A 47,073-nucleotide genomic window follows, 5' to 3' on the forward strand; every position below is an offset into this window, starting at 1 on the left:
GCGGCGCCTGGCCGAATCGGCGATCGCGCTGCGCGTGCCGCGCTTCGTGCACATCTCGACGCCGTCGATCTACTTCGACTACCGCCCGCAACCCGCGCACCGGCGTGCAGGCGCAGGACTTCCTGTTCGCGATGCAGGGCCGCGCGGTGTTCAAGTTCGTCTCGGGGCTGCTCGACGGCTTCCTCCAGCGCCTGTTCAGCGGCAGCGGCCGCGGCCTGCACGATGTCGACCTCGTCGTGCCGCACCAGGCCAGCCACCTCTCGATGCAGCACCTGCAGAAGCGCCTGGGCCTGGCGCCGCAGCGCGTGGTCGACATCTACGCCAGCCACGGCAACCAGGTCTGCGCCTCGATTCCCACCGCGCTGCACGAGGCCGTCACCAGCGGCCGCGCGCGCCGCGGCAGCCAGCTGCTGCTGCTGGGCTCGGCTGCCGGCGTCACGCTCGGCGGCATGGTGCTGGCGCTGTGATCCTCGTCACCGGCGCCACCAGCGGGCTCGGCCGCAATGCGGTCGACGACCTGCTGCAACGCGGCATCCGCTTCCGCGCGACCGGCCGCGACCCGGCGCGGCTGGCCGAGCTGCGTGCGCTGGGCGTTGATGCGGTGCCGGCCGAGCTGGCCACGCTGGACGCGCCACAGACGCGCACGCTGCTCGAGGGCGTGCACACCATCTGGCACTGCGCCGCACTGTCCTCGCCCTGGGGCCCGGCCGCCGCCTTCGAGGCCGCCAACGTCACCGCAACGCGGCGCCTGGCCGAATCGGCGATCGCGCTGCGCGTGCCGCGCTTCGTGCACATCTCGACGCCGTCGATCTACTTCGACTACCGCCCGCACCGCCAGATCACCGAAAGCTTCCGCGCCCGGCAACCGGTGAACGCCTATGCCGCGAGCAAGCTGCGCGCCGAGCGCTACCTGCGCGCGCTGGCCCGCGGGTGCAACACCACGCAGTTCGTCATCCTGCGCCCGCGCGGCCTGTTCGGCCCGCACGACCGCGTGCTGCTGCCGCGCCTGCTGAACCTGCTGCGTGCGCGCGGTGGCGTGCTGCCGCTGCCCGCAGGCGGCCAGGCGACGGTGGACCTCACCTACGTCGGCAACGTCGTGCAGGCCATGCACCTGGCCGGCACGCGCCAGGGGCTGCCGCAGGCGGCGGCCTACAACATCTCGAACCAGCAGCCCACCTCGCTGGCCGCGCTGCTGCAATCGCTGCTGGTCGACCAGCTGGGCCTGCACCTGCAGGTGAAGCCGGTTTCCTATCATCTGATGGACGCGGCCGCGCGGCTGATGGAGCTGTGGGGCCACGTCTCGCGCCGCGAGCCGGCCTTCACCCGCTACGGCATCGGCGCGCTGAACTTCGAGATGACGCTGTGCCCGCGCCGCGCCCGCGAGGAGCTGGGCTACTTCCCGACCATCGATCTGCAGCAGGGCGTGCTGCACACCGCCGCCTGGCTGCGGCAGCAGGGCATCGTGCCATGGCCACGCTGAGCGTGTACGAGGCCGGCCACTGCACGCACCCGGCCTGCATGGTGCTGCGCGGCGCCGGCTGGGGCGCCTGCGCCTTCCCGGCGCGCGCCTGGATGATCGAGGCGGCCGGCCGCCGCTGGCTCTGGGACACCGGCTATGCCAGCCACTTCGCCGACCACACCAGTGACGGCCTCTACCGCCTTTACCCGCTGGTCACGCCGGTGCACTTCGACAGCCACCAGGCGCTGGCCGCTCAATTGGCACGTCATGGACTGAAGCCTTGGGACTTCGACGGCATCATCGCCTCGCACTTCCATGCCGACCACATCGCCGGCCTGCGCGACTTCCCCGGCCTGCCGATCCTGTGCAGCGGCGCCGGTTGGGAGATCACGCGCCAGCGCCGCGGCCTGGCCGCGCTGCGCCGTGCCTTCGTGCCGGGCCTGATGCCGTCGGACACCGAGGCGCGCCTGCGCTTCATCGAAGGCTTCGAGCCCATCGCGCTGCCGGCCGCACTGGCCCCGTTCGGCAGCGGCTGGGTGCTGCCGGGCAGCCGGCGCGAAGTGCTGCTGGTCGAGCTGCCGGGCCATGCGGCCGGGCACATCGGCGCGTTCGTGCTCACGGCCGAAGGTTGGCAGCTGCTGGCCGCCGATGCGGCCTGGGCCGCGCAGAACTACACCGAGCGCGTGCCGCCCTCGCGCCTGTCGCACCTGATCATGGAAGACCCCCGCCAGTACCACCGCACGCTGGACCAGCTGCACCAGCTGCACCGCGGCGGCCAGGTGCGCATCAGGCTGACCCACGAAAGCACACCCGCCACCGACCTGCAGCCGCCGGAGACCACGCCATGCTGATGCAGCTGCCGCGCCTGCTGCAGGCCTACCGCCACGCGCGCCGGCTGCGCACGCAGGGCTTTGCCCACCGCGAAGCGCTGCTGGCCCACCAGGCCCGCGGCTGGGCCCGCTTCGAGCGCCAGGTGCTCGACCGCAGCCGCTACTTCCGCCCCTGGCGCGGCCTGCCGCTGGAACGCTGGCCGCTGATGGATAAACCGCAAATGATGCGGCAGTTCGACAACATGAACACCGCCGGCCTGAAGCTGGCGGAGGTGCTGTCCTGCGCACAGGCGGCCGAAGCCTCGCGCGACTTCCGGCCGCTGCTGCGCGGCTTCGGCGTCGGCCTGTCCAGCGGCACGTCTGGCGGCCGCGGCGTGTTCGTCGTCAGCCCGGCCGAGCGCGCGCAATGGGCCGGCACGATGCTGGGCACCATGCTGCCGGAAGGCCTGTTCGCGCACGAGCGCGTCGCGCTGCTGCTGCGGGCCGACAACGCGCTGTACCGCACGGTGCGCACGCCCTGGCTGCAGTTCCGCTTCTTCGACCTGATGGCCGCCTGGGCCGCGCAGCTGGAAGCGCTGCAGGCCTGGCAACCCAGCATCATCGTCGCGCCGGCCCAGGTGCTGCGCGCGCTGGCGCTGGCCGTGCGCGCCGGCCGGCTGACGCTGTCGCCCAAGCTGGTGATCTCGGCCGCCGAGGTGCTGGAGCCGCAGGACCGCGTGCTGCTGCAGCAGGTGTTCGCCCAGGTCGGCGAGGTCTACCAGGCCACCGAAGGATTTCTCGGCGCCACCTGCGCGCACGGCACGCTGCACCTGAACGAAGCGCACCTGATCGTCGAGCCGCAGTGGCTGGACGAGCAGCGCTTCGTGCCGGTGATCACCGACTTCACCCGCAGCACCCAGCCCATCGTGCGCTACCGGCTCGACGACGTGCTGCAGGTGCGCCGCACGCCGTGCCCCTGCGGCAGCCCGCTGCGAGCGATCGAGCGCATCGAGGGCCGCTGCGACGACATGCTGATGCTGCCCGGTACCCAGGGCAAGCCGCTGATGGTGTTCGCCGACACCTTGGCCCGCGCGCTGGCGCAGGCGCTGCCGCTGGAGGCCGACTACCAGCTCGAGCAGCTCGACGCGCGCACGCTGCGGCTGAGCCTCGCCCCGGCCGACCCGCTGCTGCTGCGCCGCTGCCAGGAACACCTGCAGCGCCTGCTGCGCATCCAGGGCGTGCAGGTCAGCATGCTGGCCTGGGCCGAGGCGCAGCCGATCATGGCCGCTGACTTTGCGCGCAAGCGCCGCCGCATCCGCCGGATGCCCAGCGCGCCCGACAGCCTGCCGAGGGCGGCATGAATCCGCTGCTGTACACACGCCTGCGGGCGATGCTGCTCGGCTGGGGCAGCGTGGGCCTGGCCTACAGCCTGGGCGCCGCGTTGCATGCGCCGGGCCGTGTGATCGCCGAGACGGCCATCGACCGGGCGCTGCCGTTCACGCCCGCCGCGGTGTGGCCGTACCTCTCGTTCTTCGCGCTGGTGCCGCTGGCCTACCTGGCCTGTGCGCCGCACCGGCTGCGCGGGCTGCAGCGCAGCATGCAGCTGTGCGCGCTGGTCTGCGCGGTCTGCTTCGTGCTGTGGCCGACCACGCTGGACTATCCCGCGCTGCAGGGCGACGGCCTGAGCCTCGCGCTGCTGCGCACGCTGGCCGGTTCGGACTCCAGCCACAACTGCCTGCCCTCGCTGCACGGCGCCTTAAGCCTGCTGGCCGTGGCCGCGCTGTGGGTGCCAGGCCGGCCGCTGCGCCAGCTGGGCCTGCTGGCCTGGGGGCTGGCGCTGGCCGCCAGCATCGTGATGGCACGCCGCCATCTGGCGCTGGACCTGGGGGCCGGCATCGCGCTGGGCATCGCGGCCGGCCTCACCGTGCAGACCCTGCTGGTCCGCCGCGCCGAGCCGGCCACCGTCAAGGTCGAAGGAGCACAGGCATGAATGCGCTCGCGCTGCCGCTGGCCGGCATGCTGCTGGCGATGCTGGGCGAGCTGTGGGTGCTGTCGCGCCACCAGCGCCTGACGGCCGGCAACCCGGTGCAGACCGAACCCTGGCTCGAAGCCATCGCCAACCTGAACTCGGGCCACCTGGTGCTGTGGTTCTTTCGTGGCCTCGAGGTCGCGGGCTATGCCTGGGTCTGGCAGCATGCGCGCACGTCGGCGCTCGCCGGCTGGCCGCTGTGGGCGGTGGCGCTGCTGGCCTTCGTGGCCTGGGACTTCGGCTTCTACTGGCTGCACCGGCTGCACCACCGCATCGGCCTGCTGTGGGCGGTGCATGCGGTGCACCACCAGGGCGAGCACTTCAACCTCTCGCTGGGCATCCGCAACAGCTGGTTGTCGTCGCTGAGCTCGCTGCCCTTCTTCGTGCCGCTGGCGCTGCTGGGCGTGCCGGTCGAGGTGTTCGTCGCCGTCTCCAGCCTGCACTACACGGTGCAGTTCTACAACCACTGCGGCCTGGTCGAACGCTCGGGCTGGCTCGACCGCGTGATGGTCACGCCGGCGCACCACCGCATCCACCATGGCGCGAACCCCGAGTACATCGACAAGAACTTCGGCGGCACCTTGCTCGTGTGGGACAAGCTCTTCGGCACGTTCCAGCGCCCGGTGCCCGGCGTGCAGATCCGCTACGGCATCGCTGGCTGGCGCCCCAGCTACAACCCGCTGTGGCTGAACCTGCAGCCGCTGCTGCAATGGCTGGGCTGGCACCGTGCGGCGCAGCTGCCGCGCACGCCGGCCCGCCCGCCGCAACGCCGCGACCGCGCGCTGGTGGTGGCCGGCGCCGTGCTGCTGTTCGCCAACGTGGTGGTGGCCGTCCACCGCCAGGCGCCCTGGCCCGATGCCGCGCAGGCCACGCTGTGGGCCGGCCTGGTGCTGCAGACCCTGGCGCTGGGCAGCTGGTCCGACGGCCATGGCCGCGCGGCCTGGAGCCTGGCCGCCGTCGGCATCAGCCTGCCGCTGCTGCAAGGCCTGGCCTTCGACCAGCGCGACGCGCTGACCCTGCTGCCGCTGCTGGCCATGGCCGCGTTCTCGCTGCTGGCGCTGAGCACCTCCTGGACCCGAAGAGCCGCATGAATCCGTACCCACCCCGCGCCCGCTATGCGCCCGGCGCCGACAGCCCGCTGGCCCGCCGCCTGCGCGAGCAGGCCGCGCTGCACCTGCGCTCGACCCAGGACCACGCCTTTGCCGATGCCGGCATGTGGCTGAAGATCGCCTTGCTGGCGGCCATCGTCTTCAGCTGCTATGGCCTGGCCTTGACGGCCACCAATGCGATGGGCCTGGTGCTGGCCACCATCGCCTACGTCTTCGCGACCATGGTGCTGGCGATGAACAGCCTGCACGACGCCGCGCATGGCAGCCTGTGCCGCAGCGCGCGTGCCAACCGCCTGGCGATGCGGCTGGTGGCGCTGCCGCTGGGCATCGAGCCGGTGTACTGGACCTTGCGGCATGTGCACTACCACCACAGCCATGCCAACGTCGACGGGCTGGACCTGGACATCGAACCCAACGTGGCGCTGCGCCAGACACCCTTCCAGGCCTGGCAGCCGCAGTACCGCTGGCAGCACCTGTACTGGCCGCTGGTGGCCGCCATCTCGCTGCCGTGGATCAACTGGGTCTTTGACTGGGCCGACCGCCTGGGTCGCACCCGGCTGCGCGACGATGGCGTGCTGCAAGGGCCACGCGGTTGGGCCACCTTCCTGCTGCACAAGGGGCTGCACGGGCTGCTGACCATCGCGCTGCCGCTGTGGTTGACGCCGCTGGGCCTGGGGCCTGTGCTGCTGGCCTATGCACTGGCGCAGCTGCTGGCATCGTGCTTCCTGGTGGCCACCATCCTCGGCACGCATTGGGCCGACGTGGCCTTCTTCCGCGCGCCGGCCGATGGCCAGCTGCCGCACAGCTGGCACGAGCACGCCTTCCACACCACCGTCGACTGGCGCGGCCATTGGCTGCTGCGGCCCTGGCTCGGAGGCCTGGACCTGCACCTGACGCACCACCTGTTCCCGACCTTGAGCCACCGCCACTACGACGCCTTGAGCCCGGTGGTCGCGCAGGCCGCGCGTGACTTCGGGCTGCCCTACCGCTGCCTGCGCTATCACGAATTGCACGCGGCCCAGCAGCGCTTCCTGCGCCGGATGGGTCGCAACCCGGCCGTCGAAAGCGTCGATGCCGATGTCCGCATCGCTTGACGCGCTGCCGCCCGAAGCGCGGGCCTTCGTGCAGCGCGAGATCGACCAGGGCAATCGCCTGCTGGACGTGATGCAGCCGCCGCCCGAGGTGCCGGCCAGCACCTACGTGATGATGGCCGAGCCGCTGCGTCAGGCCGCGACGTCGCCCGATCAACCGGGTGCCAGCTTCGGCCAGCTCGCCAACGGCCTGCCCGCGGTGATGGTGCTGGATGCCCAGCCCTACGAGCACGATCCGCCCCCCGCCCCCGAGCCGGTGGACCCGGACCATCCGCCACCACTGCAGCGCTGGCGCCGCAGCCGCGCGATCACCTACGAGCAGTGGCACGAAGGCATTGGCTACGACCTGGGCGCGATCGACGAGGCCTCCCCGCCGCAGCACGAGCTGATTATCGAGGACCTGCTGGAGAACGGCCTGAACGACTGGCGCGACATCGAGGCCATGGCCCACATCGGCGGCCGCGTCGCGCGGCGCGCGCTGCGCCGTTGCTGGCGCGAAGGCGGCATCGAACAACGGATGGCGATGCTGCGCCATGCGGCCGACTACATCGGCGACGCACAGCGCACCGCAGCGCTGGTGCAGGCGCTGCGCGAGGCCCCGCTGCGCGATGGCTTGTCAGTCTGCCTGGATGAGCTGGGCGCGCAGCATGCAGCCGGCGAGGCCATGGCCCCGGCGGTGATGCAGGCGCTGTGGGACGCGCTGGACCGGCCCGATGCGGAGGTGACGGTGAACGTCGCCGCCCTGCTGGCCTACCTGCATGGCCTGGCCGACGAACCCTTCGACTGGGACCAGCGCCCCTTCTTCCTGCGCTTCGGCAGCCACGATGGCGCCGAACGCGCCGACGCGCAGGCCGAACTGCGCCGGCGCTGCGGGCGGTAGCCGACCGCAGCCGGCCGGCGGGGTGTTCAGGGCATCGCAATGGCGTCGATGCGGTCGAGCCGCACGACGATCTTGCTGTACTGCTGGCTGCGCAGCTCGACGCTCTGGCCCGGCTCGATCTTGACGACCGCGCCGCCGATGGCCTGGCCGCCCACGTAGACCATGATGCCCTTCTTGCTTTCCTGCGCCGCGGCCAGCGCCTGCTCGATGCCCTTGTTGACATCGGCGGCCTGGGCCGGCAGGTGCAGCGCGCAGCGGTCGGCGCTTCAGCCGATCCAGCGGCGCGCGTTGCCGAACATGCGCATCCACGGGCTGGGCGCGGAGCGGTCGCCCGAGGTCCAGCTCATCAGCACGTTGCGGAACACGCGCTCGGGGTGCGGCATCAGCGCGGTGAAGCGGCCATCCGGCGTGGTCACCGCCGTCAGGCCGCCCGGGCTGCCGTTGGGGTTGAACGGGTAGGCCTCGGTCGGCTGGCCGTGGTGGTCGACATAGCGCATCGCGCGTTGCACGGTGGCCGCATCGCCGCGCTGCGAGAAGTCGGCATAGCCCTCACCATGAGCGACCGCTATTGGCAGCCGGCTGCCGGCCATGCCGGTGAAGAAGATCGACGGGCTGTCCAGCACTTCCACCAGGCTCAGGCGGGCCTCGAACTGCTCGCTCTTGTTGCGCGTGAACTTCGGCCAGGCCTGCGCACCGGGAATGATCGGGCTCAGCGCCGCCATCATCTGGCAGCCGTTGCACACGCCCAGCGCGAAGGTGTCCGGCCGTGCGAAGAAGGCCGCGAACTGGTCGGCCAGCACCGGGTTGAACATCACCGAGCGCGCCCAGCCCTCGCCCGCGCCCAGCGTGTCGCCGTAGCTGAAACCACCGCAGGCGACGAAGCCCTGGAACATGTCCAGCCGCGCGCGGCCGGACTGCAGGTCGGTCATGTGCACGTCGAAGGTCTCGAAGCCGGCCTTGGCCATCGCGTAGCTCATCTCGACATGCGAGTTCACGCCCTGCTCGCGCAGGATCGCGAGCTTGGGTTTCGCGGCGTGCACGAAGGGCGCGGCCACGTCCTCGGCCGGGTCGAAGCTCAGGCCCAGGTGCAGGCCGGGATCGTCGGGCGCACCGGCCGCGGCATGCTCGCTGTCGGCACAGGCCGGGTTGTCGCGCAGCCGGGCGATGCGCCAGCTCACCTCGTCCCAGGCCTGCTGCAGCGCGTGCAGCCCGGCCTTGAAGATCTCCTTGGTGTCGCGCCAGACCTCGACCACGCCGCGGTCGTTGGTCTTGCCGATGACGTGGCTGTGGCGGCTCAGGCCATGGCTGCGCAGCACCGCCATCACCGCATCGCGCTGCTCGCGCGGCACCTGGATCACGGCACCCAGCTCTTCGTTGAACAGCGCCTTCAGCGTCAGCTCGTTGCGGCGCTCGCTGACCTGGCTGGCCCAGTTCTTCGAATCGCCGAACTCGGCCCGGCTGTCGCTGATGCCGTCGCCTTCGGTGACCAGCAGGTCGACGTTCAGGCTCACGCCCTGGCGGCCGGCGAAGGCCATCTCGCACACGGTGGCCCACAGGCCGCCATCGCTGCGGTCGTGGTAGGCCAGCAGCTGGCCGGCCTGGCGCAGCTGGTTGATCGCGGCCACCAGCGCCTGCAGGCGCGCGGCATCGTCGAGGTCGGGCACCTCGTCGCCGAACTGCCCCAGCACCTGCGCCAGGATCGAGCCGGCCATGCGGCCGCGGCCGGCACCCAGGTCGATCAGGATCAGGCTCGTGTCGCCCGGCTGCAGCTGCGGCGTCAGGGTGCCGCGCACGTCGTCCAGCGTCGCGAAAGCGCTGACGATCAGGCTGACCGGCGCCGTCACCTGCTTGCTTTGGCCGTTATCGGTCCAGCGCGTGCGCATCGACAGGGAGTCCTTGCCCACCGGAATGCCGATGCCCAGCGCCGGGCACAGCTCCAGGCCGACGGCCTTCACCGTGTCGTACAGCGCAGCGTCTTCGCCCACCTCGCCGCAGGCGGCCATCCAGTTCGCGCTGAGCTTCACGCGCGAGAGCTCGATCGACGCCGCCAGCAGGTTGGTGATGGCCTCGCCCACCGCCATGCGGCCCGAGGCCGGCGCGTCCAGCGCGGCCAGCGGCGTGCGCTCACCCATGCTCATGGCCTCGCCGCGGAAGCCGGCATAGTCGGCCAGCGTCACCGCGCAGTCGGCCACCGGCACCTGCCAGGGGCCGACCATCTGGTCACGGTGGTTCAGGCCGCCCACGGTGCGGTCGCCGATGGTCACCAGGAAGCGCTTGCTCGCCACCGTCGGGTGACGCAGCACGCTGAAGGCCACCTCGTCGAGCTTCACGCCGGTCAGGTTCAGCGGCGACTCGCTGCGCGCGACCCGCTCGACCACACGGTGCATCTTCGGCGGCTTGCCGAGCAGCACGTCCATCGGCATGTCGATCGGGCGCGCGCCGCCGGGGCCGTCTTCGAGCACCAGTTCGCGCTCATCGGTGGCGACGCCGACCACCGCGAACGGGCAGCGCTCGCGCGCGCACATCTGCTCGAACAGCGGCATCAGGTCGGGATTGATCGCCAGGACGTAGCGCTCCTGGCTCTCGTTGCACCAGATCTCCTTCGGCGCCAGGCCGGTCTCTTCCAGCGGCACCTTGCGCAGGTCGAAGCGCGCGCCCTTGTGGGCACCGTCCACCAGTTCGGGAAAGGCATTGCTGATGCCGCCCGCGCCGACGTCGTGGATCGCCACCACCGGATTGGTCTCCCCCAGCGCCCAGCAGTGGTTGATGACCTCCTGCGCACGGCGCTGGATCTCGGGGTTGCCGCGCTGCACCGAATCAAAGTCCAGCGCCGCGGTGTTGCTGCCCGCGGCCATCGAGCTGGCGGCACCGCCGCCCATGCCGATGCGCATGCCCGGGCCGCCCAGCTGCACCAGCAGCGTGCCGGCGCCGAAGGGCAGCTTGTGGGTCTGGCCGGCGCTGATGGTGCCGAGGCCGCCGGCAATCATGATCGGCTTGTGATAGCCCCGATAGACGCCGGCCACGGCCTGCTCGAACACGCGGAAGTAGCCGCCCAGGTTGGGCCGGCCGAACTCGTTGTTGAAGGCCGCGCCGCCGAGCGGCCCCTCGGTCATGATCTGCAGCGGGCTGGCAATGTGTTCGGGCTTGCCGATGCCGTGCTGCTCCCAGGGCTCGGCCAGGCCGGGCAGGTTCAGGTTCGAGACGCTGAAGCCGGTCAGGCCCGCCTTGGGCCGCGCGCCGCGGCCGGTGGCGCCTTCGTCGCGGATCTCGCCGCCGGCGCCGGTGGAAGCGCCCGGGAACGGCGAGATCGCCGTCGGGTGGTTGTGGGTCTCCACCTTCATCAGCACATGCGCGGTCTCGCGCCGCGGGCCGTAGGCCGGCGCGTTGGTGAAGCCCTGCGGCAGCCAACGCTCGACCGGCCCGCCTTCCATCACCGCCGCGTTGTCCGAATACGCCACCACGCTGTGCTGGCCGGACACCTGCTCGGTGTTGCGGATCATCCCGAACATCGACAGCGGCTGCTTGTGGCCGTCGATCGTGAACTCGGCATTGAAGATCTTGTGCCGGCAATGCTCGCTGTTGGCCTGCGCGAACATCATCAGCTCGACATCGCTGGGGTTGCGCTGCAGGCCCCGGAACGCTTCGACCAGGTAGTCGATCTCGTCGTCGCTCAAGGCCAGGCCGAACTCGGTGTTGGCCGCCACCAGCGCGGCACGCCCCTGGCCCAGCACGTCCACGTGCGCCATCGGCTCGGCCTGTTGCGCGTCGAACAGGTGGCGCGCGGCCTCGCGCTCGAAGGCCACATGCTCGGTCATGCGGTCGTGCAGCAGCGCGGCGCAGGCCTGCAGTTCGGCTTCGCTCAAGGGCTTGCTGCCGCCCAGCAGGCCGTGCTTCAGGCGCAGCCGGTATTCGGTGACCCGCTCGACGCGGTGCAGCGCGAGGCCGCAGTTGCGCGCGATGTCGGTGGCCTTGCTGGCCCAGGGCGACACGGTGCCCAGCCGCGGCATCACGACGACCAGCGCACCCTCGTCGCCAGCGTTGTACGGGTCGCCGTAGTGCAGCAGCGCATGCAGCTTGTCGAGCTGGCCCTCGCCCGCGCCATCGATCCAGTGAACATGGCGCGCCGCAACGCCGGTCACCCGGGGACAGGCGGCCTGCAGTTTCGGCAGCAGCGCCTGGGCGCGGAACTCGCTCAGGGCATTGCCGCCCTCGACGTGCATCAGGTGTTGGGCCAGCGAAGCCATGCGAATACCCGGGTGGAAACCCGGAATTCTATAATTCGCCCCCATGTCGATCTCCCTGAAGACCGCTGCCGACATCGAAGGCATGCGCATTGCCGGCCGTCTGGCCTCCGAAGTGCTGGACATGTTGACCGCGCATGTGAAACCCGGGGTCACGACCGACCAGCTCGACAAGCTGGCGCACGACCACATCGTCCACGTGCAGGGCGGCGTGCCCGCGCCGCTGAACTACGCGCCGCCCGGCTACATCCCGTACCCGAAGTCGATCTGCACCTCGATCAACCATCAGGTGTGCCACGGCATCCCGAACGACCGGCCGTTGAAGAACGGCGACATCGTCAACATCGACGTCACCGTCATCAAGGACGGCTGGCATGGCGACACCAGCCGCATGTTCGTGGTCGGCGAAGGCTCGATCGCCGCGAACCGGCTGTGCACCATCACCTACGAAGCCATGTGGAAGGGCATCGCCAAGGTCAAGCCCGGCGCGCGCCTGGGCGACATCGGCCACGCGATCCAGACCTTCGCCGAGAACCAGGGCTTCTCGATCGTGCGCGAGTTCTGCGGCCATGGCATCGGCCGCAAGTTCCACGAAGAACCGCAGGTGCTGCACTACGGCCGCCCGGGCACGCTGGAAGAACTGGTGCCGGGCATGGTGTTCACGATCGAGCCGATGATCAACGCCGGCCGGCGCGAAATCCGCGAGATGGGCGACGGCTGGACCATCGTCACGAAGGACCGCTCGCTGTCCGCGCAGTGGGAACACACCATCGTCGTCACCGAGACCGGCTACGAGGTGATGACGCTCTCGGCCGGCTCGCCGCCGCCGCCGGCCTTCATCCAGCCGCCGCAGGCCGCGGCCTGAGCGCCGTGCTCACTGCCGTGCAGCCCGCGCCCACGAGTGGCGGTGTCGCCGCGCTGCGCGCACGCTTTCGCGATGGCAAGAAGGCGCTGATCGACCACTTCCTGCAGTCGCGCGCCTCGGCCCCGGCCGCCACGCGGCTGGTCAAGGCGCTGACGCGGCATGTTGACGCGACGCTGTGCGACCTGTGGCGCAGTGCGGCGATGCCGCCCGGCGCGGCGCTGGTGGCCGTCGGCGGATACGGCCGTGGCGAGCTGTTCCCGTACTCCGACATCGACGTGCTGGTGCTGCTGCCCAGCGGCGCCACCACCGATGCGCTGCGCGCCGCGGTGGAAGGCTTCATCACCGCCTGCTGGGACATCGGCCTGGAGATCGGCTCCTCGGTGCGCACGGTGGACGAATGCGTGGCCGAGGCACAGGCCGACGTCACGGTGCAGACGGCGCTGCTCGAGTCGCGTGTCATCGCCGGCAGCAAGCGCCCGTTCGTGCTGTTCCGCCGCGCCACCGCGGCGGTGATGGACCCGGCCGCCTTCTTTCGTGCCAAAACGCTGGAAATGCGCCAGCGCCATGTGAAATACGAGGACACGCCCTACTCGCTCGAGCCCAACTGCAAGGAAAGCCCCGGCGGCCTGCGCGACCTGCAGGTGGTGATGTGGGTGGCCCGCGCCGCGGGCCTCGGCCGCAGCTGGAGCGAACTGGCCGCCAACGGCCTGATCACCCCCTTCGAAGTGAAGCAGCTGCAGCGCAACGAGGGCACGCTGAAGGTCATCCGCGCGCGCCTGCATGCGGTGGCCGGCCGCCGCGAGGACCGGCTGGTGTTCGACCTGCAGACCGCGGTGGCCGAGAGCTTCGGCTACCAGGCCACGCGCGCGCAGCGCTCGTCCGAAGTGCTGATGCACCGCTACTACTGGGCGGCCAAGGCGGTGACGCAGCTGAACCAGATCCTGATGCTCAACATCGAGGAACGCATCGCCGGCTCCGAGGCCGCGCCGATGCGCGCGATCGACGAGCATTTCCTCGACCGCGGCGGCATGCTGGAAGTGGCGCGCGACGATCTCTATGTCGAGCGGCCGCACACCATCCTCGAGACCTTTCTGGTGTTCCAGCAGACGCCGGGCATCAAGGGGCTCTCGGCCCGCACGCTGCGCGCGCTGTACAACGCCCGCAACGTGATGGACGGGCGCTTCCGCGCCGACCCGGCCAACCGGGCCACCTTCATGGAAATCCTGCGCCAGCCGCAGGGCATCACGCATGCCTTCCGGCTGCTGAACCAGACCTCGGTGCTGGGCCGCTACCTGTGGGTGTTCCGCCGCATCGTCGGCCGCATGCAGCACGACCTGTTCCACGTCTACACGGTGGATCAGCACATCCTGATGGTGCTGCGCAACGTGCGGCGCTTCTTCATCCCCGAGCATGCGCACGAGTACCCGTTCTGCTCGCAGCTGGCCAGCGAATGGGACAAGCCCGAGATCCTGTACGTCGCCGCGCTGTTCCATGACGTGGCCAAGGGCCGCGGCGGTGACCACTCCGACCTCGGCGCCATCGAGGTGCGGCGCTTCTGCCGCGACCACGGCATCGCGCGCGAGGATGCCGCGCTGATCGAGTTCCTCGTCAAGAACCACCTGACGATGAGCACGGTGGCGCAGAAGGAAGACCTGTCCGATGCCGACGTGATCCGCGCCTTCGCGCTGAAGGCCGGCAACGTGCGGCGCCTGACCGCGCTGTACCTGCTGACGGTGGCCGACATCCGCGGCACCAGCCCGAAGGTGTGGAACGCCTGGAAGGGCAAGCTGCTCGAGGACCTGTACCGCATCACGCTACGTGCGCTGGGCGGCGCCAAGCCCAACCTCGACGCCGAGACCGAGGCGCGCAAGCAGGAAGCGCGGCAGATCCTCGCGCTGCATTCGGCCTTGCCCGGCACCGAGGGGCCGCTGTGGAAGACGCTGGAGCTGAGCTACTTCGCGCGCCACGACGCGACCGAGATCGCCTGGCATGCGCGCGCGCTGTGGCGCCACATCGAGACCACCGAGCCAGTGGTGCGCACGCGGCCTTCGCCCGTGGGCGATGGCCTGCAGGTGTTGGTGTACTCGCCCGACCGGCCGGACCTGTTCGCACGCATCTGCGGCTACTTCGACGGCGCCGGCTACTCGATCCAGGACGCCAAGATCCACACCAGCCGCACCGGCTATGCGCTGGACACCTTCCAGATCGTGCGGCCGGGCTACGAGGGCGACCAGGCCGGCTACCGCGACCTGATCTCGCTGATCGAGACCCAGCTGAGCCAGGCGCTGGCCAGCGACAACCCGCTGCCCGAGCCCAGCCGCGGCCGAGTGTCGCGCCGCGTCAAGTCCTTCCCGATCACGCCGCGGGTGTCGCTGCGGCCGGACGAGCGTGCGCAGCGCTGGCTGCTGTCGGTCAGCGCCAGCGACCGCTCGGGCCTGCTGTACGCCATTGCCCGCGTGCTGGCGCAGCACCATGTGAACCTGCAGCTGGCCAAGGTCACCACGCTGGGCGAGCGGGTCGAGGACACCTTCCTGATCGACGGGCCCTCGCTGCAGCAGAACAAGGCCCAGCTTCAGATCGAGAGCGAGCTGCTCGACGCACTGATGCCCTTGCGATGAGCCTGCGAACGATCGACGCGGCCGGCGCCGTGGCGCAGCTGGCCGGCTTCGACACCATCATCGACGTGCGCTCGCCGGCCGAGTACGCCGAGGACCACCTGCCCGGTGCCGTGAACTGGCCGGTGCTGGACGACGAAGAGCGCCGCATCGTCGGCACCTTGTACGTGCAGGAATCGCCGCTGGCCGCGCGCAAGCTGGGCGCCGCGCTGGTCTCGCGCAACATCGCCCGCTGGCTCGAGCAGGGTGTGCAGGACAAGCCGCGCGAGTGGCAGCCCCTGGTCTACTGCTGGCGCGGCGGGCAGCGCTCGGGCTCGCTGGCGCTGGTGCTGGACCAGATCGGCTTTCGGACCACGCGGCTCGAAGGCGGCTACAAGGGCTTTCGCACGCTGGTGCGCGAGGGTCTGAACGCGCTGCCGGCGCGCTTCGATTTCCAGGTGCTGCTGGGCCGCACCGGCAGCGGCAAGACAAGGCTGCTGCAGGCGCTGGGTGCGGCCGGCGCGCAGGTGCTGGACCTGGAGGCGCTGGCCTGCCACCGCGGCTCGCTGCTGGGCGGCGTGCCGGGCCGGCCGCAGCCGGCGCAGAAGCGCTTCGACACGCTGCTGTGGCAGGCGCTGCGGGCGCTCGACCCCGCGCGACCGGTGTTCGTGGAGGCCGAGAGCCGCAAGATCGGCGCGCTGCAGCTGCCCGATGCGCTGGTCATGCAGATGCAGCAGCAGGGCCGCTGCGTGCAGGTCGAAATGCCCGAGGCCGCGCGCATCGCGCTGCTGCTGGAGGACTATGCGCCGCTCACGGCCGAGCCGGAAACACTGTGCTCGCTGCTGCAGGGCCTGGTCAGCCTGCGCGGGCATGCCACCGTCGAGCGCTGGCAGTCCCTGGCCCGCGCGGCCGACTGGCCGGGCCTGCTGGCCGAACTGCTGGCGCAGCACTACGACCCGCTGTACAAGCGCTCGACCGACCAGCTCTACCGCGGCATCGCGCAGGCCCGGATCCTGCATCTGCCCGACGGCGGTGCGCCGGCGCTGCAGCAGGCCTGTGCGGTGCTGCTGCCGGCCAGTCAGCCCACCGTCGCGTGACGGCGTTATGCTGAAAGCCGTCCGGCGTGGAGTTGCTGCCCGATGAAACCTTCCGTCCGCCTTGCGCTGTGCTCCTTGCTGCTCGCCGCGCTGCTGCCCGGGGCCTTCGCCGGCCCGCTGCTCGACGCGATCCGCGAACGCCGCGAGCATCGCCGCCAACAGGCGGCTGAAGCCAGGGAGGGCCCCTCCGGCAGCGAGGAGCTCGAAGGCGCCGGCACCGAAGGGAAGGCCAAGATCGCGCTGCCCGCCGGTGCGCGCGCGCTGACCGACCTGTCCTACGGCAGCGATGCGGCGCAGAAGCTCGATGTCTACATCCCTGCCAAGGCCAAGGACGCACCGATCCTGTTCATGGTGCATGGCGGCGCCTGGATGGTGGGCGACAAGGCCGCGTCGAAGGTGGTGCTCAACAAGGTCGGCCACTGGCTGCCCAAGGGCTACATCGTGGCCTCGCCGAATTACCGCATGTCTCGCTCGCCGAAGGTGATGGACCAGGTCGACGACGTGGCGCGTGCACTGGCCTTCGTGCAAGGCAAGGCAGCCGAGTGGGGCGGCGACGGCAGCCGCGTGCTGGTGATGGGCCATTCGGCCGGCGCCCACCTGGTGTCGATGATCGCGTCGGACCGCGGCCTGGCCGCTGCCCACGGTGCCAGGCCCTGGCTCGGCACGGTCTCGCTGGACAGCGCGGCCTTCGACATCGTCGACATCATGAAGACGAAGCACTACCGCTTCTACGACCGTGTCTTCGGCAGCGACCGAGGCTTCTGGGAGCAGGCCTCCCCGTTCCATCGGCTCAGCGCCGCGCCGGCGCCGATGCTGCTGGTGTGCTCGACCAAGCGCAGCGACTCCTGCCCGCAGGCCAAGGCCTACGCGGCCAAGGCCACCGGGTTCGGCGGCAAGGTGAGCGTGCTGCCAGTGGACATGACCCACGGCGACGTGAACGGCAAGCTCGGCGAGCCGGGGGAGTACACCGCGCAGGTCGAGGCCTTCATGCGCGGCCTCGGGCTGCCATGAGGCGTGAATATGTCGCGAACCCGCCGGTTCCCTGGTGGCTGCTCTCCCGATTCAGGGGACAGACCCGGTCTGCGGACCCTCGGATAATCGTGTTGGACCATGGACCTGGCCGCAAGGCCGACAGGACAAGCTGCATGCTGATGAACACCTCGTCATTGATTGCCCGCCTTTCGCTGCGCGCCGCCGCGGGCCTGGTGGTGCTGGCTGGCCTGTCGATCGGCGCGCATGCCCAGGCCACTCCGGTGGTGGTGCCGGCGCAGGAAGTGCCCGATCTCACGAGCAATGCCGACCGCATGATCTCCTACCGCCACCAGGAGCACATGTGGCAGACCAGCGACGGTGCGCTGCACGTGGTGATCAACCGTGGCACGCTGGCGCCGAATGCGGGCCTGCAGCTGTACAGCAGTTTCGACAACGGCGTCAGCTGGACCCTGGCCATCTCCACCGGCAACACCGGCTCGATGTCCACCTCCGACGGCGCGCTGGTCGGCGACAACCTCTCGCTGGTCTACAACAACGTCAACAACGTCATCATCCACGCCGGCCTGCAGTACAACGTCGGCACCAAGACCTGGACGCCCACCGGCTCGCAGGCGGTGTTCGCCTCGCCGAACGCCATCGCGCTGAACCCGGCCATCGCCTTCGACACCGTCGGCAATGCCTGGGTGGCCTACGTCGCGCAGAACACCTCCACCGGCAACTACATGATCCGCATGGCCAAGCGCAGCGCCGGCGGCAACGTGTGGACCGACACCGGCCTCACCTTCGGCGCGGTGGACAACACCTCGATCGAACGCAGCGCGCGCCCGGTGGCCCTGCCGAACGCGATGGGCATGGTGTTCTCGGTGCACGACAAGGTGTACTGGTCCAAGCGCGACAACAGCCTGCCTGACAACAGCGCCTGGACCACCCAGCTGCTGTACACGCGGAGCAGCGGCTCGGGCAGCGATCCCTACTCCAGCCACTTCAACCTGACCACCGACGATGCGGGCAACATCCACATGGCGATGGTCGACGCCGGCAACATCAAGTACTTCCGCTACCCGGTACGCACCGGCGTGTGGAACACCGTGCGCACGTTGACCACCGATGGCCAGGCCGCGTACTGCCAGGCCAGTTTCGTTGGCGGCAGCAAGATCCAGATCACCTCGAACGTCGGCGGCAAGTTCTCGAAGACGCTGGTGTCAACCGACAAGGGCCAGACCTTCGCCGGCGGCTACGTGCTGATGCACCCCGCGCCGGTCGACGGCACGCAGTACCCCTACGCGCGCCTGGAAACCCCGGCCCGCGTTGCCAGCCCCGCGCCGGTGCTGCAGCAGTACATCGTCGACAGCGTGCAACGCGTGATGCTGTTCCAGGAACCCTGAACCTGGGGGCCCCGGCCGCCTGGGGTGAACGGCAACGAGAGGCCCTGCGGGGCCTCTTGGCATTTTCAGCGGTTCAGGAAGTCAGCGATCAGGTTGATCAGCGGCGTGCCGGCGTTGGACTGGATCGAATCGACCTCGTGCTGCGCCTGCAGCACATCCCACAGCTGCAGGCGGCCGCCGCAGTGACTCCACTTGTCGACCGTGCCGGTGCTGGTCTTGGCGCTGAGCTGCGGAGTCTCGCCGCACATCATCTGCGCGCGGCGCACGTACTGCTGCCATTCGCCAATCATGATGGGATTGTCGAAAGCCGGGCCGCTGGACACCAGTGGTGACAGGCGCCAGGTCAGCGCATCCCACTTGCCGCTGTTCTGCATGATCTGGTCGCTGCCGGCGAAGATGCCGTAGTACGGGGCGGCATTCGCACCCGGGTTGCAGGGCGTGTTGGGGTCCAGGTAATAACTCGATGCCGGACCCGCCAGCGACACGTAGGCCTTGAAGGTGGTGGGCGCCTCGCACCACATGCGGTTCGTCATCGCGCCGCCCATCGAATGGCCGGCCAGCACGATGTCGGACACGCCATAGGTGCTCTTGATGTACGCGGCCAGGGCCTTCAGGAAGGCCACGTCGTCCTGACCCGAGGTCATCGTGTGGTTGGACCAGCCTTGCGCCAGCGGCGCGGAAGGAATGTTCAGCCCCTGCGGGAACACGACGATGGTCTTGTTCGACACCAGCCAGGGCCAATCGGCCGTGTCGGTGGTAGGCGCCGAGGCGGTGCTGTTCAGGCCCAGGCTGTTGGCCAGCCCGTAGTTGGTGCCGCCCCCGCCATGCAGGAACACGATGGCCCGCGTGGCGCCGGCCGGCTGCAGCACGAAGATCTGGTTGCCGAAGCCCGGGAGGGTGATGTTCTTCAGCAGGCCCGAGCTGCGCACTGGGCTGATGAAGCTGCCCAGGTCGCCGACATAGGTGATGTCGGGCCAGGAACCGCCCAGCACGTACACCTTGCCGTCCGCCACGCCAAGGTAGATGCCGGTATCGGGGTAGTAGCGGTAGATGTAGGGCGGCAGGCTGGTGATGTTCTGCTGGTGCTTCGGGAAGAACTGCGGAAAGGTCTTCTCGCCGAAGTCCATCAGCTGCGTGGCGGCATCCACGGGGTCGACCGTGGTCGTGGCGGCACGCACCAACGGCTGGAATGCAAAGGCCGCGGCCAGCGCCGATGCGCCCGCCACGGCCCGGATGCTGAACTTGCTGGACATGCCCAAGGCTTCCTCCTCAGCCGTATATAGCACGGCCGCGTTGAGGAATGCTGTCGGGCTTCAGCCCATGTGCAAGCCGCCGTTGCAGCTGAAGTCAGCCCCGGTGGTGAAGCCGGAATCCTCGCTGGCCAGCCAAGCAACAATCGAGCCGATTTCTTCCGGCGTGCCCAGGCGCTTGACGGGAATCGTCGCGACGATCTTCTCCAGCACCTCAGGCTTGATCGCGCGCACCATGTCGGTCCCGATGTAGCCCGGGCTGACCGTATTGACCGTCACGCCCTTGGCGGCGAGTTCCTGTGCCAGCGCCATCGTGAAGCCATGCATGCCGGCCTTGGCCGCCGAGTAGTTCGTCTGGCCGGCCTGGCCCTTCTCGCCATTGACCGACGAGATCTGGATGATGCGGCCCCAGCCCTTCTCGACCATGCCCGGCACCACCTGCTTGGTGACGTTGAACATGCTGTTGAGGTTGGTGTCGATGACGGCCTTCCAGTCCTCCGGCGACATCTTCAGGAACATGCGGTCGCGCGTGATGCCGGCGTTGTTCACCAGCACGTCGATCGAACCATGCTCGGCCACCGCCTTCGAGAAGGCCTCGACGGTCGAATCCCAGTCGGCCACATTGCCCACCGAGGCGTAGAACGTGAAGCCCAGCGCCTTCTGCTCGTCCAGCCACTTCTGGAAGTCGCGGCTCGGTCCGCAACCGGCGATGACCTTGAAGCCTTCCTTGGCCAGGCGCTGGCAGATCGCGGTACCGATCCCACCCATGCCGCCCGTCACGTACGCCAGTTTTTCTGCCATCACTTTGCTCCTTGTGTATTGAAGTTGAGGCGCCGAAGCCAGCGTGATCCCAAGCCGCGTGGCGGTCAATCGGGTTCGCCCTGCTCGCTGCGGCGCGGAATTGGGGGGACGATCAGCGTTCCACCGTGAGCGCCACGCCCATGCCGCCGCCGATGCACAGCGAGGCGATGCCGCGCTTCGCATCGCGCTTGGCCATCTCGTGCAGCAGCGTGACCAGGATGCGGCAGCCCGACGCGCCGATCGGGTGGCCGATGGCGATGGCGCCGCCATTGACGTTGACCTTGCTGGTGTCCCAGCCCATTTCCTTGTGCACCGCGCAGGCTTGGGCCGCGAAGGCTTCATTGATCTCCAGCAGGTCGAGGTCGGCGGCCTTCCAGCCGGCGCGCTCCAGCGCCTTGCGTGCAGCAGGCACCGGGCCCATGCCCATGATGGCCGGATCGAGACCCGCGCTGGCATAGCTGGCGATGCGCGCCAGCGGCTTCAGGCCCAGCGCGGCAGCCTTGGCCGCACTCATCACCATCACCGCGGCGGCGCCGTCGTTGATGCCCGAGGCATTGCCTGCCGTCACGCCGCCCGCCTTGTCGAAGGCCGGACGCAGGCCCGCCAGCGCTTCGGCACTGGTCTTCTTGTTGATGAACTCGTCGGCCGCGAAGACCACCGGGTCACCCTTCTTCTGCGGGATCACCACCGGCACGATCTCGTCCTTGAAGCGGCCGCATTCCTGCGCCGCAGCGGCCTTCTGCTGCGAGGCCAGCGCCAGCGCGTCCTGCTGCTCGCGGGTGATGCCGTACTGCTTGGCCACGTTCTCGGCCGTGATGCCCATGTGGTACTGGTTGTAGACGTCCCACAGGCCGTCGGTGATCATCGAATCGATCATCTTCCAGTCGCCCATGCGCTGGCCGTCGCGCGAGTTCAGCAGCACGTGCGGCGCCGCGGACATGTTCTCCTGGCCGCCGGCGATCACGATCTCGCTGTCGCCGTCGCGGATGGCCTGCGCCGCCAGCATCACCGCCTTCAGGCCCGAGCCGCAGACCTTGTTGATCGTCATCGCCGGCACCGTGTTGGGCAGGCCCGACTTGATGACCGACTGCCGCGCCGGGTTCTGGCCCGAGCCGGCCGTGAGCACCTGGCCGAGGATGACCTCGTTGATCTGCTCGCCGGACAGGCCGCTGCGCTCCAGCAGGGCCTTGATCACGGTCGCGCCCAGTTCGGGCGCGGCGATCTTGGCCAGCGAGCCGCCGAACTTGCCGACGGCAGTGCGCGCGGCGGCGACGATGACGATGTCAGTGCTCATGAAAGTCTCCTTCAAGTGGACAGTGTGGCGGGCGAGGCGAAGGCGCTCAGGCCTTCTGCTTGACGTAGCGGCCCGGGGCGGGTTCGATCACGGAGTGCTGCCGGCTGCCATAAGCCTTCGGTGCAGCAATTGTCTTGCCAGCGTGGCCCTTGAGCCATGCGGCCCATTCGGTCCACCAGCTGCCGGGCTTCTCGGTGGCGCCGGCCAGCCAGTCTTCGGCCTGGGCCGGCAGCTTGTCGTTGACCCAGTGGCTGCGCTTGTTCTTCGACGCCGGGTTGATCACGCCGGCGATGTGGCCCGACGCGCCCAGCACGAACTTGCGCGGCCCCTTGAAGACGCCGGTGCTGGCATAGGCGGCGTGCCAGGGCACGATGTGGTCCTCGCGCGAGCCGTAGATGAACATCGGTGCCTTCACCGCGCTCAGGTCCAGCGGCTCGCCGCACACGGTGAGCTTGCCGGGCTGCTTCAGCTCGTTCTGCAAGTAGGTATGGCGCAGGTACCAGCAGTACATCGGTCCCGGCAGGTTGGTGGAGTCCCCGTTCCAGTACAGCAGGTCGAACGGCGGCGGCGCCTCGCCCTTCAGGTAGTTGCCGACCACGTAGTTCCACACCAGGTCGTTCGGCCGCAGGAAGCTGAAGGTGGTGGCCAGTTCCTTGCCCTTGAGCAGGCCCGGGCCGTTGGGCGCCTGCGCCCCGATCGTCATCTCGCGCAGTTGCACCGAGGGCTCGTCGACAAACACGTCGAGGATGCCGGTGTCGCTGAAGTCGACCAGCGTGGTCAGCAGGGTCACCGATGCGGCCGGATGCTCGCCGCGCGCCGCCAGCACCGCCAGCGCCGTGGCGAGGATGGTGCCGCCGACGCAGAAGCCCAGCGTGTTGATCGTCGACGCGCCGGAGATCGCCTGCACCACCTCGATCGCCTTGATGGCGCCATCGGCGATGTAGTCGTCCCAGGTCTTGGCGGCCAGCGACACATCGGGGTTGCGCCAGCTCACGACGAACACCCGATGGCCCTGCTCCACCGTGTAGCGGATCACCGAGTTCTCGGGTTGCAGGTCGAGGATGTAGTACTTGTTGATGCACGGGGGCACGAACAGGATCGGCCGCTCGAACACCTTGGGCGTCAGCGGCTTGTATTCGATGAGCTGGAACAGCTCGTTCTCGAACACCACGGCGCCTTCGCTGGTGGCCACGTTGCGGCCGACCTCGAACACGCTCTCGTCGGTCTGCGACATGTGGCCCTTGCCAATGTCCTGCCACAGTTGCTGGATGCCGTGCGCGATGCTCTCGCCACCGGTGTCGACAGCCTTGCCAAGGGCCTCGGGGTTCAGCGCCAGGTAGTTCGCCGGACTGGCCGCATCCACCCACTGCTGCACGGCAAAGCGGATGCGGGCCTTGGTCTTGGGGTCGCCCTGCACCGCCTCGGCCAGCTGCATCAGCGTGCGGGCGTTCAGCAGGTAGCTTTGCGCGGCCATCGCGGCGGCCGGATTGGTGGCCCAGGCTTCGCTGGCGAAGCGCTTGTCGCGGATCTGCTGGCTGCCGCCGGCCTGCTGCGCCCGCCCCAGGGCGGCGTTCCACAGCTCGGTGGCCTGGCTCACGTAGTCGGCCTGCAGTTTGGCCAGCGTGTCCAGCGGCACGCTCAGCCCGGCCATCGACTTCACGGCCTGCCCGATCGCCTGGCCGAAAGCCTCGGCGCCGCCGGCCATGCTGCTGGCTGCGGCCTGGATCGCCTCCGTCGCGTCGCTCGCGGCCTGGAGCGGTGCTGGGATGCGCTGCTTCTTCATGCGTGTCTCCTCGCTGCGGCAGTGGCCCCGCCGGTCAGTGTGCGATGCTGTGTGCACCAGGTCACGTTGTACGACCTAGAGCTTACCCGAGGATGACAGGGTTTTCGTTACGCGATATTGCGTATCATGATTTGAAATGCACATCGTTGCCGTCGCCTGGCTGTTTGTCGTGCTGCTGATGACGCTGGCCGAAGCCACGTCGCCGCAGGGCACAGTCCTGGGCGCGTTCTTCACGCTGCTGCTGTACGGCGTGCTGCCCCTGTCGATCGTGCTGTACCTGATGGGCACGCCCATGCGCCGGCGCGCACGCCGCGCGAAAGAAGCCGCCGCGGACGCAAACGCGTCAGTGCCCGATGGCGATGGCCGCGGCCATGCGACCCGTGATCCGGTCGCGCCGGAAGGAGAAGAACCGTAACGGTGACGCCACGGTGCACCACTGACCACCGCTGATCTCGCGCACGCCGAGCGACGCCAGCCGGTCGCGCGCCAGTGCCGGCAGATCGGCCAGCCAGCGCATCTGGCCATCGGGACGCCGCCGGGGCCGGAACCGCGCGGACACGGGTCCTCCCGGTTCGACGCCGAAGGCCACCAGCACATCGGCGCCCACCTCGAACTGCCGCGGCCCGATGCAGGGCCCCAGCCACACGCACAGGTCCTCGGGGGCACACGCCGCGGCCTGGCACAGCGCCTGCACCGTCCGCTCGATCACCCCACCCGCCAGCCCGCGCCAGCCGGCATGCGCGGCGCCGACCGCGCGGCCATCGCGGCTGCAGAACAGCAGCGGCAGACAGTCGGCCACCAGCACCGTGCAGGCAATGCCGGGCGTCTGTGTGATGCTGGCGTCGGCGCGATGGAACGGACGGCCCGGCGCCAGGTCCGCGCGATCCAGCGTCACCACGTCGGCCCCGTGCACCTGGTCCAGGTACACCGGCGTGGCCCCCAACGCGGCGGCAAAGCGGCGCTGGTTCTCCCACACCGCGGCGGGCTCGTCGAGCGCATCGCCGCGCAGGCCGGGCGGGCGCAGGTTCAGGCTGTCGAAGGGCGCGGCGCTGACCCCGCCGCCCCGCGTGCTCATCAGCGCCCGAATGCCCGGCGGAGCGGGCCAGTCCGGCCGCAGGGCGTCGGGCAGTGCCGCCTCAGGCAGCATCCGGGCACTTGGACGGCTGCGTGCTGTCGAAGGCCTCCAGCTGCATGCAGGCGTCGAACACGCGCATCACGTTCGGCACGTGGTCGGTGCGACAGTCGAGGCGCCGGGCATTGAAGATCTGCGGCACCAGCACGCAGTCGGCCAGGCCCGGCAGGTCGCCGTGGCAATAACGTGTTGGTGACGCGGCCAGCTGGCGCTCGACGACCTCCAGCCCGGTCTCCACCCAATGCCGGTACCAGCGGTCCTTGTCCTCCTCGGACAGCTTCATCGGGCCGGTCAGGTAGCGCAGCACGCGCAGGTTGTTCAGGGGATGGATCTCGCAGGCGATGTCCAGCGCCAGCGCGCGGGCGCGCGCGCGCCCCAGCGCATCGGGCGGCAGCAGCGGCGGCTCAGGGTGGGTCTCGTCGAGGTACTCGATGATCGCCAGCGATTGCGTCAGGTACGCATCGCCATCCTTCAGCAGCGGCACCAGGCGCGACGCCGCCACCGCCGCGTAGGACTCGTTGAACTGCTCGTTCTTGACCAGGTGCACCGGCTTGTAGTCGTAGCGCAGGCCCTTGAGCGCCAGCGCGATGCGCACACGGTACGAGGCCGACGAGCGGAAGTAGTTGTAGAGCTCCATCGCCTGCGTCTCCCCCCGCCTCAGCGGACCGCCACGCGCAGCGTGCCCAGGCCCTCGACCGCGCCTTCCATCACGTCGCCACTGACCACCGCGCCGACGCCGGCCGGCGTGCCGGTGAAGATGAGGTCGCCCGGCGCGAGCGTCCAGGCTTTCGACAGGATCTCGATCGTCTCGTTGATGTTCCAGATCAGGTCGCTCAGGTCGCCCTTCTGGCGCTGCGTGCCATTGACCGAAAGCGTCACGGCCCCACGCGTCAGCTCGCCGGTGGCCGACTTCGGGTGCACGGGCCCGATCGGCGCCGACTGCTCGAAGCCCTTGCCGATGCACCAGGGCCGGCCCTGCTTCTTGGCCTCGTTCTGCAGATCGCGCCGCGTCATGTCCAGGCCGACCGCATAGCCCCAGATGTGCTTCGGCGCATCGGCCGCCGCGATGTTCGTGCCGCCGGTGCCGATGGCCACCACCAGTTCGATCTCGTGATGCAGGTTCTTGGTCTGCGTCGGGTAGTCCATCGTGCCGGTCTCGCCGGCGGGGACCACCAGCACCGCATCGGCCGGCTTCAGGAAGAAGAACGGCGGCTCGCGACCGGTGAAGCCCATCTCCTGCGCATGCTCGGCATAGTTGCGGCCGACGCAGTAGATGCGGTGGACCGGGAACTCGCCACCGCCCACGACGGGCAGGGCCGCCTGGCGCGGCGGGTTGATCACGAAACTCATGGTGCTTTCTCCAACGTCGATGCAGCGGCCCTCCCATGGGGCCTGCCGTCGATGATGCCATGGCCTCCCCGCTACACTGGCCATCACCATGCTGCATGCGCGACAGATCAAACATTGCCGCCAGTGCGGCACCGCCGTCGACTACCGCATTCCGGCCGATGACAACCGCGAGCGCGCGGTCTGTCCCGCCTGCACCACGATCCATTACGAGAACCCGCTGAACGTTGTCGGCACGGTGCCGGTGTGGGGCGAGCAGGTGCTGCTGTGCAAGCGCGCGATCGAGCCGCGCCACGGCCTGTGGACCCTGCCGGCGGGCTTCATGGAACTGGGCGAGACGGTGGCCGACGGCGCGTTGCGCGAGACCATCGAAGAGGCCGGCGCGAAGATCGCGCTCGAAGGCCTGTTCACGATGCTGAACGTGGTGCGCGTCGGCCAGGTGCACTTCTTCTACCGCGCCCGCATGCTCGACACCTCGCTCGACCCCGGCAGCGAGACGCTGGAGGCGCGGCTGTTCCACGAGCACGAGATTCCGTGGGACCAGATCGCGTTCCGCACCGTGCGCGAAACGCTGCAGCACTACTTCGACTGCCGCCGCCGCGGCGAAGGTTATCCGCTGCGGGTGGCCGACATCAGCTGAGCTGCGTCTCGGGGGCCCGCACGATCGGGCCGGTGGCCGCGTCGAAGCCCATGGTCCACAGCAGCGCCAGGTCGTTCTCGTCGCGCACGCCCTCGGCGGTGATCGACAGGCCCACGCTCTGCACCAGCTGCACCAGTCCGCGCAGGTAGCGCCGGGCATCGTGGGCCGCGGGGTCGGACAGGCCGTCGACGTAGCGCGCGTCGATGCGCACGCAGTCCAGTCCCATCTCCAGCAGCCGATGCATGCGCGCGAGCGACTGGCCCGCATGCTCCAGGCCGATGTACACGCCCAGCGGCCGCCAGCGGCGCGAGGCTTCCTGCACCAGCGCCGGCCGGTCCAGCGCCAGCGTCTCGGGCAGGTCGATCCACAGCCGCGTCGCGGCCTGCGGTGCGGCTTCCAGCCGGCGCGAAACAGCAGCCATGAAGTCGCTGACGCCCAGCGACTGCGCCGCGATGTTGATGCAGCGCGCCTGGCCGTCCTCTTCGATGGCCTGCAGCGCGAGCTGCACCGCCGTCTCGTCGACCGCCGCGCACAGCCGGGCCCGCGTCGCCTGCGCCAGCCAGCGCGAGGCGGGCTGGTAGGCGCCGCCCGGCTCGAGCTGCACGCGCATCGGGCAATCGAAGTGCAGCACGCGGCCATCGGCGGTGCACACCGGGAACGCGCCCAGGGCCACGCGGCCCTGCTCCAGCGCCTGCGTCAGGCGCTGCTGCCACGCCGCTTCGCCGTAGGGCGCGACCTCGCCGGCGTCGCCGTTCAGGCAGGTCACCGAGAAGGCCTTGTCGCTCTCGGCAAGGGCCAATGCCTCGTCGGCCAGCGCCAGCGCCTGCTGCACACTGACGACGCCGCGCAACTCGACCGCCCCGATCGACACGCCGGCCGCGGCGTCGATGCTGATCAAGGGCATGCGCAGCGCCTGGACCAGGGCCTGGGCGGTCTCGGCCGCCACGCCCCCCACCGGCAGCACCAGTGCGAAGTCCGAACCGTTCATGCGGCCGGAGAAGCAGCCGTCCGAGCGCTGCGGGTAGCTCGTCAGCGTCTGGGCCACGGCCTGCAGCACATGGTCGGTGGCGCTGTGTCCGATGCGCCGGTTCATGCCCTGCAGGTCACGCACCCGCAGCAGCAGCAAGGCCAGGCTGGCCTGGCTGGACTCCGCGGCCAGCAGTTGCTCGAACTGGGCGATGAAGTGCCGCCGCACCGGCAAGCCGGTCAAGGCATCGGCGTGGGCCTGCCGGCGCAGCACTTCGAGCTGCGCGGCCTGCGCGTCGAACACCGCCTGCAGGCGATCGACCAGCAGGTTCATGCTGCTGGCCAGCGGCTGAAGTTCCCGCAGGACGGGCTCGGCCACGCGCAGGTAGCGACCATCTGACAGCGCATTGGCCTGTTCCACGGCGTCGCGCAAGGCCTGGCGGATCTGGCGCACGCGCCAGGCCCCTCCGGCCAGCACCACCCCGCCCAGGAGGGCCAGCACCAGGGCGGTCTGCAGCAGGCCCTGCCACAAGGCGTCGGCCGCGTCGGCGGCCTGGCTGCGCAGGTGCACGCTGCCGCCATGCTTGCCGGCCGCGGACTTCAAGGTCAGGGTTGCGCCCGGCGGGTGCAGGTCCAGCAGTTCGACATAGGCCTCGGGCGCCCAGGCGGGTCGCGCCTCGGCACGGCGCTGCCAGACCAGTCGGCCCTCGCCATCGCGCAGTTGCAGCAGCGACAGGCGCGCGGCGGCGAAGTGGGCGCCGAGCACGGCGTCGCGCTGCTCGACCGTGTCCGGCACGTCGCGCTGGAGCGCCAGCGCCAGCCAGGCGGCACTCTCCCGATCCTGCCGTTCGATCTGCTGCATCAGCGCTTCGCGCGAGGCCCATTGCTGCACCAGCAGCGCGGCCAGCAGGCACAGCAGGACCACCGCCAGCAGCAGCGTCTGCAGGCGCCCGTGCAGCGAGCCGGCTCGCGGCGGCCGCGCCACGGCAGCCGACCGGACGGCATCGGCCCGCGCGGCCGGTGCCGCAGGGGTGACGGGGAAATCGGAAGCGGGCGGCATGGGCGGACGAAGCTGGCACGCCAGGCGCGTGCCCTCTTCGTCGCTATCGACCCGTTGCCGCCGGACTTGAGCGGCGCTGCGCGGGCTACTTGCGCGGCGGCGGCACGTCCGTGCAGGTACCGTGCGCAATTTCCGCCGCCATGCCGATGCTCTCGCCCAGCGTGGGATGCGGATGGATGGTCTTGCCGATGTCGATCTCGTCGGCGCCCATCTCGATGGCCAGCGCAATCTCGCCGATCATGTCACCGGCATGGGTGCCGACGATGCCGCCGCCGACGATGCGGTGCGTCTCCTCGTCGAACAACAGCTTGGTGAAGCCTTCGTCCCGGGTGTTGGCGATCGCGCGGCCCGAGGCGGTCCACGGGAAGTGGCCCTTCTTCACCTTGATGCCGCGGGCCTTGGCGTCGTCCTCGGTCAGGCCGACCCAGGCCACTTCGGGATCGGTGTAGGCCACGCTGGGGATCACCCGCGCATCGAAACGCGCCTTGCTGTCGCCCGCGGCGACCTCGGCCGCTACATGCGCCTCGTGCACCGCCTTGTGCGCCAGCATCGGCTGGCCGACGATGTCGCCGATCGCGAAGATGTGCGGGACGTTGGTGCGCATCTGCACGTCCACCGGGATGAAGCCACGGTCGGTGACCGTGACGCCGGCCTTATCGGCCGCGATCTTCTTGCCGTTCGGGCTGCGGCCCACGGCCTGCAGCACCAGGTCGTACAGGCCATCGCTCTTCGCGCCATCGGCAGCTTCGAACTGCACGCGGATGCCCTCGGCCGTCGCCTGCGCGCCGACCGTCCTGGTCTTCAGCATGATGTTGTCGAAGCGCGGCGCGTTCATCTTCTGCCACACGCGCACCAGGTCGCGGTCGGCGCCCTGCATCAGGCCGTCGAGCATTTCCACCACGTCGAGCCGCGCGCCCAGCGTGGAGTACACCGTGCCCATCTCGAGGCCGATGATGCCGCCGCCCACGATCAGCATCTTCTTCGGTGCCTGGCGCAGTTCCAGCGCGCCGGTGGAATCGACGATGCGCGGGTCGTCCGGCAGGAACGGCAGACGCACCGCCTGCGACCCTGCGGCGATGATGCACTGCTTGAAGCGGATGGTCTGCGTCTTGCCGGTCTTCTGCTGGCCGCTGCCGGTGGTTTCCTCGACCACCACATGGTGCGGATCGGCGAAGGCGCCGTAGCCGCGCACGATGGTGACCTTGCGCATCTTGGCCATCGCACCCAGGCCGCCGGTGAGCTTGCCCACCACCTTGTTCTTGTGCGCCAGCAGCTTGGGCAGTTCGACGCTTGGCGCGCCGAAGCTGACACCCAGGTCGGCGAAGTGCTTGACCTCGTCCATCACCGCGGCCACGTGCAGCAGCGCCTTCGACGGGATGCAGCCGACGTTCAGGCACACGCCGCCGAGGGTGGCGTAGCGCTCGACCAGCACCGTCTTCATGCCGAGGTCGGCGGCACGGAACGCGGCCGAATAGCCGCCGGGGCCGGCGCCAAGCACCAGCACATCGCATTCGATGTCGGCACCGCCGGCGTAGCTGGCGGCCACCGGTGCGGCGGCGGGCGCCGCAGCGGCGGGGGCTACTGCCGGCGCAGCGGCTGGCGCCGCCGGTGCAGCGGCCGGCGCCGGAGCCGCCGCCCCTGCGGCCTCCAGCAGCAGCAGCACCGAGCCCTCGCTGATCTTGTCGCCCAGCGCAACCTTCAGTTCCTTGACCACGCCGCCGGCCGACGACGGAATCTCCATCGAGGCCTTGTCCGATTCCACCGTCACCAGGCTTTGCTCGGGCTTGACCGTGTCGCCGGGCTTCACCAGCAGCTCGATCACCGCGACGTCCTTGAAGTCGCCGATGTCCGGCACTTTCACTTCGATCAGGGCCATGATGGATTCAATCCTTTGTCTTCAGGGTATGGGCCTTGATCGGCCCAGCCGAGTTCTTGTCGAATTCGCAGCCGGCGCGCACGCCGATGTCGACCACCTCGCGCGCCGTCTTCGCCTTGTCCCAGGCCGCGAACATCGCGCCCAGCGCGAAGCTGCGACCCGAGCCGATGGCCCAGAAGCGGTCGAATTCGAACACCTCGCGGTACGAGTACACGCCGAAGATGCCGCTCACATTGGCAATCAGCACCGTGAACTGGCTGCTCTCGTAGGGGTCGGCATCCTCTTCCTTGGTGTTCAGGAAGAAGTGCTCCTTCAGCTTCGGGTGCAGGCGCAGGAAGGTGTCGAACACGTCGTCGCGGCCGTGCAGCTTCAGCTCGTCCGCGGCCAAGCCGCCCAGTGCCTTGCGCAACACCGGAAAGTGCGCCGTGGTGCCGGCCATGCCGATCCAGGAATCGCCGATGCGGAACACCTTGTCGTTGGCCTCGTAGCCGTGGGCCAGGCGGGTGTCGCCGAAGGTCACCAAGGTGTCCCCGGCAATCGCCACCTGGCCGTTCTTGCGCGCGACGCAGATCGTCGTCACAGCAGGACGCGGCGGAAGTCTGCGAGGAGCGCTCCGAGGTAGGCGTTGAAGCGCGCGGCCGCGGCACCATCGATCACGCGGTGGTCGTAGGACAGCGACAGCGGCAGCGTCAGCCGCGGCACGAAGGCCTTGCCGTCCCACACCGGCTTCTGGTAACCCTTGGACAGGCCCAGGATCGCCACCTCCGGCGCGTTGATGATCGGCGTGAAGTGCGTGCCGCCGATGCCGCCGAGGCTGCTGATGCTGAAGCAGCCGCCCGTCATCGCGGCCGGTCCCAGCTTGCCCTCGCGGGCCTGCTTGGACAGCTCGCCCATCTCCTGCGCCACCTGCATCAGGCCCTTCTTGTCGGCATCCCGCAGCACCGGGACCACCAGGCCGTTGGGCGTGTCGGCCGCGAAGCCGATGTGGAAGTACTGCTTGTAGACCAGTGCATCGCCATCGAGGCTGGCATTGAAGTCCGGGAACTTCTTCAGCGCTGCGACGACCGCCTTGATCACGAAGGCCAGCATCGTCACCTTGACGCCGCTCTTCTCGTTTTCCTTGTTCAGCTGGACGCGGAAGGCTTCGAGCTCGGTGATGTCCGCTTCGTCGTTGTTGGTGACGTGCGGGATCATGACCCAGTTGCGATGCAGGTTCGCGCCGCTGATCTTCTTGATGCGGCTGAGGTCCTTGCGCTCGACCGGACCGAACTTGGCGAAGTCCACCGTGGGCCAGGGCAGCAGGCCCGGGATGCCACCGCCGGCGGCAGCGGCCGCCGGGGCCGGGGCCTTGGCCTTCTGCGCCGCGGTCTGCACCGCACCGGCCATCACGCCCTTGACGAAGCCTTGCACATCGTCCTGCGTGATGCGGCCCTTCGGCCCCGAGCCCTTGACCTCTTCCAGCGGCACGCCGAGTTCGCGTGCGAACTTGCGGATCGACGGCGATGCATGCGGCAGCGGCCCCGCGGGGGCAGTGGGCTCGTGCGGCGGCAATGCCGCCGTGGGCGGCACGCGCTCGGCCACCGGGGCCGGCGCGGCTGCAGCCACCGTGGCCGCGGCTGGCGCCGGGGCCGGCGCGGCGGCTGCCGGAGCCACCGCAGGCGCCGCGGCGGCGCCGACCACCTCGATCGTTGCCAGCGGCGAACCCTGCGACACCTTGTCGCCCACGGCCACCTTCAGCGCCTTGATGACGCCCGCATGCGAGGACGGGATCTCCATCGAGGCCTTGTCGCTCTCGACCGTGATCAGGCTCTGCTCGGCCTTGACCGTGTCGCCGACCTTGACCATCACCTCGATCACCGCGACATCGGCAAAGTCACCGATGTCGGGCACCACCACCTCGACCGGGCCGGCCGCCGCAGCGGCGGCTGCAGCCGGCGCGACCACCGGGGCCGGTGCAGGAGCGGCGGCCGCTGCAGCAGGGGCCGGGGCCGGCGCTGCGGCAACGCCCGCGCCAGCCACTTCCAGCACCGCCAGCAGCGCACCTTCGCTGATCTTGTCGCCCAGCGCGACCTTCAGCTCCTTGACGACGCCGGCCATGCTGGAGGGAATCTCCATCGAGGCCTTGTCGCTCTCCACCGTGACCAGGCTCTGTTCGGCTTTCACCGTGTCGCCCGGCTTGACCAGCAGTTCGATGACCGCGACATCCTTGAAATCGCCGATGTCCGGCACCTTCACTTCGACCAATGCCATCTCGTGTGTCTCCGACTCTTGTTCGTCTTCAGGCGTACAGCGGGTTGATCTTGTCGACGTTGAGCTTGTACTTCGCGATCGCCTCGGCCACCTTGGCCGCCGGCACGCTGCCCTCGTCGGCCAGGCTCTTCAGCGCGGCAACGACGATGTAGTGGCGGTTGATCTCGAAGTGCTCGCGCAGCTTGCTGCGGAAGTCGCTGCGGCCGAAGCCGTCGGTGCCCAGCACGCGATAGCTGCGGCCCTTGGGCATGTAGGCGCGGATCTGCTCGCAGTAGTTCTTGATGTAGTCGGTGGAGGCGATGACCGGGCCGGCATGCTTGTCGAGCTGCTGCGTCACGAAGGGCACGCGCGGGGTCTCGGTCGGGTGCAGCAGGTTCCAGCGCTCCACGTCCTGGCCGTCGCGGCCCAGTTCATTGAAGCTCGGGCAGCTCCACACCTTGGCAGCGACGCCCCACTCGCCTTCGAGCAGTTCCTTGGCGGCCATCGACTCGCGCAGGATCGTGCCGGAGCCCAGCAGGTTCACCACCGGCTGCTTGGCCTTGGGCTTGGCGTCCTGCAGCAGGTACATGCCCTTGATGATCTGCGCCTCGGTGCCGGGCTGCAGGCCGGGCATCGGGTAGTTCTCGTTCAGCAGCGTGATGTAGTAGTAGACGTTGTCCTGCTGCTCCACCATGCGCTTCAGGCCGTGCTGCATGATCACCCCGACTTCGTGCGCGAAGGTCGGGTCGTAGCTGACGCAGTTCGGGATGGTGCCGGCCAGGATGTGGCTGTGGCCGTCCTCGTGCTGCAGGCCCTCGCCGTTCAGCGTGGTGCGGCCCGAGGTGCCGCCCAGCAGGAAGCCACGCGCCTGCATGTCGCCCGCCGCCCAGCACAGGTCGCCCACGCGCTGCAGGCCGAACATCGAGTAGTAGATGTAGAACGGCACCATGATGCGGTTGTTAGTCGAGTACGACGTGGCCGCGGCGATCCAGCTGCTCATGCCGCCGGCCTCGTTGATGCCTTCCTGCAGGATCTGGCCGTCGCGCGCCTCGCGGTAGTACATCACCTGGTCCTTGTCGACCGGCGTGTACTTCTGGCCTTCGGGGTTGTAGATGCCGATCTGGCGGAACAGGCCTTCCATGCCGAAGGTGCGGGCCTCGTCGACCAGGATGGGCACCGTGCGCGGCCCGATCTCCTTGTCGCGCAACAGCGCGGTCAGGAAGCGCACATAGGCCTGCGTGGTGCTGATCTCGCGGCCTTCCGCGGTGGGCTCGAGCACGGCCTTGAAGGCTTCCAGCGGCGGCACCTTCAGCTGCTCGTCGGCCTTGGTGCGGCGGTGCGGCAGGTAGCCGCCCAGCGCCTTGCGGCGCTCGTGCAGGTACTTCATCTCCGGGGTGTCCTCGGAGGGCTTGTAGAACGGGATTTCCTTGGCCAGCTGCTCGTCGCTGACCGGGATGCCGAAGCGGTCGCGCATGCCCCTGACGTCGTCGTCGGTCAGCTTCTTGGCCTGGTGCGCGGTGTTCTTGCCCTCGGCCGCCTTGCCCATGCCGAAGCCCTTGACGGTCTTGATCAGCAGCACCGTCGGCTGGCCCTTGTGGTTGACGGCGCGGTGGTAGGCCGCATACACCTTCTGCGGATCATGGCCGCCGCGCTGCAGGCGCCAGATGTCGTCGTCGCTCATCTTGGCCACCATCTCCAGCGCCTTCGGGTGCTGGCCGAAGAAGTGCTTGCGCACGAAGGCACCGTCGTTGGCCTTCATCGCCTGGTAGTCGCCGTCGACCGTGTCCATCATGATCTTGCGCAGCACGTGGTCCTTGTCGCGCGCCAGCAGCGGATCCCAGTAGCTGCCCCACAGCAGCTTGATGACGTTCCAGCCTGCCCCGCGGAACTCGCCTTCGAGCTCCTGGATGATCTTGCCGTTGCCACGCACCGGGCCGTCCAGCCGCTGCAGGTTGCAGTTGATGACGAAGATCAGGTTGTCGAGCTTCTCGCGCGCCGCCAGGCCGATGGCGCCCAGGCTCTCCGGCTCGTCCATCTCGCCGTCGCCGCAGAAGACCCAGACCTTGCGGTTCTCGGTGTTGGCGATGCCGCGCGCATGCAGGTACTTCAGGAAGCGCGCCTGGTAGATCGCCATCAAGGGGCCCAGGCCCATCGAGACGGTGGGGAACTGCCAGAACTCGGGCATCAGCTTCGGATGCGGATAGCTCGACAGGCCCTTGCCATCGACTTCCTGGCGGAAGTTCAGCAGCTGTTCCTCGGAGATGCGGCCTTCCATGTAGGCGCGGGCATAGACACCGGGTGCCGAGTGGCCCTGGATGTAGAGCAGGTCGCCGCCGTGCCCTTCGTGTTCCGCGTGCCAGAAGTGGTTGAAGCCGGCGCCGAACATCGTGGCCAGCGAAGCGAACGAGGAGATGTGACCGCCCAGGTCGCCGCCGTCCGCCGGGTTCAGGCGATTGGCCTTCACCACCATCGCCATCGCGTTCCAGCGCATGAAGCCGCGCAGCCGCTCCTCGAGCTCGAGGTTGCCGGGGCAGCGCTCCTCCTGGTCCGGCGGGATGGTGTTGACGTAGGCCGTGTTGGCCGAGAACGGGTGGTCGATGCCCGCCTGGCGGGCTTCGTCGATCAGCTGCTCGAGCAGGAAGTGGGCACGTTCCGGCCCTTCGTTGGCAATGACGGCATCGAGCGCGTCGAGCCATTCACGGGTTTCCTGCGCATCGGCATCGTTGGCGGCTGCGCCGAGGAAGGATTCGGGCACTGCGGACATGGCTTGTCTCCTGGTTCCGGGGGGCGGGGCGAACGGCCCGTGGCAAGGCCGTGGCGGACGGCGCGGAGTGTGGCACAGAACTTCTCGTCTTTCAAATGGTGCGAGTCAATTTCTTAATATGAAATTGCCTGGGCCCTCCCTGGGGTTTGCCGCGGGTCCACCGCGGGCCGCAACGCCGCCCGGCCGGGATAATCCGGCGCATGAGCGCCTCCGCCCCCCATGCCCCGGCTGCCGGTTCCACGTCCATCGGCCGCCGCATGCTGGGCCGCTGGTGGCGTCGCCAGTCGCCGGCGCGGCAGGATCGCTTCGCGACGCTCGCCCCGCTGGTGTCGGTGCTGCTGTTTCTCGCGGCGATCATTTCCGCCTTCTGGTACTTGCGCAACGAGGAAATCGAGCGGGAGGCCGAGGCCGTCAAGCGCGATACCGAGATCGCCCAGCAGCAGATCCGACTGCGCCTGATCGAAAACCAGGAGCAGCTGGTGCGGATGGCGCGCGAGATCGTCACGCGCGAGCTGGAGGCGCCGAACTTCCTGGCCCAGGCCACCCGCTTCACGGCCGACCGGCCCGAGATCGTCTACCTCAGCTGGGTCGGCGCCGACCGTCGCGTGCGCGCGCGGCAGTCGAGCTTCGGCGAACGCGACGAATGGGCCGCACCGCCCAAGCCTGCCGCGTCCGGCGCATCGGCCGCCAACAGCGGGCCGGACGAAGCCGAATGGGCCTTCATCGCCGCGCGGGACGTGCGGCAGCCGATGTATTCGCGCCCGTTCAAGGACCCGAGCGGCGCGATGGTGTTCCAGCTGCACGTGCCACTGCTCGATCGCGGCAGCTTCTCCGGCGCGCTGGTGGTCGAGTACTCGATCGACGTGCTGCTGCGCCACTTCGTGCCGGCCGAGGTGACGCGCCGCCACGCGATCGCCATCGTCGACGAGCGCGAGCGGGTGATCGCCAGCACCATCACCGCGATGCCCGGCATCGCGCGCCAGCCGGCCTCGATCGTGCACGACGTGCCCTTCGCACCGGCCGCCAACGGCCTGGTGCTGCGCGGCATCGGCTACCGCACCTCGGTCGGCCTGATCGGCAACACGCTGTTCTGGATGGTGGTGGCCTTGTCGGTGCTGACGGTGTGGATGCTGCTGGGCACCTGGCGCCACATGCGCCGGCGCAGCCAGATCCAGGGCGCGCTGGTCAAGGAGACCAACTTCCGCCGTGCGATGGAGAACTCCATGCTCACGGGCATGCGCGCGATGGACCTCGAGGGCCGCGTCAGCTACGTGAACCCGGCCTTCTGCGCGATGACCGGCTTTTCCGAATCCGAGCTGATCAACCGCCTGCCGCCCTACCCGTACTGGCCACATGACCGCATCGAGGAGAACAGCCGCCTCTTGCAGCAGGAACTGCAGGGCCGCAGCCCGGCCGGCGGCATCGAGGTGAAGGTGATGCGCAAGAACGGCACGCTGTTCGATGCGCGCATGTACGTCTCGCCGCTGGTCGACGCGCGCGGCCACCAGACCGGCTGGATGACCTCGATGACCAACATCACCGAGGCCAAGCGCATCCGCGACCAGCTCTCGGCCTCGCACGAGCGCTTCACCACCGTGCTCGAAGGCCTGGACGCCGCGGTGTCGGTGCTGTCGGTGCAGCAGAGCGAGCTGCTGTTCGCGAACCGCTCGTACCGGCTGTGGTTCGGCGCCGATGCGCGCGGCCATGCGCTGCTGGCCAGCGGCGCCGGACCGGCGGTGCCTTTCATCGCCGAGCCGGACGATGCCGTGGACGGCCTCTCGGGCCTGCCGGCGCAGGAGCTCACCGGCATGGGCACCAACCCGCGCGAGGTCTACGCCCACGCGCTGGACAAGTGGTTCGACGTGCGCTCGCGCTACCTGCAGTGGACCGACGGCCGGCTCGCGCAGATGCTGATCGCCACCGACATCACCGCGCGCCGCCGCGCCGAGGAGCAGGCGGCCCAGCAGGCCGAGAAGGCGCAGGTGTCGAGCCGCCTGATCACGATGGGCGAGATGGCGTCTTCGGTCGCGCACGAGCTGAACCAGCCGCTCACCGCGATCACCAACTATTGCTCGGGCATGGTCTCGCGGGTGAAGGCCGACTCGATCAAGCAGGAAGACCTGATCGCCGCACTCGAGAAGACCGCGCGCCAGGCCGAGCGGGCCGGCCAGATCATCCACCGCATCCGCGCCTTCGTGAAAAAGAGCGAGCCGCAACGGCAGCCCGCGCGGGCGATCGACATCGTCGAGGACGCGGTGGAGCTCGCCAGCATCGAACTGCGCCGGCGCAACGTCGCGATCCACCACTACGTGGCGCAGCGGCTGCCGATGCTCAAGTGCGACCCGATCCTGATCGAGCAGGTGCTGCTGAACCTGTTGAAGAACGCGGCCGAGGCGATCGACTCGGCCAAGCTGCCGGCCGCGCGCCGCCACATCGAGCTGCGGGTGGTGCCGCGCCACACGCCCGACGAGGGCGGTGTGATCGAGTTCAGCGTCACCGACATGGGCCCCGGCCTGCCCGAGGAAGTGATCAACCGGCTCTACGAAGCCTTCTTCTCGACCAAGGCAGAAGGCATGGGCATCGGCCTGTCGCTGTGCCGCTCGATCGTGGAGTCCCACCGGGGGCGGATCAAGGCCCAGAACATCTACAATGGCAGCCTTGTCGCGGGGTGCCGGTTCGCCTTCACCCTGCCCGTCGAAACCACCGCGCGGCACGAGGAGACAACGCTGCCACCGCCTCATCGCGATGCCGCAGCGCCCCCTGCCGACGCCCCTGCCGCCAAAACATCCTCATGAGCCTGATTCCCAAGAAGGGCACGGTGTACGTCGTTGACGATGACGAGGCCGTTCGCGATTCGCTGCAATGGCTGCTCGAAGGCAAGGACTACCGCGTCAAGTGCTTCGATTCGGCAGAGTCCTTTCTCTCCCGCTTCGACCCGCGAGAAGTCGCCTGCCTGATCGCCGACATCCGCATGGAAGGCATGAGCGGACTCGAGTTGCAGGACCGCCTGCTCGAACGCAAGAGCCCGCTGCCGGTGGTCTTCATCACCGGCCATGGCGACGTGCCGATGGCGGTGAGCACGATGAAGAAGGGCGCGATGGACTTCATCGAGAAGCCCTTCAAGGAAGACGACCTGCTGAACCTGGTCGAGCGCATGCTCGACTCGGCCCGCTCGGCCTTCAGCCAGCACCAGGAGCAGGCCAGCCGCGACGCCCTGCTCTCGCGCCTGACCACGCGCGAGGCGCAGGTGCTCGAGCGCATCGTCGCCGGCCGGCTGAACAAGCAGATCGCCGACGACCTGGGCATCAGCATCAAGACGGTCGAGGCGCACCGCGCCAACATCATGGAGAAGCTCAACGCCAACACCGTGGCCGACCTGCTGAAGATCGCGCTCGGCGCCAACACGGCGAAAGCCTGAGTCCACCGCACCCCTCCGAGGCCGCTGTTTCCAGCGGCCTCTTGCTTTTTCTGGAGATCCCCATGTCCGCACAACTGATCGATGGCAATGCCCTGGCGAAACAGATCCGCGGCGAAGTGGCGCTGCGGGTGGCCGCGCTCACCGCGCAAGGTCGCCGGCCGGGGCTGGCGGTGATCCTGGTCGGCGACGACCCGGCCTCGCAGGTGTACGTGAAGCACAAGGTCGCCGATTGCGAGAGCGTGGGCATGCACTCGGTGCTGGAACGCCACCCGGCCACGCTGACCGAGGCCGAACTGCTGGCCCGCGTGCAGGCCCTCAATGAAGACCCGGCCATCCACGGCATCCTGGTGCAGCTGCCGCTGCCGCGCCACATCGACGGCAGCAAGGTCATCGGCACGATCTCGCCGCGCAAGGACGTCGACGGCTTCCACGTCGCCTCGGCCGGCGCGCTGCTGCTGGGCCAGCCCGGCTTCAAGAGCTGCACGCCCTACGGCTGCATGAAGATGCTCGAGCACATCGGCTGCGACCCGCGCGGCAAGCATGCGGTGGTGATCGGCCGCAGCAACATCGTCGGCAAGCCGATGGCCATGCTGCTGCTGCAGGCGAACGCCACGGTGACCATCTGCCACAGCGCCACGCCCGATCTCGCGCACCACACCCGGCAGGCCGACATCGTGGTGGCCGCGGTCGGCAAGCGCAACGTGCTGACGGCCGACATGGTCAAGCCCGGCGCGGTGGTGATCGACGTCGGCATGAACCGCAACGACGCCGGCAAGCTGTGCGGCGACGTCGATTTCGACGGCGTGCGCGAAGTCGCCGGCTGGATCACCCCGGTGCCCGGCGGGGTCGGACCGATGACGCGCGCGATGCTGCTGGTGAATACTGTGGAATCCGCTGAACGGGCGGCCTGAGCCCTCTTGTCTCGCGCCCACCCGGCGCCACGTACCTGCCATGGACAACCCCCTGCTGCGCGCCGGCGACCTGCCGGCCTTCGACGCCATCCGCCCCGAGCACATCACGCCGGCCATCGATGCGCTGCTGCCGGCGGCCAATGCCGCGCTGGAGCGGGCCGTTGGTGCCGAGGTGCCGGCCGAGTACGAGGCGCTGTCCGCCGCGCTGGACGTGCCGCTGGAACGCCTGGCCCGAGCCTGGGGTGCAGTCGGCCACCTGAATGCCGTGGCCAACACGCCGGAGCTGCGCAGCGCCTACAACGAGAACCTGGGCCGCATCACCGAGTTCCACACCCGCCTGGGCGCAGACGAACGGCTGTACGCCAAGTACAAGGCCGTGATGGCCAGCCCGGCCGCGCAGCGGCTGCGCCCGGCGCGCCAGCGCGCGCTGGCCAACGCGATGCGCGACTTCGTGCTGTCGGGCGCCGAGCTGCAGGGTGAAGCCAAGCAGCGCTTCGCCGCGATCCAGGAACGCAGCGCCGAGGCGGCCCAGCAGTTCTCCGAGCACGTGCTCGATGCCACCGATCAGTTTGCGAGTTACGTCGACAGCGCCCGCCTGGCCGGCGTGCCGGCCGACATCGTGCAGGCCACGGCTGAAGCCGCCGCCGCCGAGGGCAAGGCCGGCCACAAGCTGACCCTGCACATGCCGGTGTGGATGCCGCTGATGCAGTACGCCCACGATCGCGCGCTGCGCGAGGCGCTGTACCGCGCCTATGTCACCCGTGCCAGCGAGTTCGGCCCGCCCGAGCGCGACAACACCGCGCTGATGCGCGAGCTGCTGCAGCTGCGCCAGGAAGAGGCCGCGCTGCTGGGCTATGCCAACTACGCCGAGCTCTCGCTGGTGCCGAAGATGGCCGATTCGCCGCGCCAGGTGCAGGACTTCCTGCGCGACCTGGCGCGCCGCGCGCGCCCCTTCGCCGAGCGCGACCTGGCCGAGCTGCAGGCCTTTGCCGCCGAGCAGCTGGGCCTGCAGGCGCTGCAGCCGTGGGACCTGCACTACGCGTCCGAGAAGCTGAAGGAGGCGCGCTACGCGTTCAGCGAGCAGGAGGTCAAGCAGTACTTCACCGAGCCGCGCGTGCTCGAAGGGCTGTTCAACATCGTCCAGACGCTGTTCGAGGTGACGATCCGCCCCGACACGGCCGCCACCTGGCACGACAGCGTGCGCTTCTACCGCATCGAGCGCAAGCGCCCCGGCGCTGACAGGCCCGAGCTCGTCGGCCAGTTCTTCCTCGACCCCTATGCGCGTACCGGCAAGCGGCCGGGCGCCTGGATGGACGACGCACGCGGCCGCTGGGCCCGCCCCGACCGCGCCGACGGCCAGGTGCAGACGCCGGTGGCGCAGCTGGTGTGCAACTTCGCCGCGCCGGTGGGCGACAAGCCGGCGCTGCTGACGCACGACGACGTGATCACGCTGTTCCACGAGTTCGGCCACGGCCTGCACCACATGCTGACGCAGGTGGACGACCTTGCCGTGGCCGGCATCTCCGGCGTCGAGTGGGACGCGGTGGAACTGCCCAGCCAGTTCATGGAGAACTTCTGCTGGGAATGGGAAGTGCTGTCGCGCCTGACCGCGCATGTCGAGACCGGCGCCCCGCTGCCGCGCGCGCTGTTCGAGCGCATGGTGGCCGCACGCAACTTCCAGAGCGGACTGCAGACCTTGCGCCAGATCGAGTTCGCGCTGTTCGACATGCGCATCCATGCCGAGGCCGATGCCGCCGCCGACGTGCAGCGCGTCATCGACGACGTGCGGCGCGAGGTGGCGGTGCTCATCCCGCCGGCGTTCAACCGCTTCCAGCACACCTTCTCGCACATCTTCGCGGGCGGTTACTCGGCCGGCTACTACAGCTACAAGTGGGCGGAGGTGCTCTCGGCCGATGCCTTTGCGGCGTTCGAGGAGTCCAGCCTGTTCGACGCCGAGACCGGCCGCCGCTACCGGCGCGAGATCCTGGAAGCCGGCGGCAGCCGGCCGGCGATGGAAAGCTTCAAGGCCTTCCGGGGCCGCGAGCCGCGCATTGATGCACTGTTGCGGCACCAGGGCATGGCCTGAAGCATCGCCGCCGCTTGAGCGGCCGCGGCGGCTGGGCTAGATTCGACGCATGATCCGCCTCACCAGCTTCAGCGCCGCGTTGCTCTGCCTCGCCGGTTCGGCCCTTGCCCAGTACAAGGTCGTCGGTCCCGATGGCAAGGTCACCTACACCGACCGGCCGCCGGTCGCCGAGCCGAGCGCCAACATCAAGCAGCTCGGGCGCACGTCCGCCCAGGCCAGCGCCGCCAGCAACCTGCCGGCGGAGTTGCGGCCCATCGTGCAGCGCTTCCCGGTGGTGTTCTACAGCGCGCCGGAGTGCGGCCCCTGCGACAGCGCCCGCGCGCTGCTGAAGGCACGGGGCATCCCGATGACCGAGCGCCAGGTCCTGACCACCGACGACCTGCCTGCCCTCGAACGCGCCACCGGCAGCCGCTCGCTGCCCGCACTGACAGTGGGCGGCCAGACCGCCGCCGGCTATTCGGAAAGCCAGTGGCACAACCTGCTGGATCTGGCCGGCTACCCGCGCGACTCGAAGCTGCCGCGCGATTACGTCGCCGCGCCGGCCACGCCGCTGGTCGCGCGCCAGGCCGCAGCCCCGGCGCCCGCACCGGCCCCGGCCGCCCCTCCGGCGGCGGCCGAGCCCGAAGCCCCGGCGGCCTCGGGCATCCGCTTCTGACCCACCGGTTCAGCGCCGCAGGCGCGCGACGATCTCGCCCACCTCGCGCAAGGCACCGTCCACCGCCGGCGTGTGCAGGCGGCCGCAGCTCAGCCGCACGAAGTTGTCGCAGCGCCGGCTGTTCGTGAACATCGAGCCGGGCGCCAGCTTGATGCCGGCTTCCAGCGCCTGCTCGAACACCGCGTAGGACGACACGCCCTCGGGCAGCTGCACCCACAGCAGCATGCCGCCCTCCGGCACCGACAGGCGGGTACCCTCAGGAAAATAACGCGCAACCGACTCGGCCATCTGCTCGCGCTGGCGCCGCAGCGCCTGGCGCAGCTGGCGCAGGTGGCGGTCGAAGGCCGCGCCGGCAATGAATTCGGCCGCCGCCATCTGCGGCAGCTCCTCGCTGTAGCGGCTTTGCGTGTACTTCAGCATCTCCACCCGCGCCTGCCAGCGGCCCGCCAACAGCCAGCCCAGGCGCAGGCCGGGCGCGATCAGCTTGTTCAGCGACTGGCAGTAGATGACATGGCCCTCGCGGTCATAGGCCTTGGCGGCACGGTAGGGCGTGTCGTCCGAGCCCATGTCGCCGTAGATGTCGTCCTCGATCAGCGCCACCCCTCGCTCGGCGCACAGCTGCACCAGGCGCTCCTTGTGCGCGTCGGGCATCACGGTGCCCAGCGGGTTGTGCAGCGTCGGCATGCTGACCACCGCCTTGATGCTTGGATCGTGCTCGAGCGCGAAGGCCAGTGCGTCGAGCGACAGGCCGGTGAACGGGCTGGCCGGGATCTCCAGCGCGCGCAGGCCCAGCGCCTCCAGCACCTGCAGCAGGCCGTAGAAGGTGGGCGACTCCACCGCCACCGTGTCGCCCGGCCGCGCCACGGCGCGCAAGGCCAGGTTCACCGCCTCGATGCAACCATGCGTCACCACCACCTCTTCAGGCGCCGCGGTGATGCCGCGCGCCAGCGCGCGCCGCACCAGGGCCTGGCGCAGCGCCGGGTGGCCGTGGCGGCGCACCATGGTCGTCAGCAGCGCGGGCTGGGTGCGCAGCAGGCGCTGCATGCTGCGCTGCAGGGCCGCGGCCGGGTACAGCTCGGGCGAGCCGACCGCCAGCGCCAGGTTCACCTTCACCGGCTTCTGCTGGCCGCGCGCCAGGATCTCGGACACGTGCGCATGGATGCCGACATAGTCGGCCGGGTCGAGCGGCACGCTGGCATTCACCTCCTGCGCCGGCAGCATCGTGCTGCGGCGCGGCGCCTGCACGTAGTAGCCCGAGCGCGGCCGGGCTTCGAGCCAGCCCTGGTCTTCCAGGTAGCGGCAGGTCTGCAACGCGGTGGACAGGCTCACCTCGTGCGTGCTCATCAGCTTGCGTACCGAGGGGAAACGGTCGCCCACCGCCAGCGTGCCCGCGCGCATCGCGTCCAGGTAGTGGTGCGCGAGGCGGCGGTACAGCGTGGGGGGCGCGGCGGTCATCGTCATCGCAGCTGCGATCTTCGCTGCCGGCGCGGGGTTGGCAACAGATACAGCGCTCGGTGATTGTGACGGTAACAGTCACGCGCAGCGGCCGCTGTTGCGCGTCAGACAGTCTGGCGCTGTACCTGACGGGAACAGCCGCCGCCGCGCACAGTCGGGGCCATCGAACGGAGCCGACCCATGAGCCACCGCCCCACCCTTCCGCAACGCCTGGAGATGCGCCCGCAGCAGACGCTGTCGCAGTACCTGGGTCCCGGCACGCTGATCCATGTGGTCAGCGGACCCGTGCAGCTAACCGAGCCGCCGCAATGGCTGGGCGAACGCATGCACGCGCCCCGCCGCCACCTGGTCGCCGGCCAGACCCATGCGATCGCCCACGGCGGCTGGCTGACGCTGCAGGCCGGCGATCAGCCTGCGCTGCTGCTGTGCCACGCGCCGGCAGCCACGCGGCGGCCGACGCGCCGCGCGCTGCCCTTCCTCCACCACCAGCCCGCCGCCCGTTGAGCATGAACAGCACCCGCCAATCCCGCTTCGACGCCATCGCCGCCGCGATGGGCCACAGCTTTGCCGGCGAGATCCTGATCGGCGGCGACTACGTCTCCACGCAGCGCCACGGCCCACAGGTCTTCGTCAGCGGCCAGATCCCGCGCGTGGGCACGACGGTCGTCGTCACCGGCCGCGTCGGCAGCGAGGTGTCGCTGGCCGAGGCGCAGGCCGGCGCCCGCATCTGCGCGATGCGCGCGCTGGCGCTGCTGGCGCGTGCGCTCGGCTCGCTCGATCGCATCACCCAGCTGCTGAAAGTGGGGGTCTACGTGCAGTCGGCTGCCGACTTCACGCAGCAGAGCGAGGTGGCCGACGCCGCCTCCGCGCTATTGCATGAAGTGCTCGGCCCGGCCGGCACGCACACGCGCACCTCGGTGGGCGTCTACCAGCTGCCGAAGAACGCTGCCGTCGAACTCGACCTGATCGCGGCGGTCGAGTAGCGAGCCGGACGTCAGGCCCGCTGCTCGGCCGCGGCAAACGCCCGCTGTAACCCGCGCGCGACCCAGCTGCCCGAGCCCACCGCCGCACCCATGATCCAGAACATCACACCCGGGCCGAGCGCGGTGCCCACCACGCCGAAGGCCAGCGGCATCACGCTGCTGGAGGCGTTGATCGCCATCGAGCGGAACGCGATCGCCTCACCGTGGCGGTGGGGCGGCGTCAAGTGGTGCAAGGTGGACATGATCATCGGCTGCACCGAGCCCAGCGTCAGCCCGAGCAGCGTGGCGCACACGCCCATCAGCCAGGGCGTGCCGGCAAACGGGTAGAGCGCGAACACCGCGCCGGTCAGCACCATCGCGAAACGCAACACCGTCACTTCCTGCAGCCGGTGCGCGAGCATCGGGATCACGAAGCGCACCAGGGTCACCGCCAGCGTGAAGCTGCCGAGCACCAGGCCGATGGTCGATGCGTTGTAGCCGCGGCCGTGGCCCAGCACCGGCACCGCGAAGCTGTGCACGTCCCAGCTGGCCGAGAGCAGCCAGTTCACCACCAGCAGGCGCTTCAGGCCCGGCGTGGCCAGCAGGTCCCAGGTGTTGCTGCCGTCGCCGGCCTTCGCCTCGGTCGCGGGTCGGGCCACCTGCGGCACGAGGCGTGCGATCCACAGCGAGGCCAGCGGCAGCAGCAGCATCAGGCCATAGGCCGCTGCGAAGCCGCCCGCATCGATCATGAAGCCGGCCGTCACCGGCCCGACCACATTGGCGAGCGAAGGCGCCATGCCCAGCCAGCTGAACACACGCAGTCGCTCGGTCGAGTCGCCCGCCAGGTGGCCCGCGGTGCGCTGGATCGCGATCAGGCCGATGTTGGTGCCGACGCCCGAGGCCGCAGCCCCCAGGCACAGCAGCAGGAACTGCCACCAGCCCGGCAGGAAGCAGGCCGTCAGCGCCAGGCCCGCGCCCATCACCGTGCAGCCGACGGCCACCCGCACTGGCCGGTGGTAGCCGTAGCGATCGGCCATGCGGCCGGCGGCCAGCGCCGTCACCACCGGCAGCGCGGCAAACAGCGCGAGCAGCACGCCCACCGCCCACGCGCTGCGGCCGCCCTCCAGCGCCTGCAACGGCGCCGCCATGCGCTGGCCGGCCATGGCCGCATGCAGGGTGATCTGGCCGACGATCAGCGCCGGCAGCACCCTGGTCATCGTGACCTCAGGCAGAAGGCCTCCCGTCATCGATCTCATCGACCAGCCCGGGCAGCAAGGCCTGCGTCTGCTGCTCCGGCAGCGCTTCGACGCTGCGCAGCTGCCGCGCCATCGCCCGCGTGCGCACCTCAGCCAGCTCGATGGTATTGCCGGCCTCCTCGAGCTTCTTCTTGGTCCTGGCCAGCACGTCGCCGAACTTGCCGAACTCGGTCTTCACCGCGCCCAGCACCTGCCAGACCTCGGCGCTGCGCTTTTCCAGCGCCAGCGTGCGGAAGCCCATCTGCAGGCTGGACAGGGTGGCCAGCAAGGTGGTCGGCCCGGCCAGCGTGATGCGGTGCTCGCGCTGCAGAGATTCGGCCAGGCCCGGCCGGCGCAGCGCCTCGGCATACAGGCTTTCGGTGGGCACGAAGAGGATCGCGAAATCGGTGGTGTGCGGCGCGGCGATGTACTTCTCGCGGATGGTCTTCGCCTCCAGCCGCAGCCGCGCCTCGATGGCCTTGGCCGCGGCTTCGACGGCCGGCGCATCGGCACGTTCCTGCGCATCGAGCAGGCGCTCGTAATCCTCGCGCGGGAACTTGGCGTCGATCGGCAGCCACAGCGGAGCGCCGTCGTCGCGCCGGCCGGGCAGGCGGATCGCGAACTCCACGCGTGCGCCGCTGCCGGGCACGGTCTCGA

Annotated in this window: 39 protein-coding genes; 22 read left to right on the forward strand and 17 right to left on the reverse strand. The window is 69.6% G+C overall.

The genetic code is table 11. The features are described 5' to 3' along the window. From ACILR4_RS18860 to ACILR4_RS18895, 8 genes are all read left to right on the forward strand, one after another. The coding region (locus tag ACILR4_RS18860; protein ID WP_395702412.1) for a 3-oxoacyl-[acyl-carrier-protein] synthase III C-terminal domain-containing protein at positions 1-467 on the forward strand (467 nt) is incomplete at its 5' end. Then, on the forward strand, positions 464-1,480 hold the full coding sequence (locus ACILR4_RS18865; protein WP_395702413.1) for an NAD-dependent epimerase/dehydratase family protein: 1,017 nt from the start codon (positions 464-466) through the stop codon (positions 1,478-1,480). The genes ACILR4_RS18860 and ACILR4_RS18865, both read left to right, overlap by 4 nt. Next, positions 1,468-2,310: an MBL fold metallo-hydrolase gene (locus ACILR4_RS18870; RefSeq protein ID WP_395702414.1), complete on the forward strand. Its 843-nt coding sequence runs from the start codon at positions 1,468-1,470 to the stop codon at positions 2,308-2,310. The genes ACILR4_RS18865 and ACILR4_RS18870 overlap by 13 nt, the downstream gene beginning before the upstream one ends. Then, positions 2,304-3,629, forward strand: a complete 1,326-nt coding sequence (locus ACILR4_RS18875; RefSeq protein ID WP_395702415.1) for a F390 synthetase-related protein — start codon at positions 2,304-2,306, stop codon at positions 3,627-3,629. The genes ACILR4_RS18870 and ACILR4_RS18875 overlap by 7 nt, the downstream gene beginning before the upstream one ends. Further along, positions 3,626-4,258 (forward strand): inositol phosphorylceramide synthase, encoded by a 633-nt coding sequence (locus tag ACILR4_RS18880; protein WP_395702416.1) that lies wholly within the window; start codon positions 3,626-3,628, stop codon positions 4,256-4,258. The genes ACILR4_RS18875 and ACILR4_RS18880 overlap by 4 nt, the downstream gene beginning before the upstream one ends. Further along, a complete protein-coding gene (locus ACILR4_RS18885) occupies positions 4,255-5,388 on the forward strand; it encodes a sterol desaturase family protein (RefSeq protein ID WP_395702417.1) in 1,134 nt (377 codons plus the stop codon). Before ACILR4_RS18880 ends, ACILR4_RS18885 begins: the two co-directional genes overlap by 4 nt. Beyond that, on the forward strand, positions 5,385-6,500 hold the full coding sequence (locus tag ACILR4_RS18890; protein ID WP_395702418.1) for a fatty acid desaturase family protein: 1,116 nt from the start codon (positions 5,385-5,387) through the stop codon (positions 6,498-6,500). Before ACILR4_RS18885 ends, ACILR4_RS18890 begins: the two co-directional genes overlap by 4 nt. Then, the gene (locus tag ACILR4_RS18895; protein ID WP_395702419.1) at positions 6,484-7,377 is read left to right on the forward strand and encodes a hypothetical protein; all 894 of its coding nucleotides are present in this window, start codon (positions 6,484-6,486) and stop codon (positions 7,375-7,377) included. Before ACILR4_RS18890 ends, ACILR4_RS18895 begins: the two co-directional genes overlap by 17 nt. Before the next feature lie 26 nt (positions 7,378-7,403). Here ACILR4_RS18895 and ACILR4_RS18900 read toward each other — a convergent pair whose 3' ends face one another. Together ACILR4_RS18900 and purL are read right to left on the reverse strand one after the other, a co-directional pair. Continuing rightward, positions 7,404-7,541, reverse strand: coding sequence for a hypothetical protein (locus tag ACILR4_RS18900; RefSeq protein ID WP_395702420.1), 138 nt, complete (start codon positions 7,539-7,541; stop codon positions 7,404-7,406). 102 nt (positions 7,542-7,643) lie between these two features. After that, complete coding sequence (purL, locus tag ACILR4_RS18905; RefSeq protein ID WP_395702421.1) at positions 7,644-11,621, reverse strand: phosphoribosylformylglycinamidine synthase; 3,978 nt, start codon at positions 11,619-11,621, stop codon at positions 7,644-7,646. 43 nt (positions 11,622-11,664) lie between these two features. Here purL and map point away from each other — a divergent pair, with 43 nt between their 5' ends. The 5 genes from map to ACILR4_RS18930 all read left to right on the forward strand — a co-directional run bounded on the left by map (position 11,665) and on the right by ACILR4_RS18930 (position 18,552). After that, positions 11,665-12,483: a type I methionyl aminopeptidase gene (gene map, locus ACILR4_RS18910; RefSeq protein WP_395702422.1), complete on the forward strand. Its 819-nt coding sequence runs from the start codon at positions 11,665-11,667 to the stop codon at positions 12,481-12,483. 5 nt (positions 12,484-12,488) lie between these two features. Beyond that, positions 12,489-15,101 carry a [protein-PII] uridylyltransferase gene (locus ACILR4_RS18915; RefSeq protein WP_395702423.1) on the forward strand — a complete coding sequence of 871 codons (2,613 nt, stop codon included), beginning with the start codon at positions 12,489-12,491 and terminating at the stop codon, positions 15,099-15,101. Further along, entirely contained in the window at positions 15,098-16,174 is a 1,077-nt protein-coding gene (gene mnmH / locus ACILR4_RS18920) for a tRNA 2-selenouridine(34) synthase MnmH (RefSeq protein ID WP_395702424.1), read from the forward strand. The genes ACILR4_RS18915 and mnmH overlap by 4 nt, the downstream gene beginning before the upstream one ends. A gap of 42 nt (positions 16,175-16,216) precedes the next feature. Continuing rightward, the gene (locus tag ACILR4_RS18925; protein ID WP_395702425.1) at positions 16,217-17,185 is read left to right on the forward strand and encodes an alpha/beta hydrolase; all 969 of its coding nucleotides are present in this window, start codon (positions 16,217-16,219) and stop codon (positions 17,183-17,185) included. A gap of 134 nt (positions 17,186-17,319) precedes the next feature. Beyond that, positions 17,320-18,552 (forward strand): hypothetical protein, encoded by a 1,233-nt coding sequence (locus ACILR4_RS18930; protein WP_395702426.1) that lies wholly within the window; start codon positions 17,320-17,322, stop codon positions 18,550-18,552. Between the two features lie 65 nt (positions 18,553-18,617). On the opposite strand, the gene ACILR4_RS18935 is transcribed toward ACILR4_RS18930, so the two are convergent. From ACILR4_RS18935 to phaC, 4 genes are all read right to left on the reverse strand, one after another. Then, positions 18,618-19,805, reverse strand: coding sequence for an alpha/beta hydrolase family esterase (locus ACILR4_RS18935; protein ID WP_395702427.1), 1,188 nt, complete (start codon positions 19,803-19,805; stop codon positions 18,618-18,620). A gap of 60 nt (positions 19,806-19,865) precedes the next feature. Next, complete coding sequence (gene phbB / locus ACILR4_RS18940) at positions 19,866-20,603, reverse strand: acetoacetyl-CoA reductase (protein WP_395702428.1); 738 nt, start codon at positions 20,601-20,603, stop codon at positions 19,866-19,868. A 112-nt stretch (positions 20,604-20,715) separates the two neighbouring features. Continuing rightward, entirely contained in the window at positions 20,716-21,897 is a 1,182-nt protein-coding gene (locus ACILR4_RS18945; RefSeq protein ID WP_395702429.1) for an acetyl-CoA C-acetyltransferase, read from the reverse strand. Positions 21,898-21,943: 46 nt separating this feature from the next. Next, positions 21,944-23,680 carry a class I poly(R)-hydroxyalkanoic acid synthase gene (gene phaC / locus ACILR4_RS18950; RefSeq protein WP_395702430.1) on the reverse strand — a complete coding sequence of 579 codons (1,737 nt, stop codon included), beginning with the start codon at positions 23,678-23,680 and terminating at the stop codon, positions 21,944-21,946. Between the two features lie 136 nt (positions 23,681-23,816). Between phaC and ACILR4_RS18955 the strand changes: the two genes are divergently transcribed. Continuing rightward, a complete protein-coding gene (locus tag ACILR4_RS18955; protein WP_395702431.1) occupies positions 23,817-24,095 on the forward strand; it encodes a hypothetical protein in 279 nt (92 codons plus the stop codon). Here the strand turns inward: ACILR4_RS18955 and pgeF are convergent. From pgeF to ACILR4_RS18970, 3 genes are read right to left on the reverse strand one after another with little or no spacing between them, the layout of a single operon-like run. Further along, positions 24,024-24,827 carry a peptidoglycan editing factor PgeF gene (gene pgeF, locus ACILR4_RS18960; RefSeq protein WP_395702432.1) on the reverse strand — a complete coding sequence of 268 codons (804 nt, stop codon included), beginning with the start codon at positions 24,825-24,827 and terminating at the stop codon, positions 24,024-24,026. The two genes, ACILR4_RS18955 and pgeF, sit on opposite strands and share 72 nt — an antisense overlap. Then, positions 24,817-25,449, reverse strand: coding sequence for a maleylacetoacetate isomerase (maiA, locus tag ACILR4_RS18965; protein WP_395702433.1), 633 nt, complete (start codon positions 25,447-25,449; stop codon positions 24,817-24,819). The genes pgeF and maiA overlap by 11 nt, the downstream gene beginning before the upstream one ends. A gap of 20 nt (positions 25,450-25,469) precedes the next feature. Next, on the reverse strand, positions 25,470-26,162 hold the full coding sequence (locus ACILR4_RS18970; protein ID WP_395702434.1) for a fumarylacetoacetate hydrolase family protein: 693 nt from the start codon (positions 26,160-26,162) through the stop codon (positions 25,470-25,472). A gap of 88 nt (positions 26,163-26,250) precedes the next feature. Here ACILR4_RS18970 and ACILR4_RS18975 point away from each other — a divergent pair, with 88 nt between their 5' ends. After that, entirely contained in the window at positions 26,251-26,799 is a 549-nt protein-coding gene (locus tag ACILR4_RS18975; RefSeq protein WP_395702435.1) for an NUDIX hydrolase, read from the forward strand. On the opposite strand, the gene ACILR4_RS18980 is transcribed toward ACILR4_RS18975, so the two are convergent. The 5 genes from ACILR4_RS18980 to aceE form a co-directional block, all read right to left on the reverse strand. After that, positions 26,792-28,825, reverse strand: a complete 2,034-nt coding sequence (locus ACILR4_RS18980) for an EAL domain-containing protein (RefSeq protein WP_395702436.1) — start codon at positions 28,823-28,825, stop codon at positions 26,792-26,794. The genes ACILR4_RS18975 and ACILR4_RS18980 overlap by 8 nt on opposite strands. A gap of 85 nt (positions 28,826-28,910) precedes the next feature. Further along, a complete protein-coding gene (lpdA, locus tag ACILR4_RS18985) occupies positions 28,911-30,701 on the reverse strand; it encodes a dihydrolipoyl dehydrogenase (RefSeq protein WP_395702437.1) in 1,791 nt (596 codons plus the stop codon). 7 nt (positions 30,702-30,708) lie between these two features. Continuing rightward, complete coding sequence (locus ACILR4_RS18990; protein WP_395702438.1) at positions 30,709-31,281, reverse strand: MFS transporter; 573 nt, start codon at positions 31,279-31,281, stop codon at positions 30,709-30,711. Next, positions 31,278-32,951 (reverse strand): dihydrolipoyllysine-residue acetyltransferase, encoded by a 1,674-nt coding sequence (aceF, locus tag ACILR4_RS18995; protein ID WP_395702439.1) that lies wholly within the window; start codon positions 32,949-32,951, stop codon positions 31,278-31,280. The genes ACILR4_RS18990 and aceF overlap by 4 nt, the downstream gene beginning before the upstream one ends. 28 nt (positions 32,952-32,979) lie before the next feature. Beyond that, on the reverse strand, positions 32,980-35,694 hold the full coding sequence (aceE, locus tag ACILR4_RS19000) for a pyruvate dehydrogenase (acetyl-transferring), homodimeric type (protein WP_395702440.1): 2,715 nt from the start codon (positions 35,692-35,694) through the stop codon (positions 32,980-32,982). A gap of 200 nt (positions 35,695-35,894) precedes the next feature. Here aceE and ACILR4_RS19005 point away from each other — a divergent pair, with 200 nt between their 5' ends. The 5 genes from ACILR4_RS19005 (at position 35,895) to ACILR4_RS19025 (ending at position 42,764) form a co-directional block, all read left to right on the forward strand. After that, entirely contained in the window at positions 35,895-38,489 is a 2,595-nt protein-coding gene (locus tag ACILR4_RS19005; RefSeq protein ID WP_395702441.1) for a PAS domain S-box protein, read from the forward strand. After that, positions 38,486-39,112, forward strand: a complete 627-nt coding sequence (locus tag ACILR4_RS19010) for a response regulator transcription factor (protein WP_395702442.1) — start codon at positions 38,486-38,488, stop codon at positions 39,110-39,112. Before ACILR4_RS19005 ends, ACILR4_RS19010 begins: the two co-directional genes overlap by 4 nt. 62 nt (positions 39,113-39,174) lie before the next feature. Further along, positions 39,175-40,023 carry a bifunctional methylenetetrahydrofolate dehydrogenase/methenyltetrahydrofolate cyclohydrolase FolD gene (gene folD / locus ACILR4_RS19015; RefSeq protein ID WP_395702443.1) on the forward strand — a complete coding sequence of 283 codons (849 nt, stop codon included), beginning with the start codon at positions 39,175-39,177 and terminating at the stop codon, positions 40,021-40,023. A gap of 40 nt (positions 40,024-40,063) precedes the next feature. Beyond that, complete coding sequence (locus ACILR4_RS19020) at positions 40,064-42,109, forward strand: M3 family metallopeptidase (protein ID WP_395702444.1); 2,046 nt, start codon at positions 40,064-40,066, stop codon at positions 42,107-42,109. A 49-nt stretch (positions 42,110-42,158) separates the two neighbouring features. Continuing rightward, positions 42,159-42,764 (forward strand): glutaredoxin domain-containing protein, encoded by a 606-nt coding sequence (locus ACILR4_RS19025; protein WP_395702445.1) that lies wholly within the window; start codon positions 42,159-42,161, stop codon positions 42,762-42,764. Between the two features lie 9 nt (positions 42,765-42,773). Here ACILR4_RS19025 and ACILR4_RS19030 read toward each other — a convergent pair whose 3' ends face one another. Next, entirely contained in the window at positions 42,774-44,225 is a 1,452-nt protein-coding gene (locus ACILR4_RS19030) for a PLP-dependent aminotransferase family protein (protein ID WP_395702446.1), read from the reverse strand. Between the two features lie 174 nt (positions 44,226-44,399). Between ACILR4_RS19030 and ACILR4_RS19035 the strand changes: the two genes are divergently transcribed. Both ACILR4_RS19035 and ACILR4_RS19040 read left to right on the forward strand, forming a co-directional pair. Continuing rightward, positions 44,400-44,723 carry a hypothetical protein gene (locus ACILR4_RS19035; RefSeq protein ID WP_395702447.1) on the forward strand — a complete coding sequence of 108 codons (324 nt, stop codon included), beginning with the start codon at positions 44,400-44,402 and terminating at the stop codon, positions 44,721-44,723. Positions 44,724-44,725: 2 nt separating this feature from the next. Continuing rightward, positions 44,726-45,202, forward strand: a complete 477-nt coding sequence (locus ACILR4_RS19040) for a RidA family protein (protein WP_395702448.1) — start codon at positions 44,726-44,728, stop codon at positions 45,200-45,202. Between the two features lie 11 nt (positions 45,203-45,213). On the opposite strand, the gene ACILR4_RS19045 is transcribed toward ACILR4_RS19040, so the two are convergent. Beyond that, positions 45,214-46,398: an MFS transporter gene (locus tag ACILR4_RS19045; protein WP_395702449.1), complete on the reverse strand. Its 1,185-nt coding sequence runs from the start codon at positions 46,396-46,398 to the stop codon at positions 45,214-45,216. A 7-nt stretch (positions 46,399-46,405) separates the two neighbouring features. Next, positions 46,406-47,073: DNA recombination protein RmuC (locus ACILR4_RS19050; protein WP_395702450.1), on the reverse strand; the 668-nt coding region annotated here is incomplete at its 5' end.

The sequence above is a fragment of the Aquabacterium sp. genome (assembly GCF_044226965.1).
Classification (GTDB): domain Bacteria; phylum Pseudomonadota; class Gammaproteobacteria; order Burkholderiales; family Burkholderiaceae_C; genus Pseudaquabacterium.

Excerpts from the sequence above, each read along its gene's own strand:
- ACILR4_RS18870 (WP_395702414.1), top strand. The coding sequence starts at position 1,468 with ATGGCCACGCTGAGCGTGTACGAGGCCGGCCACTGCACGCACCCGGCC.
- ACILR4_RS18875 (WP_395702415.1), top strand. The coding sequence starts at position 2,304 with ATGCTGATGCAGCTGCCGCGCCTGCTGCAGGCCTACCGCCACGCGCGC.
- ACILR4_RS18880 (WP_395702416.1), top strand. The coding sequence starts at position 3,626 with ATGAATCCGCTGCTGTACACACGCCTGCGGGCGATGCTGCTCGGCTGG.
- ACILR4_RS18885 (WP_395702417.1), top strand. The coding sequence starts at position 4,255 with ATGAATGCGCTCGCGCTGCCGCTGGCCGGCATGCTGCTGGCGATGCTG.
- ACILR4_RS18890 (WP_395702418.1), top strand. The coding sequence starts at position 5,385 with ATGAATCCGTACCCACCCCGCGCCCGCTATGCGCCCGGCGCCGACAGC.
- ACILR4_RS18895 (WP_395702419.1), top strand. The coding sequence starts at position 6,484 with ATGTCCGCATCGCTTGACGCGCTGCCGCCCGAAGCGCGGGCCTTCGTG.
- ACILR4_RS18900 (WP_395702420.1), bottom strand. The coding sequence starts at position 7,541 with ATGGTCTACGTGGGCGGCCAGGCCATCGGCGGCGCGGTCGTCAAGATC.
- purL (WP_395702421.1), bottom strand. The coding sequence starts at position 11,621 with ATGGCTTCGCTGGCCCAACACCTGATGCACGTCGAGGGCGGCAATGCC.
- map (WP_395702422.1), top strand. The coding sequence starts at position 11,665 with ATGTCGATCTCCCTGAAGACCGCTGCCGACATCGAAGGCATGCGCATT.
- mnmH (WP_395702424.1), top strand. The coding sequence starts at position 15,098 with ATGAGCCTGCGAACGATCGACGCGGCCGGCGCCGTGGCGCAGCTGGCC.
- ACILR4_RS18925 (WP_395702425.1), top strand. The coding sequence starts at position 16,217 with ATGAAACCTTCCGTCCGCCTTGCGCTGTGCTCCTTGCTGCTCGCCGCG.
- ACILR4_RS18930 (WP_395702426.1), top strand. The coding sequence starts at position 17,320 with ATGCTGATGAACACCTCGTCATTGATTGCCCGCCTTTCGCTGCGCGCC.
- ACILR4_RS18935 (WP_395702427.1), bottom strand. The coding sequence starts at position 19,805 with ATGTCCAGCAAGTTCAGCATCCGGGCCGTGGCGGGCGCATCGGCGCTG.
- phbB (WP_395702428.1), bottom strand. The coding sequence starts at position 20,603 with ATGGCAGAAAAACTGGCGTACGTGACGGGCGGCATGGGTGGGATCGGT.
- ACILR4_RS18945 (WP_395702429.1), bottom strand. The coding sequence starts at position 21,897 with ATGAGCACTGACATCGTCATCGTCGCCGCCGCGCGCACTGCCGTCGGC.
- phaC (WP_395702430.1), bottom strand. The coding sequence starts at position 23,680 with ATGAAGAAGCAGCGCATCCCAGCACCGCTCCAGGCCGCGAGCGACGCG.
- ACILR4_RS18955 (WP_395702431.1), top strand. The coding sequence starts at position 23,817 with ATGCACATCGTTGCCGTCGCCTGGCTGTTTGTCGTGCTGCTGATGACG.
- pgeF (WP_395702432.1), bottom strand. The coding sequence starts at position 24,827 with ATGCTGCCTGAGGCGGCACTGCCCGACGCCCTGCGGCCGGACTGGCCC.
- maiA (WP_395702433.1), bottom strand. The coding sequence starts at position 25,449 with ATGGAGCTCTACAACTACTTCCGCTCGTCGGCCTCGTACCGTGTGCGC.
- ACILR4_RS18970 (WP_395702434.1), bottom strand. The coding sequence starts at position 26,162 with ATGAGTTTCGTGATCAACCCGCCGCGCCAGGCGGCCCTGCCCGTCGTG.
- ACILR4_RS18975 (WP_395702435.1), top strand. The coding sequence starts at position 26,251 with ATGCTGCATGCGCGACAGATCAAACATTGCCGCCAGTGCGGCACCGCC.
- ACILR4_RS18980 (WP_395702436.1), bottom strand. The coding sequence starts at position 28,825 with ATGCCGCCCGCTTCCGATTTCCCCGTCACCCCTGCGGCACCGGCCGCG.
- lpdA (WP_395702437.1), bottom strand. The coding sequence starts at position 30,701 with ATGGCCCTGATCGAAGTGAAAGTGCCGGACATCGGCGACTTCAAGGAC.
- aceF (WP_395702439.1), bottom strand. The coding sequence starts at position 32,951 with ATGGCATTGGTCGAAGTGAAGGTGCCGGACATCGGCGATTTCAAGGAT.
- aceE (WP_395702440.1), bottom strand. The coding sequence starts at position 35,694 with ATGTCCGCAGTGCCCGAATCCTTCCTCGGCGCAGCCGCCAACGATGCC.
- ACILR4_RS19005 (WP_395702441.1), top strand. The coding sequence starts at position 35,895 with ATGAGCGCCTCCGCCCCCCATGCCCCGGCTGCCGGTTCCACGTCCATC.
- ACILR4_RS19010 (WP_395702442.1), top strand. The coding sequence starts at position 38,486 with ATGAGCCTGATTCCCAAGAAGGGCACGGTGTACGTCGTTGACGATGAC.
- folD (WP_395702443.1), top strand. The coding sequence starts at position 39,175 with ATGTCCGCACAACTGATCGATGGCAATGCCCTGGCGAAACAGATCCGC.
- ACILR4_RS19020 (WP_395702444.1), top strand. The coding sequence starts at position 40,064 with ATGGACAACCCCCTGCTGCGCGCCGGCGACCTGCCGGCCTTCGACGCC.
- ACILR4_RS19025 (WP_395702445.1), top strand. The coding sequence starts at position 42,159 with ATGATCCGCCTCACCAGCTTCAGCGCCGCGTTGCTCTGCCTCGCCGGT.
- ACILR4_RS19030 (WP_395702446.1), bottom strand. The coding sequence starts at position 44,225 with ATGACGATGACCGCCGCGCCCCCCACGCTGTACCGCCGCCTCGCGCAC.
- ACILR4_RS19035 (WP_395702447.1), top strand. The coding sequence starts at position 44,400 with ATGAGCCACCGCCCCACCCTTCCGCAACGCCTGGAGATGCGCCCGCAG.
- ACILR4_RS19040 (WP_395702448.1), top strand. The coding sequence starts at position 44,726 with ATGAACAGCACCCGCCAATCCCGCTTCGACGCCATCGCCGCCGCGATG.
- ACILR4_RS19045 (WP_395702449.1), bottom strand. The coding sequence starts at position 46,398 with ATGACCAGGGTGCTGCCGGCGCTGATCGTCGGCCAGATCACCCTGCAT.